The organism is Vibrio ouci, assembly GCF_004551525.1.
In the GTDB taxonomy this organism is placed as follows: Bacteria; Pseudomonadota; Gammaproteobacteria; order Enterobacterales; family Vibrionaceae; genus Vibrio; species Vibrio ouci.
In genome coordinates this window covers 1-57,671 of record NZ_SATR01000008.1, presented here as the reverse complement: position 1 = coordinate 57,671, position 57,671 = coordinate 1, and the positions used below count along the sequence as shown (strand labels likewise).

Below are 57,671 nucleotides of genomic sequence, written 5' to 3'. Positions count from 1 at the left end.
ACCACACTCATCTACGCGATTAAAAAGCTGGAAGAGCAGCTAGGGGTCAAGCTGGTGGAAGTGAAGGGGAGGCGAGCCGTTGTCACTGAGCATGGTAAGTCTTTACTTCGCCGCGCGAGCAGTATGCTGGATCAAGCCAGAGAGCTAGAGGATCTGAGTAAGCAAATCTCTGCTGGTGTGGAGTCGGAGATCACCGTTGCGATGGATCACTTATGTAATCCGAGCCTGCTGTATCAACCGATGGCGCAATATCTACAAGGTAACAGCATTACGTCTATACAAGTGGTTGAAACCTCACTCAGCAAAACCACCGAGATGGTCACTAACGAACAAGCCGATATTGCGATCATTACGTTACCAGTGACCAACTACCCAGCGCAGGCGCTTGCGCTGACGAATATGGTGCCCGTTGTTTCAAGTGAGCACCCACTTGCGCAGCAAAGCAGTGTTTGCATGGCTGATTTTTCTACGCTCAGCCAGATTGTGGTGCGAGATCTTGGTGCAAGCAGCTTAGATAGCCGTGAGCAAAATGTCGGTTGGTTAAAAGCAAATCAACGCATAACTGTCGACAACTTTGACCATGCATTTCGCGCAGTTGAGCAAGGAGTTGGCTTTTGTCGCCTTCCTGAGCATATCATCGAGCAAAGGAATCGTGGTCAGTTGACGGTGTTAAAGGTAGAGCAAAATGGCAAGTATCAAGTACCTCTGCATATCACTCTGCCCAAAGGTGCTAAAACTGGTCCTGCTGCCAAATGTTTTTATGAGCTACTGCTAGAAAATGCAATGCAGTCATAATAAAAACAGTGTTAATCATAGAAGTAAGTAATTACTGACAACCCTCTATTTACGATTGAACTGCGCAAAAAGTGATGGACCACACGGGACAATAATTTAGTTGTTTTAGGCGCTCACAAACCGAGATTGATATGCGATATTCGCCCCTAAATACTCAATGTTTTGGTAACAGTGATGAGAACTGAAAAAGAGAAGATGCTAGCGGGTGAGCCTTATGACGCATGGGATAAGCAGCTGTATAGCGAGCGTATTTCGTGTCGTAAATTACTACAAACACTCAATAACAGTATCCCTGATAGCGATGAGTGGCGAGCAGCAATTGACCGCTTAATGCCAGATTCGCAAGGCGCTTATCTTGAGCCGCCATTTCGCTGTGATTACGGCTCAAACATCAAAGTAGGGAGAAACTTCTACGCTAACTTCAATTGTGTTGTCCTTGATGTGGCAGAAGTGCATATTGGCGATAACGTGCTCTTTGCACCTAACGTACAGATCTATACCGCGGGCCACCCATTAGATGTAAAAGGCCGAGTAGAGGAAGGCGTCGAATTTGGGACACCAATTACCATAGGTAACAACGTATGGTTAGGTGGCGGTGTAATTGTTTGCCCAGGTGTCACCATTGGCGACAATAGTGTGATTGGTGCAGGCAGTGTGGTGACTAAAGACGTTCCAGCTAACGTAGTTGCAGCTGGGAACCCATGCCGAGTGATTAAGCCGATCGAGCAATAAGCTTAGCTGATTAGTATCGGTTAGCGACTGAGTGGCAGATACGAGAGCTTAACAGTGTAAAACGACAATTTAAGCTTAGTGAAAATAGACATACGTAAGGAATTGTAATGGCTGACCCACATATTAAATCCCCCATGGATGCACTGGATCATCTTACGGTCATTGTATATCGACTTGGCTTTACACTCGCGTTTCCTGTTATTGCACTGCTGCCGTGGAACATTGGTTTTCCGATTGAGAAGCTTGTCTTTTTGAGTGCGGTAATGTGCGCCTCATCGTTGCATGTCTACAGCAAACCATTTCGTTTATTACTCCAGTTCGCAACTTGGATAGGTATACTTTGTTTTGTGTTTGGTTGGACCGCGATTGGTATAGGCGGCGCTTTTATTACCTTGGGTGGTCTCTGTTATAAAGAATACTTCTGCTTCAAGGTTCCTGGCTTACAGCTGCAACCTCTGATCCTTATGGGGTTGTGGTTTTGCATGATGTTTGATGCCGATGTCGCTGCAAAGATACTCGGCGCAATATCAGCTCTGCTTTTCTTGGTCACGAGTGTTTATAAATGGCGAATGCCACGCTACTTCGATATTGGTGATAAAGCAAAATATGACGTCTAACAAAATCATTAGAATGATAAAAAACCGCGCTAATTGGCGCGTTTTTTTGTTTGTTGCTGTTTCCACTTACACGTCCTTACAAATCCCTATATTTACTAATGATATATTTCTTGGCATATGAAATATAAAGCCGTCTTAATAGGCGGCTTTTTGTTGGAATAAGTATGAGAAAGATAGTTGTTGCCTGCTTATCTACCCTCGCTCTTTTGGGTTGCCAAGATGGACATATTGATGAAGATAAAAGGGCTGGAAACAAGGGAACTGGTTACACTCCGCAAGTCATTACTGAAGCTAATAGCGCAATTTTCAATTTAGTTGGTAATGATCGCCAAACCTATAAAACTGAAAGCTTGGCTCGATTGACCACGTATGCAAATGACAGGATTTTGAGCGCCCTAGGTGCGAAAAGCGTTAATGATCTGATTATGATTGCTGAGCAAGCTTCAATAAACGGAACAGAAACAAAAACACTTTCCAATGGAGATGTGGTTGATTTGGAGGTCTATGCTGTCGATTCATCTTCAGGGCGCCTTTCGCTAACCATCGAAGGTAAGACTGATATTCTAACGATAAATCCGCCAAACCTAATTGAGTCGGAATTCGGGACTAAAACAGCTTATTTTCCTAGGGGCAAAATAGAGGTCTTTTCGGTGGTTAACATCGACCCCGTTCAGTCAATCAGTTCTTTTTTCGTTAAAACGGATAGCGACTTGTATTCGGTGGATATTGAGCAAGGAAAAATCACTTATTTGCATTACGATGATCGTGCAATCTATTCGAGTAGAATTGAGTTTTACAGCAACGCTTCTCAAGTAACTTACGCGATTGGGGGCGAGTATCTGGACCTTTCTTATAATCAAAGTACAGATACATTAACTCGTTGATAACGTTAACTATGAATCATGGGACTATCAATGACCAAGCAGAGCAGCGAACTTTTATGACTAAATATTTAACCTTAGCGATCTGGCTAGTAAGCTTTGGGTCAGCAGCGCAAAGCCTGTGTCTGGAACAAGAAACGGATGAGTTTTCGTGCAAGCTTAAAACCAAGCTTGTTTCGGTCTGTTCCACAGACAATCTTCAGATTTATCGCTTTGGCCTGCCATCTAAGATAGAGTTTGAACTGAGTTCTGAGAGCGCGATTGAACATTATGGATTTAGTGGCGGCGGCGAGCGCGTGATGACGTTTAACAACGGTCAGTATTCGTATGTTGTCAATTCTCGCACTGTTAGAACAGAGTACGTTGTGGGCGGTTGGGATATTGAAACATCAGCCGATCTCATTGTGAGCCGCAATGATGAGATTGTGGCTAGTTGGGAATGCTCAGAAATATTTACTCGTTGATAATTATCCGCTCTTGGTATTAAAAAACCGCACTAATTAGCGCGGTTTTTAGTTTATTGGGTCTGACATTCGGCAGGAGCGGGTCGGTTTTGTCTCAGAGCAAGAATTGCCTGCGGCAGTAATGACATCACAATCATGCCAATCATCAAGCTGTATTGGAATGGGGTGAATGACTCACCAAGTAAAACTAAACCAGTAACAATACCCGCGATTGGGTTAGCGATGCCGCCGAACGTGAAATCAACCACTGACATACGTTGTAGTAGCCACACATACATGCCGTAGCCAAGTGCAGTGTTCAGTCCGACTACCCAAAGTAGACCAGATAGGTTTCTCATTGAGAAGTTGTCTGCGAGTGCTAGGTAGGTTGCAGGTTCTGATATCGCCTGTACAGAGGCTGCGATCGACAGGATTATACCACCTAAAATCAACTGCCAAGTCAGTACCGTCCACCAGTGCATGCGATCGCCAAGTGACTTAGTAATCGAACTGCCTACCACAATACACATGATTGCGGCGAGCATTGCGCCTAAGCCAATAGGATTTAGGCTGATAGAACTTGGGTCAAACAACATCCACGCTAGGCCGATTAGCGCAGCCCCACTTACGGCTTGAATAATGCCTGGGCGATGCTTGTTGATCAGCCAGTTATACAGCATGGCGAATACAGGTACCGAGATCATACCGACACCTGAAATTGCCGAAGGTAGCGTCAAAGCCATCACAAAGATCAAACCGAAGAAGGTTGCGATGTTGATTAACCCTAGGGTAAATAGGATTTGCCAATCGCCCTTTTTCGGTAGGCTTGGTCTAAATGCCAATAGCAGCAGTCCCGCTGGCAGCGCACGAATTGCGCCCAGCAATAGGGGAGGCCAGTCCGCAAGGGTGTATTGCGTGACAGCATAGGTGGTTCCCCAAAAGAACGCCGGTATCATGGCTAATAATATATTCATAGGTACTTATCTTTACGTTAAGATACTTTTGTGGTGAATGTACGCCTAAAATCGATGTTTGTAAAGTATCTTTATGTTAAGATACTTAGAACGACATTTTGTTACTGGAGACAAATTTTCATGGACGCTATTGAAAGAGTAGTTGAGCAGTGGGCTAAGGAAAAGCCAGAGTTAGATACTGAGCCAATGGCCATTATGGGCCGTTTGATGCGTATCGCTAAGTATATGGAGACGGAAGTTGCTCAGTTACACAAGCGCTATGATTTGAAGCTGGGGGAATTTGATGTCCTGGCGACTTTGCGTCGAAGCGGAGAGTCTTTTTGCCTTACCCCGTCAGAATTGATTGATTCGATGATGCTGACATCGGGTGCAATGACCAATCGACTCGATAAGCTGGAAAAGAAACAGCTGATTATCCGTGAACATAGCAAAGAAGATCGCCGCAGTGTTACTGTTCAACTGACTCAAGATGGTTTCATTCTGATTGATAAGATTATTGAAGAGCATGCCGCTGTGCAGGCTAAGCTTGTTAAAGGAATGAACACAAACCAGAAGAAGCAGATCAATACCTTGCTAAAGGGTTGGTTGACTCAGTACGAATAACGCGGAATCAAGATTAAAAAACGCCCTCAATTGAGGGCGTTTTTGTTGGTCGGTAGACACTAGGAAGTTACTAAGAGAGCGTTTCATCGCAATAGAGTTGGGCATGGTCGATGCCACCAAGGGCGCAGCTCTCATCTATATCTGATAGGTCGCCACTTACTCCCACTGCACCCAAGATGTTTTGCTCGGCATCTCGAATCAATAAGCCTCCCGGAACGGGAACCATATTACCGTGTGCGAGAACATTAACAGCAGAGATGAATGCTGGTCGGTTATCGGCATCTTGCGCCAGCTTACGTGAAGAACAGCCAAGTGCGAGTGCTCCCCAAGCTTTGGCAATAGCGATATCTGGTCGCATCATACTGGAACCATCTTGACGTTGGAGAGAGATGAGCTTTCCGCCACTATCAAGGACAGCGACTGTCAGTGGTGCACTTTTGGTTTTTGAACCGGCTTGAAAGGTGCCGTCAATGACACTCAATGCTTGATCTAGAGTTAAACTTCCCATGTTATCTCCTGTTGTGTGCTACCTTTTGGGCTCACAGAGCCCTCAGGTATTACTCAGTCCCATGAAGAAACTGATAGCTTGGTAAGGTCAGGAAGGTGGCGAACTCTTCTGCGGTAGACAACTCGAAGAAAAGGTCAGCAGTTTGTTCAAAGCGGCCTGCTGCATAACGAGTATCACCCACTTCCTGTTTGATAGTGTCGAGCTCTTGGTATAACCAAGTGTGGAACAGCTCTTTAGTAAAAATTTGGCCATCATCGAGAGCCACACTATGGTGGATCCATTGCCAGATGTTGGCGCGCGAAATTTCTGCGGTAGCGGCGTCTTCCATTAAGCCGTAGATTGGTACGCAGCCGTGACCTTGAATCCAAGCCTCGATGTAGTAAAGCGCGATACGAATGTTCTTACGTACGCCCGCTTCATCACGAGTACCATCACAAGGTTTGAGTAGAATGTCAGCGCCAATTTCATGTGAAGGGCTGACAAAGTCTAATTGGTTTGGCTTGCCATCAAGGTTCTTCTCAAACACCGACATGGCTAAATCAACCAACGCTGGGTGCGCAACCCAAGTGCCATCGTGACCATTGCGAGATTCGCGCTCTTTGTCTTCGATAACTTTGGCGGTTACTCGTGACATTTCAGCGGGCTCTTTAGCTGGAATAAACGCCGACATACCGCCCATTGCGAGTGCGCCACGCTGGTGGCAGGTGCGAACTAGCAGTTGGCTATAGGCATTGAGGAATTCTTTATCCATACCGACTACATGACGGTCAGGCAGAATGCGATCGGCGTGATTTTTCAGCGTTTTAATGTAGCTGAAGATGTAATCCCAGCGGCCGCAGTTCATCGCGACAATATGATCACGCATGGCGTAAAGCATCTCATCCATTTGGAAAACCGCTGGCAAGGTTTCGATCAGTACGGTCGCGCGGATCGTGCCGCGTTGAACGCCAAAGTAGTCTTCGGTAAACGAGAAAACATCATCCCACCACTGGGCCTCTTCCATGCTTTCTAGCTTTGGAATGTAGTAATACACGCCCAACCCTTGCTCAGCGCGGGTCAGGTAGTTGTGATAGAAGTAGAGTGCGAAATCCATCAAACAACCTGGAATAGGCTTGTTTGCGTATTGAATTGATTGCTCCGGCAGGTGCAGGCCTCGTGGACGGGCAATCAATAAAGCAGGGTCATCACTAAGCTGATAATGTTTGTTTTTCGCTTGGTCGTGATAACTGATGGTTCTTGCATTCGCATCGCGCAGGTTGATCTGTCCCTCAACCATATTCTCCCAAGTCGGAGAAGAGGCATCTTCGAAACAGCACATAAATACTTTCGCGCCAGAGTTAAGAGCGTTGATCACCATTTTACGGTCAACAGGACCGGTGATCTCTACGCGACGATCCAGTAACTCAGCCGGTGGTGTTGCTACCTTCCAGCTTTTGTTGTCACGAATCGCTTGGGTATCAGAGCGAAAGTTAGGTAATTGACCCGCATCATAGCGTTGTTGTTGTTCTTTGCGGGCTTGTAGTAGGGCATCTCTACGCGGGGCAAACTTCTCGACCAGTTTGGTTAGGAAAGAGAGTGCCTCTTTAGATAGGATGGTTTGGTATTCTGGGTTGTCCATATTACCGACTACGCGCAGACAAGCAGTTTCTTCTTTTTCTGCTACATCGTTCAGACTCATTGTTCGTCTCCTTTAAACAATACCGAATGATTTTGTGTACAAAATCTACCTTTCACGAATACTTATATTTCAATTTATGTAAACAATCAAAGGGTATTTAACATTAATTTTTCATTTGTTCTTCTGGGAAATTATTTTTACGTGAAGATATTTTATGTAAAGCAATGATTTCTAGGGTTTTCAGGGTTAGTGATCACTTAGATTAACTGTTCAATGTTGAAAAAATGTTGCATTTAGGGGTTGCCAAATTCTGAATATGATTCATAGTACACAAAGTATCTTTGAATTGTATACAATCGAAATGGAGGTTCACATGGCAAAGATGAAGGCAATTGAAGCAGCGGTAGAAGTGTTGAAAAAGGAAGGTGTAGACATTGCCTTCGGCGTCCCTGGCGCAGCCATTAACCCTATGTACGCAGCAATGAAAAAGCTTGGTGGTATTGATCATGTACTGGCGCGTCACGTTGAAGGTGCGTCGCACATGGCAGAAGGTTATACCCGTACAAATCAAGACAATATTGGTGTTTGTATCGGTACATCGGGCCCTGCAGGTACCGATATGATCACGGGTTTGTACTCAGCGTCGGCTGACTCAATTCCAATCTTATGTATTACCGGTCAGGCGCCACGCGCTCGTTTACATAAAGAAGATTTCCAAGCGGTAGACATTGAATCTATTGCTAAGCCTGTCACTAAGTGGGCAACGACTGTTCTAGAACCCGCACAGGTGCCACGTGCATTCCAGCAAGCGTTTCATTTGATGCGCTCAGGTCGCCCTGGCCCTGTACTTATCGACCTTCCGCTTGATGTTCAGCTAACGGAAATCGAGTTTGATATCGATACCTATGAACCATTGGAAGCGTATCAACCAAAAGCGACTCGTGCTCAAGTTGAGAAAGCGCTGGAGATGATGTGTGAGTCTGCCAATCCACTGATCGTTTCTGGTGGTGGCGTCATTAACGCTGGCGCTGAAGAGCTGTTGCAACAGTTCGCTGAAATCACGGGCGTACCTGTCGTACCAACTTTGATGGGTTGGGGTTCTATCGCTGATGATCATGAACTGATGGCAGGTATGGTTGGTCTACAAACGTCGCACCGTTACGGTAATGCGACCATGTTGGAGTCTGACTTCGTATTTGGTATTGGTAACCGCTGGGCGAACCGTCATACCGGTTCACTGGATGTGTACACCAAAGGGCGTAAGTTTGTTCACGTTGATATTGAACCAACGCAAATTGGTCGCGTGTTCTGTCCAGATTTAGGCATTGTGTCTGATGCAAAAGCAGCGCTAGAGCTATTAGTCGAAGTGGCGCGTGAATGGCGTGACGCAGGCAAGTTGCCAAACCGCAGCGCGTGGGTAGGCGAATGTCAGCAGCGTAAAGCAACCATGCTACGTAAAACGCATTACACAGATGCACCAATCAAACCAATGCGTGTTTATGAAGAGATGAACAAAGCGTTCGATCGCGATACATGTTACGTCAGCACCATCGGTCTCTCGCAGATTGCTGCTGCGCAATTCCTACATGTCTACAAGCCTCGTCACTGGATTAACTGTGGTCAGGCGGGTCCATTAGGTTGGACGACACCAGCCGCATTGGGTGTACGTGCTGCGGATCCTAATCGTGACATCGTAGCGATTTCAGGTGACTACGACTTCCAGTTCATGATTGAAGAATTAGCGGTCGGTGCGCAGTTCAATCTGCCTTATATCCACGTATTGGTGAACAACTCTTACCTAGGTCTGATTCGTCAAGCGCAGCGTCAATTTGATATCGATTACTGTGTGCAACTGGCCTTTGAAAACCAAAACGCCCCAGAGCTAAACGGCTACGGTGTTGACCACGTAACGGTTGTAGAAGGCTTAGGTTGTAAAGCGATTCGTGTAACGGACCCTGAGCAGATGCAAGCGGCATTCGCAGAAGCGAAAGAGCTGATGAACAAGCACAAAGTACCCGTCGTAGTTGAAGTGATTCTAGAGCGCGTAACCAACATTGCAATGGGTGTTGAAATTAACGCAATCAATGAATTTGAAGCGCTTGCTGAAAATGCAGACGATGCGCCAACCGCACTGATTCATCGTGGCTAATTAGGAATAAAAGGAAATCACAATGGCAAAGTTTGCAGCAAATTTATCCATGTTATTTACCGAACTGGAATTTGAAGATCGCTTTGAAGCCGCAGCAAAAGCTGGCTTTCAAGGTGTGGAGTATCTTTTCCCTTATGCGCTGGAAGCAAAGCAAATTAAGGAGAAGCTAGATGAAAACCAACTTACCCAAGTGCTGTTCAACTTTCCGGCCGGCGATTGGGAAGCGGGCGAGCGCGGTATCGCGGTGGACCCAAAGCGAATTGAAGAGTTCCAAGCTGGGGTCGCCAAGGCCATTGAATACGCCAAAGTATTGGGTAATACCCAAATCAACTGCCTCGCAGGGATCGTTCCACAAGGGGTAAGTGAGCACGATGCCCACGCTGCGTTCGTCATCAACTTACGTTATGCCACGCAAGCATTGAAAGAAGCGGGTATTCGCTTGGTGATTGAAGCGATCAACACCCGTGATATTCCGGGTTTCTTCCTCAATACCACAGAGCAAGCCAAAGCGGTGATTAAAGAAGTCGGCAGCGATAACTTGTTTATCCAGTATGACATCTACCACATGCAGATCATGGAAGGGGACCTTACCCCAACTATGACGGCAAACATCGACCAAATTGCGCACGTTCAATTGGCCGACAACCCAGGTCGTCATGAGCCGGGTACGGGTGAAATCAACTACCCGTTCGTTCTAAAGCATTTAGATGACCTTGGTTATCAGGGTTGGGTGGGCTGTGAATACAAGCCGAAAACCACCACGACTGAAGGTCTAGATTGGATCAACCTATACCGCTAATGCGGTGAATGCCCATCGACAGTGGTGGGCAAACGTTACGGAGAACAGATTATGAAAATTGCATTTATTGGTACAGGTATTATGGGCCGCCCAATGGCCGCGAATCTACAAAAAGCGGGCTATGAGTTGGTGTTGTCTGATCACTTTAACCCAGCGCCCCAAGACCTTGTTGATGCAGGTGCTCAGGTGGTGAATTCTGCTCAAGCAGCAACAGAAGCGGCAGATGTGGTTATCTTGATGGTACCAAACACGCCACAAGTCGAAGATGTGCTATTTGGTGATAACGGTGTCGAAGCGGGCCTAACTGCAGGTGGCGCAGAAGGTAAACTGGTTATCGACATGAGCTCTATCTCGCCAATGGCAACCAAAGCGATTGCAGCTCGCGTTAATGAAAGCGGCGCACAGTACCTTGACGCTCCGGTATCTGGTGGTGAAGTTGGCGCGATCAACGCGGCACTGAGCATCATGGTTGGTGGCTCTCAACAAGCATTCGATAAGGCACGTCCACTGTTCGAGGTGATGGGCAAAAACATTACGCTAGTGGGTGAAAACGGAGCAGGTCAAACGTGTAAAGTCGCTAACCAAATCATCGTAGCGCTTAACATTGAAGCGGTATCGGAAGCGTTAGTTTTTGCTTCGAAAGCGGGCGCTGATCCAGCGCGCGTTCGTCAGGCGCTATTGGGTGGCTTTGCGAGCTCGAAGATTCTAGAAGTACACGGCGAGCGTATGATTGAAGGTACGTTTGATCCTGGCTTTAGAATCTCGCTTCACCAGAAGGACCTTGATTTGGCTCTAACGGGTGCTAAAGAGCTCGAAGTCGCACTACCAAACACGCAAACGGCGCAAGAGCTGTTTGAAGATTGCGCAGCGCTAGGTGGCCAAGATTGGGATCACTCTGCGCTTATCAAAGCAATCGAGAAGCGTTCTAACCACTCAATCCGAGATTAAGGTTTGGGCGCTGAAATTAACTGTTGAGGTTAGTTTCCGTCTGGGGTGGTTAGGACTCCTCTCCCTGCCACCTCAATAACTGTATCAATCATGGTGACTCCACTGTAGGGATGTTCGTTAGATTGGTATTGCTTAAAATCGCGTAGTTTTTCGTCTCCTTTTGTACGCGTTCCCGTTGTAAGACAATAGGTAGGAGCATCCTCGGGCTCCGTCTTAGCAGGCACCTAGCGGGCTTACTTCGGGATTTTTTCTTGGTCACTCTACGTCATGCACTGTTGGCGCAATAAAACGCTTGGGCAGGTATGCTATGTTAACCCTAGTGAAGAGTAGGGTTTCGAGAAACAAAAGAGATGCAGTTAAATACGTTAATCGCAAGACAAATCGTTGAGCGCGCGACAAAGATTATCCAGTTTCCTGTCAACGTGATGGATGAAAATGGACAGATAATTGGTTCAAGCGATCCCGCTCGTTTACATCGCACTCATGAAGGGGCATTGCTAGCGATTCATGATAACCGCACTGTGGAAATCAACCATACGGTTGCGAGTACTTTGATTGGGGTAAAAGAAGGTATTAACTTACCGGTTGTGTATCAAGACAACGTGATTGGTGTGGTGGGGATCTCTGGCCAGCCAGATGAAGTGAGAAGCTATGGTGAGCTGGTCAAGATGGCCGCTGAGCTGATCATAGAACAAGAAGCCTTGATGGCGCAGATTCAGTGGAATAAACGTCATCGTGAAGAGCTGTTACTGCAGTTGATTCAAGGCTCAACTTTAAGTGAAAACCAGTTGTTGTCGATTGCTGAGCGTTTGGATTTAAATTTATCTCAGCCAAGAATCGCGGCAACGGTCAAAGTGATACCTAAGCAAGGGCAGCCATTAACGCAAGAGCATTTGCAAAAACTAGTGCACTTATTGGAATACCCTGAACGAGACAACATTGTCGGTACTGTCTCGGTGTCGATGAACGAAGTGGTGGTGCTAAAGCCAGTGACGGTAACCAATGGCACTTGGAATCAAGAAGAAGAAAAAGCGCGAGTAAAGAAGCTGCTTAAACGGATCGCCCAAGAAGCTGACTTTTCGATCAAGATAGCTATGGGGCAATACTTTCCCGGTGTTGATGGACTCGCGCGTTCGTATGAAACCGCTAAAGCGACCATGGCGGGGGCTGATAACAGTAAGCAAGCGATATTGTTTTATCAGGAACACAAGTTAGCCGTGTTGGTTGGTGGCTTAAAACAAGACCAATGGCGACGCGCGCAGTTGCTCGAACCTCTAGAGTTACTGCAAAGAAAAGATGAAAAAGGCGTGCTGTTGAAAACATTGCGAGTATTTTTTGATCAGGACTGCGATCTGGCTCAAACTTGTGCAGCTCTACATATTCACCGAAATACACTTCGATATCGACTAGAGAAGATAGAAGAAGTAACTAATTTAAAAATCAATAATTTAGATCATAAGGTGCAGTTATATTTGGCTATGAAATGCCTATGAATTAGCAAGGCGTTTTGTGCAATGTGACAATTATAGAGTGACTTTGGATTGATAAATTTGTCATTTTGCATAAAGGAATGGCGCTTGATTCACTGAATAATAACACCGTCCCTACAGGCAACCTGAACGTTTGGCATGAGGCTAAGTGTTCAGAGCGAATACTATAATAAACGGAGTTATCATGAGTCTAATCTTAATCTTGCTGGGGGTGATAGCCTTTATCGTCCTCGCAACAACCAAATTTAAACTACACCCTTTTCTCGCACTGATCGTTGCGGCCTTTTTAGCGGCTTTTGCCTATGGCCTACCTGCAGACAGTATCGCGAAAACCATCGCATCTGGCTTTGGTGGCATCTTAGGTTACATCGGTCTAGTGATTGTTCTAGGTACCATCATCGGTGTCATCTTAGAAAAAAGTGGCGCTGCGATTACCATGGCAGACACGGTGATTAAAGTACTGGGTGAGCGTTTCCCAACGTTAACCATGAGCATCATCGGCTACATTGTATCGGTACCAGTATTTTGTGACTCGGGCTTCGTTATTCTGAACTCGCTAAAAGAGTCTCTTGCTAACCGTCTAAAAACATCCAGCGTGGCGATGAGTGTCGCTCTAGCAACCGGTCTGTATGCGACACATACTTTTGTGCCACCAACGCCGGGCCCAATTGCGGCTGCGGGTAACCTAGGTCTAGAGTCTAACCTCGGTTTAGTGATTGGCGTCGGTATCTTTGTAGCAGCTACGGCAGCGATTGCCGGTATGTTGTGGGCCAACCGCTTTAAAGACGTTGAACCTGATGGTGGCGACCACGCTGAAGAAGTAAAGCAAGATTGGAAAGAGCTGAAAGCGTCATACGGTGAACTACCAACAGCAGGCCAAGCATTTGCCCCAATTTTCGTTCCTATTTTGCTTATCTGTTTAGGCTCTATTGCTAAATTCCCAAGCTTACCGCTGGGTGATGGTGCATTGTTTGATGTGCTGTCGTTCTTAGGTCAGCCACTGACAGCGTTAATCATAGGTCTGTTCTTGTCGGTTCGCCTACTGAAAAGCGACAACAAGGTGGAAGAGTTCGGCGAACGCATCAGCCAAGGTATTACTGCCGCGGCGCCAATTCTACTTATCACAGGTGCTGGTGGCGCATTTGGTGCTGTATTAAAAGCAACTCCGCTAGGTGAATACCTAGGAACGACATTATCTGCATTAGGCGTGGGTATCTTTATGCCATTTATCGTCGCTGCGGCGTTGAAATCAGCGCAAGGTTCATCGACGGTGGCTTTGGTAACAACATCAGCACTTGTTGCGCCAATGTTGGCTCAACTGGGACTAGACTCTGAAATGGGACGAGTTCTAACGGTAATGGCGATTGGTGCAGGTGCGATGACCGTATCGCATGCCAATGACAGCTTCTTCTGGGTGGTTTCGCAGTTTAGCCGCATGTCAGTTGGGTTAGCGTATCGCGCTCAAACCATGGCAACGCTGGTTCAAGGCGTGACTGCAATGGCACTGGTTTACATTCTAAGTCTTGTTCTACTGTAGCAAGCTATAAAAAGGAACTTATATGAAGGTAGTTATCGCTCCTGATTCTTACAAAGAAAGTTTAACCGCTATGGAAGTGGCAACTGCGATTGAAAGTGGTTTTAAAGAAATCATGCCAGACGCAGAGTACATTAAACTGCCGATGGCGGATGGAGGCGAAGGCACGGTGCAATCTTTGGTCGACGCAACAGGGGGCGATATTGTCTCTGTTGCGGTGACAGGCCCACTTGGTCAATCCGTTGAAGGTTTTTACGGATTACTCGGTGACGGTTCTACCGCTGTGATTGAAATGGCAGCGGCATCAGGTTTGCACTTAGTCGAACCAAGTCAGCGTAACCCACTGCTCACCACAACGTATGGTACAGGCGAGTTAGTGAAAGCAGCGTTAGACAAAGGCGTTAACCATATCATCATTGGCATTGGTGGTAGCTCTACCAATGATGGTGGTGTCGGTATGGCACAAGCGCTTGGAGCGAAACTATTGGATGCGAAAGGCAACGACCTGCCTTTCGGTGGCGGAGCGTTAGCCAATCTTACAACGATTGATCTGTCAGGTTTGGATCCTCGCCTAGCGAGTGTTGAGCTTGAAGTTGCGTGTGATGTAGATAACCCATTGTGCGGACCGAAAGGTGCTTCGCATGTGTTTGGTCCGCAAAAAGGCGCAACGCCAGAGATGATCAAGCAGCTAGATGCCAACTTAGCGCACTATGCTGGCGTGATTCGTCAAACTAACGGTAATGATGTCATTGACCAAGCTGGTGCAGGTGCGGCAGGTGGTCTTGGCGCTGCACTATTAGGTCTGTTCGATGCAACGCTTCGCCCAGGTATCAGCATCGTGATGGATGCTGTTAACCTTGCTGAAGTGGTCAAAGATGCCGATTTAGTGATTACCGGTGAAGGGCGCATTGATAGCCAAACCATTCACGGCAAAACACCGATTGGTGTGGCGCGTACGGCGAAGCTATATAACCTTCCAGTGATTGGCATTGCGGGCAGCACGGCGCAAGATTGCCGAGTGGTGCATGACCACGGCTTAGATGCGGTCTACAGTGTGGTACTCGGTGCAACCGACTTGCCAACCGCACTTAAAGAAGCGGCATTTAATGTCGAGATGACTTCACGTAATGTCGCTGCAGCATTGGCGATGACGTTCAAATAATTTCCTATTTTACACTGTAAACGGCCGCTATCTAGCGGCCGTTTTTGTATTTATTCACCGGAAAAAGCTTGTTAAGGCACGGTTAATGGGCGCTCGCGCTGCTATTATCCCCTTATACTTGAGCCATTGGTCTGATTGGCGCATCAAAGGAGTTAAGCAATGAAAGGTAGGCTGGCTATAGCGTTAGGTTTGACGATAAGCACTCATGCATACTCTGCACAAGTTGCAGATATGCTTCTCACCAATGGGGTGATACACGGGCATCCTAACGCCAATTCCGTTGCTATCGCCGATGGTAAGATTCTGCAGGTGGGAAACGGTGAGGAGATGGATGCTTTTATCGATGATTCGACCAATCTAATAGATCTGCAAGGTGGCTTTGTTTCTCCCGGTTTTATCGATAACCACAACCATGTCTTTGAAGCCGCATCAGACGCTGGATCTCAGTGTGAGTTAAGCCTTGATGAAGGACTGCGTGGTCAAGTCTCCTACCTAAAAGCTTGTCGGAAACAAACCCAACGAGGCGAGTGGATCATGGGCTATGGCTTCTCGATAGAGTCGTTACTGGCAGATGAGGACGACAGCACGCCATTGCAGGTGATTGATTCCATTTTTCCTGAGCAGCCTGTGATCTTTATGGAGCAAACTTCCCATTCGATGTGGGTGAACTCTGCGGCGCTAAGGCAAGCTGGGATCACTAAACAATCTCCCGATCCGCAAGGGGGTAAGATCTTAAAAGACGAAGAGACCGGAGAGCTAGTCGGTATCTTGCTCGACAACGCGGGTGATCTGGTGCTTGAGCTGGCTTGGAACAGCTTGCGTGATCAGTTTGAGCAAAGCTATCAAGGATTAATGCAAGGTTTGGATCAAGCGAGAGCGCATGGTATCACGACCATTGGTGATGGGCGCTTATATTGGAAACGTGGCTGGTATGAAGTGTGGCAGAAAGCCGAAGAAAGTGGTGAGCTCACTGCTCGCGTCTCTTTACGACCTTGGATCTACCCAACCGAGCCAATGCCAGCACAGTTAAAGTATCTGAAATCGATTCATTCAGACGATAATTCTCAGTTAATGCTGGTGGATCAGGTCAAAATGTACAGCGATGGCATCTTAATTAATGGTACGGCGAAGATGCTCGCTCCTTACTTATTTACTTATGTTCCGGAAGAGCCATACGGGATTAATTACATTGAACCCAAATCGATGTCCAAGTGGCTCAAAGAGCTCGACAATATAGGCTATGGCGCACACATTCATGCGATTGGTGATGGGGCGATTAGAGAATCTTTGAATGCGATAGAGTCGGTCCGTAGCCAAGGCAGTAACAAAGACTACACCTTAACTCATGTCGAGTTAGTGAACTCGAAAGACATTCCCCGCTTTGCTCAGCTTAATGTGACGGCTGACTTTCAGGTTGGCTCTGATTATGTCGCTTATCATGAACATCAGTGGGCGGAAGCCTTCTTAGGCGCTAAGCGAACTCGTGCGTTGATGAACCTTAAAGTGCTATTCGACACAGGTGCTAACGTTACCTTAAGCAGTGACTGGAATGTTCACGACATTAACCCGCTGGTTGGTATAGGCAATAGCATTATCATGGGCGATACCGGCTTACCAGATACCATAGCGGCGCTCGATGCCTATACGATCAATGCAGCAAAGAGCTTAGGCATTGACGATATTACCGGGTCAATTGATGTAGGAAAGTCCGCTGACTTTGCGGTGCTATCACATAATATTACCTTGTTGTCTCCAGATGAAATTAAAGCAGCGGAAGTTTGGATGACGATCGTTAGAGGTAAAGTGGTATTTGAGTAGTATTGGCTATCGGTCAATTATTAATAGTGTAGAGTCGATTTTATGTTTAAATATTCATATTAAATTGATTTCATTGTGATAGGTTTTATATTTAATCTCCGCTTATCAATTAGTAATATTAACCTTTCGCGTTGTAAGGTTAATATTCGGTTTTTACAGTTGTACTCTTTATAATGGTCATTATTTCGTCGGTATTGTCACATTTGATGAACTAAAAGATGTCCAATTATATAAACTATGATTATCTTAGAGTTGTTACTTTGGAATTTTATTATCAATAAGGAGGTAACATGAAAAAATACAATAATTCTAGTGTTTGGTTTACCCTCGATTATAAAATTGCTCTGTTCTTCCCTCATTAAGTTATAGCTATAGCCTTCGCACGTCCAGTGCACACAACCCTGAACAGTATTTATCTTGACGCACCTTTAACGTATCTAGGGGCATATTGACCATTTCGTTCATGGGTTCATTTTCCAGTTCAATTATAATTTTGGGTTTAAATACCCAAGGTGCTGTTTTGTCTGGAAATAATAAAACCTATCTTTGCTGAATTAATTATTTAGTGGAGAGGGATAGCTATAATTATAATTAGGAAAGCAATCATGGAAAATTTCAAACACCTTCCAGAACCATTTCGTATTCGTGTTATTGAACCTGTGAAACGTACAACGAGAGAATATCGTGAGCAGGCAATATTAAAAGCAGGGATGAACCCGTTTCTTCTGAATAGTGAAGATGTGTTTATTGATCTTCTCACCGACAGCGGCACTGGCGCTATTACCCAAGAAATGCAAGCGGCGATGCTGAGAGGCGACGAGGCATACAGTGGCAGTCGTAGTTACTTCGCTTTGGCGGATGCCGTTAGCGATATCTTTGGTTACAAGCATACGATACCAACTCACCAAGGACGTGGCGCTGAGCAAATCTATATTCCAGTTCTGATTAAAAAGCGTGAAAAAGAGAAAGGTCTTGATCGTAATAAAATGGTCGCACTGTCTAATTACTTCTTTGATACCACACAGGGCCATACGCAAATTAATTGTTGTGTCGCTAAAAATGTCTATACCGAAGAAGCATTTGATACAGCAGTGAATGCCGACTTCAAAGGTAACTTTGACCTAGAAAAACTTGAGCACGCAATACTAGAAGCTGGGGCTCAAAACGTACCCTATATCGTGAGTACCATTACATGTAACTCTTCTGGTGGACAACCGGTCTCGATTGCCAACTTGAGATCGGTTTATGAAATTGCGCAGCGTTACGACATTCCGGTGATCATGGACTCAGCGCGTTTTGCTGAAAATGCGTACTTTATTCAGCAGCGTGAACCAGATTATCAAGATTGGAGCATCGAAGAGATTACCCGCGAAAGCTACAAATATGCAGATGCCTTAGCCATGTCAGCTAAAAAAGACGCCATGGTACAAATGGGCGGCCTGCTGTGCTTTAAAGATGACACATTTCTTGACGTTTATAATGAGTGTCGCACCTTGTGTGTTGTTCAAGAAGGTTTCCCTACCTATGGAGGCTTGGAAGGCGGCGCGATGGAGCGTTTGGCCGTTGGCCTCTACGATGGTATGCGTCAGGAATGGCTCGCTTATCGTATCAGCCAGGTGAAATACCTTGTGGAAGGCTTAGAGGCCATTGGGGTGGTTTGTCAGCAAGCGGGTGGCCACGCGGCATTTGTTGATGCAGGTAAACTGTTGCCTCATATCCCATCTCATCAATTCCCAGCTCATGCTTTAGCTTGTGAACTGTACAAGGTTGCTGGTATACGCGCGGTAGAAATTGGCTCGCTATTACTTGGACGCGATCCTGCCACTGGTGAGCAAATGCCTTGTCCTGCGGAGCTGATGCGTTTAACGATCCCACGAGCAACTTACACCCAAACGCACATGGACTTCATTATTGAAGCGTTTGAGAAAGTGAAAGAAAACGCCGAAAACGTCAAGGGACTCGACTTTATTTATGAGCCAGAAGTGTTGCGTCACTTCACGGCACTTTTAAAAGAAGTTGATAGCCAATAAACGTCCCTAACGCAGCTCCCCAAGAGCTGCGTTTTTTATCTTTATTTTTAAAAATCAATTTAGAGAATAAAACTATGACAGAAAAACCTTCCTTATTGGGTGGGGCCTGTATCATAGCTAGCGTCTGTGTGGGTGCTGGTATGTTAGGTCTACCGAGTGCAGGGGCGGGGGCATGGACTTTTTGGTCAATGCTTGCCATTACCGTAACAATGTTAATTATGACTGCTTCAGGTTGGATGTTGCTAGAAGCGTTCAAACACTATGATCTCAGGGTCTCTTTCAATACCGTGACCAAAGACATGCTGGGTGACAAGGTCAACATGTTTAATAGCCTTATGGTGTACTTTGTAGGTGGGATACTCCTGTATGCCTACATCACCTCTTCAGGGCTTATCTTGCAAGATATGTTGGGGATAAATAGCAAGGCTGCTTCGATTCTCTTTGTCGCCGTGTTTTCACTATTTGTTTGGCATTCGACTCGCGTTGTTGACCGCGTGTCGGTGATGCTGATCGCGTTTATGGTGCTTAGCTTTACCTTTGGTATATCGGGCTTAGCCACCAATGTGAATACCTCGCTGTTGCTTGATGCAGTCAATCCAGAGGGGCGCTATGCTCCCTATGCTATGGCGATGTTGCCTGTGGCCTTAACTTCATTTGGTTACCATCATTCGGTCTCTTCAATGCGAGCTTACTATGGTGAAGAGCGTAGAGCTCAGCACGCAATTTTTGGTGGAACGGTGATTGCTCTTGGGCTCTACTTCTTGTGGTTAGTGAGCATCTTTGGCAATTTACCGCGCGAAAGTTTTGGCTCTGTGATTGAGCAGGGTGGAAATGTTGACGCATTACTTATGGCGCTTGATTCGGTTATTGAGTCGCAAAGCGTCGAGCGAGCAATCAATGCATTCTCAATGGCTGCGATCTTGTCGTCATTCATTGGCGTAGGGTTAGGTGTGTTTGACTTTTTAGCCGATCTTTTCTGTTTTGGAAATGACAAAAAGGGGCGTACCAAAACTTGGTTCGTTACCTTTATCCCACCGCTAGTGCTGTCTCTCCTTTACCCATTTGGTTTTGTGATGGCGATTGGTTATGCAGGCGCTGCTGCGACGGTTTGGGCTTGTATTATTCCTGGATTGTTAGTGATGAAATCTCGCTCTAAGGAAAAGGGCAAAGAGGGCTTCGTGGCACCCGGAGGGGCAACTATGGTCGGGGTGGTAATGCTATTTGGCGTACTCACAGCAGTGTTTCATTTTATGGCAATGGCGAACATGTTGCCTTTGTTTAGTGGTTAAATTACGAGGTTATTTATGGCTATTATCCAGACAGACAAAGCGCCAGCGGCAATTGGCCCATACATTCAAGGCGTCAAGCTCGGCAACCTCGTGATCACTTCCGGTCAGCTTCCCCTAGACCCTGAAAGCAAACAAATGCCCAATGACGCAGCAGAACAAACTACACGCTCGTTACTCAATGCGTTGGCGATTGTTGAAGAAGCTGGGCTGAGTATTCATGACTTCGTCAAAACGACGGTGTTTGTCAAAGATCTCAATGAATTTTCGGTCATCAATGAGTCTTATCAGGCGTTCTTTGAACAGCGAGGCGCAGATTTTCCCGCTCGCTCTTGTGTAGAGGTAGCCCGTTTACCTATGGATGTGAAAGTGGAAATAGAAGTGATGGCGTCTAGGTAATCAAACCTAGAAAGATACATCATGTTATGAATATGGCCACATTAAGTGGCCATTTTTTGTTGGGTGAAATTGCTATTTTTCGCCGAGGCTTATCGATTAATACACATCGGTTTGTTTGAAATCGGGTCTGCCATTACCACTGCATCAAGATCGAAGACATCTTTCAGCAGTGATTCGGTAAACACGCTCTCGGGGGCACCAGTGACGGCAATCTTGCCGGATTTAAGCACGACCAAATGATCGCAGTAGCGACAAGCTTGGTTTAGATCGTGCAATACAACGATGATGGTTTTGCCATTGGCATTAAGCTTCTGGATTAACTTCATTAACTCGACTTGATGTGAGAGATCGAGATAGGTGGTGGGTTCATCAAGCATCACGACAGGGGTATCTTGAGCAAGCACCATCGCTATCCAAACTCGTTGACGCTGACCGCCAGATAAAGCGTCGACTTTTTTATCAACCAAGTCTTGAATTTGAGTTTCTTCAATCGCCTGATCGACTTTTTGATGGTCTTGTTGAGACAGCTTTCCCCAGTAAGACAAGTAAGGCGAACGGCCATACTCAACTAAGCGACGAACGGTAATATCTTCTGGAGTGGTCAGCACTTGAGGTAGCAATGAAATATGCTTGGCCAACTCTTTATCTGGATAGCTTTTGATGGGTTTACCCAGCACCGAAAGCTCGCCTTCAAAGCTCTTATTGATGCGGCACAGTGTTTTTAGCAGCGTCGACTTGCCGCTGCCATTCGGGCCAATCAAGGCAGTGATTTTTCCTTCTGGGATCGCAAGGTCTAAGTCGTGAATGATGGTCTCTTTTCCATATGAAACAGACAGTTGATGAGTTGTAATCATTATTTCCAACCTTGGTAACGCTGAAGTAAGAAAATGAAGTAAGGAGCGCCAATCAGAGAGGTGAGAACCCCTGCTGGTAGCTCAAGTGGCGGATCGATACCGCGCGCGAGCGTATCAGCTGTCACCACAAGCAGTGCACCAATAACGCCAGACATCGGCAGTAGTAGTTTGTGATTGTGACCAAATAGAAGTCGGGCAAGGTGAGGAGAGAGAAGGCCGACAAAACTGATGGTACCGCACACCGCGACGCTGACACTGGCCAGTAGCACAGACAGGATCAATGCGATGAAACGTGTTCGCTCGGGTTGTGCACCTACGGTTGTTGCCGCTTCTTCGCCTAATCCCATCAGGTCGAGTCGCCACGCAAGATACATAGCGCAAGGAATCAAGCAGGCTAGGCTAAGCCAAATTAGAGGCATCTGAGACCAATTTCGTCCCCATAAACTGCCGGTTAGCCATACCATAGCGGTATTGATTTCAACTGGGTGGACGATGAGTAAAAAGTCGATGCCACTTGAGATGAACGCACTAATCGCAATGCCGATCAGAGCAAGCCTTGCGGGAGTTGGGTTGTACTTATAGGCAATCGTGATAATCACAATTGCAGCGCCAATACCTCCAGAAATTGCCACACTGGCGAGGAGCGGCAGTGAGGCATCAGGAATGTCGACCAACAGCAATGTTGCAGCGAATCCAGTACCTGCACTGATGCCCATTAAGTCGGGTGAAGCAAGAGGATTACGCAGCACACCTTGAATCAGCGCGCCAGAGATACCAAGCCCCGCGCCAACGCCAATCGCCAGTAGAAAGCGAGGTAGACGATATTGATTGATAATAAAGTCCAGGTCTCCGCCATTCCATAGCGTATGAATGACAGCGCTAGGTTCTAATGGCGTACCACCAATAAACAAGCTACCGACAGCACAAATCAGTAATGTGCCGACTAACATTGAGGCTTTAAGCTGAATCATGACATTTTACTCCTCACGGCCAGAGCAATGAAAAATGGTGAGCCAATGAGAGCCGTGATAACGCCAACAGGAGTCTCTGCAGGAAAGGCGACCATTCTGGAAATAACATCAGACCACAGGAGTAAACTTGCTCCGACCAGAGCCGACGTTGGGATCAAAATAAAATGGTTGCTACCGACTAACTTACGCGCAATATGCGGCACTAATAGGCCAACAAAAGCGATGGGACCCGCTATCGCGACACTTGAGGTGGTGAGCAGCAAAATCGCTATACAAGTGATGAATCTGGTAGCGGAAATGTTGACACCTAAACCAACGGCAATGTCATCTCCCAGCGCGAGTAAATTCAAGCTTCGAGCAAGACTGAAGGTGATGAGAATACCGACTAAGCTCACGGGCCAGAATGCATCCCAATCTTGCCAGGTGATATTGGATACTGATCCCGCTAGCCAACTCAATACGCTATAAGCCATATCGTCTGCCAATATCAGAGCACTTCTCGTGATACCGACCAGCAGAGCATTAACCGCAATACCAGCTAGAACGAGTTTAATTGGGTGAGATTTAGCACTGAAAAAACCGCCGAGTGATAACACCAATAAGCCACTTAACGTTCCACCGAGTAGGGCGCTGATAGAGAGTGGGAGCTCAGGTAAGAATGCCAAATTCATTGAGGTTAAAGCGATAAAGCATGAAGCACCTGAATTGATACCCAAGATGCTTGGAGACGCTAATGGGTTCGCAGTCAGACCTTGCATTAACAGTCCTGCTATCGCGAGGTTAACGCCAATCAACATGGAGGTGAGCACTCTTGGAGCCCTTAGTGTCGCTAGGATTTGCTGTTCCATGCTTGCACTATCAAAGTTAAATAGGTAGTTGGCTAGGTGACCAATAGATAGCTCAAAAGAGGAGTAGCTAACCATTGATGAGATGGTACCTGCCATCAGTATAGCGGCGGCAGTCAAACACCCCAGTAGCATACGCTGCTGGGGTGAGGTCGTTTTTTCGATCATGATTTATTAAGAATGGTATCGAGATTTTGTGCGATTTCTTCAGCCGCATTCATGCCACGGTTGAGAGACCAAACTTGAGGGGAAACCTTGATGATTTGTTGCTGCTTCTGAGAGTTTAATAGATTAAATAGTGGGTTCTTTTTCCACGTATCGGCGATGGTCTCATCGCTGTATGGACCAAGGAGCAACCAATCTGGATTCACTTTTAACAACTGCTCTAAGCTCACTTCTACGTAGGCCTTTTCGGTCTCTTGCGGCATTGGACTTTGAATGCCAAGGTTGGTTAGTACGCTGCCGGCATAAGATTCTGGACCATGCATCCACATGCCTTTTTGTGTCACAACCGCAAACTGCATTGTCTGTTGGCTAGAGAACTTGGTTTTGTATTCGGCCATCAATGATTTGTGCTGGCTGATACGCTGCTTCATTTCCGTCTCTTTGTTAAGAACGATACCGATCTTTAATGCTGCTTCAAGGTTCTCTTGGTAGTTTTCCCCACGGCTTTTTAGAATCAAGGTCGGTGCGATTTTCGATAAGTCATCATAGGCAGGCGAGTGACGTTGCACATCAGCGATAATAAGATCGGGCTTAAGCTGAGCAATGATCTCTAAACTTGGCTGAGGGCGCATACCGACTGAGGTCCAAGGAGAGATCTGATCACGAATTGACTTAAGGATGCGATTGACATCTTTATCATCTGCCACACCAACAGGCGATACGCCGACTGATGCAAGAGCATCAACAAATGAGTATTCAAGTGCTACAATGCGCGTTGGAGTCCCTGTGATAGTGAATGTGCCTTTTTCATCAACGACAGAGCGCTGTTCCTGTGCGGTGACACTAAATGAAAGCATTGCGGCTAACAGGAGTGAGGAGAGTTTTTTTGAGTCGGTTCATTAATATCAAATTAGTAGCGGACAGAACACAGTCCGTTGCGACGCATTTCGTCATACATCAAACGAATTTGTAGCAAAATATTAATAACGAATGCTAATTTAAATGATAATTAATATCAATACCGGTTGGGCGGCTTACTATTTATGGGTAGTCGTGCGGTAGGGTGTGTGAGAAGAGAGGTTGTAGATAATGTAACCTGCAGGAAGTTGAAATAAGAGAATTGTAAGGATTTGACCAGAGTGATTGATAGGGCTTGTCTTCGATAACATAATGTTTACACTGGAATAGCGTAAACATTTATAAAGGATGAAGAATGACTCGCATTAGGCAGAAGAATCAGCAATTGATTATCGAAGTCGCCAGTGAACAGTTTGCATTGCAAGGATATGCGGCCACTAAGATGGTTGATATTGCAAAAGCGGCCGACATTGCCAAAGCGAACGTCTTCTATTACTTCAGTTCCAAAGACAAGCTCTACTACGCGGTATTACAAACCGTGACGCAGCCTTTGCTGGAAGCGTCTCGCCCGATTGAAGAGCTTACCGACCCAGTTGAAGCGCTCAGCCAATATATCCAAGCTAAATTGCGTATTTCGCAGGAACACCCTTACGCTTCAAAAGTGTTCGCCAATGAAGTGATGTCAGGGGCGAAAGTGTTGCCGGAAGATATTGCTCAAGAACTGTTTAAGCAATCGCAAATGATCATCGATAAATTTGCAACATGGTCGCAGCAAGGCTTGATGGACGATGTTCCCCCTCATCACTTGATGTTTAGCATCTGGGCTGCAACACAAACGTATGCTGATTTTGGTTGGCAGATTTGTAATGTAATGCAAAAAGATCAGCTCGACGATAATGATTATCGCCAAGCGGCAGAGTTTCTCACTCAACTGATCATTAAAGGGTGTGGCGTTAAGAGTAATGGACATTAAAAAACCAGCCTATTCGGGCTGGCTTTTTCTTTTAGCGTTCAGTGCGGCTTAACGCGACTCAAGTGGGTATGAGCGATAGCTCCACATACCGTAAGTTCTTAAAGCGTCACGGTAGATCCCAAGCAGCTCACTGTCACTGGCTTTTTCAAGTTCCTTCAGGAGCTTGTCTGGGTAGCTTACCGTATCAAAAGTAATGTCTTGTGGGCCTGTTTGCCAACTGGCAATTTCAAATAAGGTTTGTCCACGGCGAACATGACTTGCTGAGCTAATAATAGTCGCATGCTGAATATTGTGGCGTGCTAATGCATAGCTACTAAAGAGTGCATTACCCACCGTGCTAGTTGCGTAATTTTCCTCGATGATTCGCTCTTTTTTAATGCCTTTTTCAATCAACCAGTCAGCCATTAGCTTACCTTCGGTTTTATGATTTTTAGGTACACCACCAGTCAATACAATTAAAGCATCTGGGTTGTCCTTCGCCATTTGTAATGTCGTCTCTAGGCGCTCAATAAGGATTTGATGCATCGAGCCATCAGGGTTCAATGCATAACCTAAGGTGACAATAGCGCCATGATCATCGAGTTGACCTTTGCTGGCTTGTTTTTTCAGTGGTGTGGCTAACACGCGGTCAACGGTTTCAAAGATTCGATTTATGTCTGATGCCTTGCCCGCATTTAACTTCGCAAGCGTATCCATGTGCTTCTCTGACTCTGCTTGATTGTCGTTAAAGCGCTGCCATACCGCGAGGTAAGCGTGTAGATCGACGTCTTGTGGCGCAACGGATAGCGCTTGTTCAAATAGCTCAATCGCTTTGTCGACATTCTTGTTGTAGATCTGCGCATTCGCTGCCGAGATCAGCAAATCAGTACGGTAGGGTTCCAGTTGGTAAGCTTCTAGTAAACGGTCGGTAACGGTTTCCATATTGCTCGGCATTTTAGCGGTAAACCCAGCATGAGAAATACGGGCTGGGGATTTAAACGCCTGCACTGCATCATTGAGTAGTTGGTCTACCACTTGGCGCTTAGTGATGAGTTGGGAATAGTCACTGTCAGAGACAATAGCACTATCATTAGCAGCAAAAGTGTGTGGGGCAGAAGCTAAGCAAATGACGCTACCAAGAGCGAGGGCAAGGAATTTTTTCTTCATAGAGAAGTCCTAGTTTTTTATTTTGAATAGTAAGACAGGTGATTTTGTAGCTTAGATTCAAACGATTAATAAACTGTGAAAGGACTCTCAACTCAGCTTGGTGATTCTCCACTATTGGTAAATTTCAGAATTAGGATCACGAAAGTTTTACCCAACTTTTTACTGCTGGGAATCTCAGCGATAGATGAATCGTGTTTTTACTATGTTTAGAGCGGAATATTTATCCAATAAACCTTCCCTCTATTACTCCAAAGTACTCTCTATTCGTCCAATTGCCTATCTGCGCAAGCTAACTTTTCATCCTCTAATGTCTTGAAAGTTATCTTTATTTTTTGACGAGTAATAAATCACAACCTGATTAAGATCATAGTAAGTGGCTTATTGAAATTTGGCGTGTTGGCACTCTACCCCTTTTGGAGAGGGGCAATTTTTTCGGTTACTGATTGAAAATCATCATAATTTTGAGCAGTAGCGGAAAACACTTCGAAAATACCGAGTAAAAATGCAACTTTAAATTACTTTTTCAGAAAAAGCTCTCAAGCTAGCGTGAATGGGACACAACAAAATAATTAGAAATACAGATGAATAAAATGAATGTTCTTTATGCTGCCATGGGTGTTTCAGAGCTGTCTATTCTTGGTGGTAAACCATGTTCCCAATCTTTGCCATTCTCGGGTGGTCGAATGGGCTCAATGATAGAGTGGAGGCAATGATGATCTTATCCAGTGAATTGAAGAAAGTCGGCACTATCATCACCAACTTAGTGGATATTGTTAAGAAGCACGGCGTAGAGCTAAACAGTGAATCAACGTACTACATCAGCAAAACTTTTAAAGAAAAAGTAATCCCTTGCAGCCGCAATGTGCATTACTACCTCACCTTGAACAATGATGTTGGCGATATCCTGATCACTAAAATTGTCCACGCGAGTAACTCGATTGATATTGGCTTTAAGGATATCTACGGCAATAAGCTCGCCAATGCGACCATCACAGATAAAGGCGAGCTCAAAGAATATCGCTTATAGCTCGAGACCTGCGAATCCATTCAAGTAGATTCGCAGGCTTTCTGTTACTTAATCGCAGTACAAAAGCTGACATCGGCGTGCTGAGTTTGCGGATCGTAGCTGTGATAGAGCTCAAAGCATGGGCGATCATCGTTTTCAACACCAGTTTCAATCACCTTGCTCATCAAGTCATCCCACGCTTTGGCATATTGGTTATGTTCGGTGATGTTTTGACGCATGACCGCATATTGCCCACCAGGAAAATCTTGCAGCTCAATCCCACTTGGTACTTGTGTATCAGCTGGGACCATCAAACAGATATCGGTGCGACATTTGTCATTGGGTGTGACTTTTGGGTTATCGTGATAGATAAAGATGCAGGTATTACCCGCCAAGTTTTTCATTCCAGCCCATTGATACAAACGGTTTGAGGGTTCTTCATAACCTTCACCATAAGGGCCAGTGACTCTGACGTAGGCGAGTTTAGTTGCGTCAAATTGTTGCATTTCCATTGTCTTTCTCCATGTCGTTGGTTCAGGGCCAGTATATGGAGTTGTCATCTCGCTTTCGTTTCCAATCTTGCGCAAGGTGTGTCCAATCTTGCTGTTTTGTGCCAGCGTTGAAAACTCTTGATAGTTTTTGCAATCACGAAAAGCGGTCGGTGTAACACCGTAATGTTGTTTGAACGCCTTGGCTAAACTCTGAGAAGAAGAAAAACCAAACTCTAACGCAATGTTGAGGACAGGTTGTTTGGTTTTGAATAATTCACCAGCTGCTGCTGCCAGTCGTAAACGGCGAATGAAGTCGGCCAGTGTTTCTCCATGCACGGCTTTAAATGTGCGATGAAAGTGATAGGGAGAAAGGTTCGCTAATGCAGCCACTTCGGGTAGGTTGAGAGGTTGATTGTAGTTTTGTTCGAGGTAACGGATGACCGGAATCAGCCTCTTTTTATAGTCTACACCCATTTATGTTCTCTTTATTCCCTGAATTATCATCTCAGGCTAACCGATTGAGGCAGAGTTTAAAACCTGGGCGTAAAAAGATGAGGTTGTTGAGCAGAAAGCGTCTCGTGGATAAGCCAGTGAGATGGTGTAGTATTACCCATAGATTTGGTGGCGCTCAATTGAGGAAGCGATGATAGCGTGGAAGCAATCTATATCGGGATATGAGTGGCTTATCCATCAGGTGTGGTATCTGGAAGTAGAAGATGGCGAGGTGATTGATCCTAAGCCGCATCTCATTCCTAACCCAAGAGGACACCTTCTTATTACCCCGCCAGATCAGCCCTATCAATATGAAAGTGGAGTGGGCCGATTATCTGGGTTCGGTAGCCACCTGCTAACGGCTAGTGAACACTTACTGCTACTAGAAGATACACCTCCAATAAAGCGCATTGGGATTACATTTCGACCAGACGGGCTTTATATCCTTAACTCAGGATTAGACACGCCTGCTAATCAATGTGGTTGGTTTGATTGGCTTTCTCCCCTATTTGACTCTGCCTTTCAGGAAAGCCTATGGCATGACACATCTAAGCAAGCTCTGCTTTTGGCGATAAGGAATCATTTTGATGATTTAGGCCTCAAACCTTGCACCACTAAGCCGTATCGTTTGACTCAAACTGTGCTTGAAGCAATGGATAAGCAGGTTGTCGATGTCTATCGTCCGTTGCTTGATGTTGAAGAGCTGGCTCGACTATGTCTGTGTTCTAGAAGGACACTAGAGCGAAGCTTCAAACAAATCGTGGGTTTGAGTATTAAGCAATATCAACAAATGAGTCGCCTAGAACAGATGATTTTGACGCTTTATCAGCAAAACAGTGAGGTCGATTGGACGGCACTTTCACATCAATTTGGCTTTAGTGATCAATCACACCTGATTCGTACCCTTAAGCAGCAGCTTAGAACCACTCCCAGTAAATATCTTAAAAGTCGTGATCTGACGATTGATGTCTACGGTGATTTTGAATAGTTGCTTGTTTCGCTATTTAAATTGCATTGAAGTGCATGTTGTCGCAAAAATACAATTCTTATCGTAAGCCCCTCGTTATGATAGTTAACAGATAACGAGGTAACACATGTCATATCAAAAATTAAAGCAAGGCGACGTCATTTCATTTAACGACTCGTTGAATATCCAACTGATTCAAGCATCGGATCTACAAGATATTATCGAGATGCTCAATGACGATGATGTGAATCAGTACTTATACTTTGCCCCCGCTGATAACAGTATGTTTGAAGGCTTCTTTGGTCCGATTATCGACAATACTCAACAGGCGATCAAAGAGGGAATTTGGCCCGAAAGTCCTACCTTTGTCATTCGTGACCTGCAAGGCAAATACATGGGAATGTGTGGCATTACATCAGTGGCTTTTTTGGCGGGTAACTACGAAATTGGTTATCAGTTGCCAGTTTGTGCTTGGGGGAAAGGCATTGCAACCCGCGCTTGCCAAATGATGACTGAGCTAAGTTTTACACAACTTAACGCTCACAAGGTCAGTGCTGACTGCTATGGCTCTAATGTGGGTTCATACAAAACGCTTGAGAAGTGCGGCTTTGTTCAAGAAGGTCGTCAAGAGGGTTATTACAAGCTTGCTCAAGAGTTTGATGACAAATTGTATTACGGCATGACCGCAGAGAAATTTGAAAATCAGCGCACTGTTTAACAGTATAACGACAACGAAAGGCCGCAAATTTGCGGCCTTTTTTGTGGATGCGCTCTGGCTTAGAGCCCTTTCGAATATTGGGCATTGGTTGTTGGCTGAATTACTGAATGAAGTGACTGACTATTCTCTTTATTGTGGTTATCAAGCAGGGTTAAGAATGCCTGAATCAGATCTGATTTCTCTATGCTCACTTGCGTCTCAGTCTGAATGTCTCGCAAGTCGATCAAGATATCACTGAACAGGTTCGGCAGTTGCTCTAGCACCTCTAAGTTCAAGACATTGTGCTCGCTGTAAATCGCGTTGTGACTGCCTTTATGTTTCTGGATGACATAAGGGTTGTCTTTCAAGTTGATGATTGATGTGCGTTTCTCACAGCGCTTCAAGCAGCCTTTGTTTACTTTAATCTTGCGGCAGCCTTCCGTTTGTTGGAATAAACACTGGCGGCTCGTCAGCAGCGTATTCGGGTGATAAATACTGTAGAACAGCTGCATCTTGTCACTGCGCTTAATGTGGCGCATCTGCTTCAGGTTGAGCTCATTAGAAATAAACGAACCGGCACAAGCGAACTCTTGTTCAAGGCAAGCAAGAGCATAAGAGTTGGTGATGTTCATTTGTGGACCGGCAACCCAAGCAAGCCCTAACTCTTGGGCGATAATGCCGACACCAGAGTTGTTCGTCACCAATTGCTTTGGCCTAACCGCCTGCAAAAATCGTTTTGCAGCTGTAAAGTCATCACCAATCAAAATAGCAGGGAACCATGGCATTAGGATTGGGTTAGCGGTAAACATTTCAATCAGGTTATCGCACTCTGCCGCTAGGCCCATCGGGAGCTGGTAATAGAAATTCGCATCAGAGCAGTTGATCAAGCCTAAGTCATCTGCTGATGAGAGTAGCACCGATAGTTTCGCTGTATCGACAGGCTCAGCTTGCGGCAGTGCTTTCAATTGAGGGGCATCAATCGCGCCCTTCAGGCTAGCACTATTGTCTTTGGCTGGCGTGAGAACCATTGCATCGGTCTTTGAAGCTACCGTTTCAATAATGGCAGTTTTCTCATCGTAGAGCTTCTTCTTCACCTGCTGAACTTGCTCAGTGCTGGTGCATTGATACACCTTAGAGAAGTGCTTAACGGCGTGATCGCGAGGGTTATCGATGTACATCGCTTTACCAAACTCACCCTGCAAGAACGCATTGGAGAAATCACGGTTAAACACGGTGTAAAGCTCAGTGGTATCATTCGACAACTCGACACCATCGCAGAAGCGATCTATTTGCTTACGCCAGTTATCAACAACAGTGTAGACGTAGTGAGACTTCTTAATTCGACCTTCGACTTTCAATGAGTAAACGCCCGCATCGACTAACGCTTCGAGATCGCCAAATGCCGAGTTATCTTTCATATTTAGCGGGTAGCTATTGCCTGTTTTGGTCGTTTCATACTGCTCACGACAAGGCTGACTGCAGCGGCCACGGTTACCGGATGCGCCATTACGAGCTGAGCTGATGTAGCAAATACCCGAGAAACCAATGCAGTAAGAGCCGTGAACAAACACTTCCATTAACACATCGTGCTGCTTGCCGAACTGAGCAAGATGCTTGATTTCATTGATGTTCAATTCACGAGAGAGATTAACGCGGCTGGCTGTTAGCTGGTTGAGAAACAGGATCTGGCCTTCGTTGTGAGTATTGAGCTGAGTAGAGGCATGAACATCCAGATCAGGAAAGTAGTTTTTCAAGATGTACGCTAAGCCAAGATCTTGCACGATGACACCATCAATGGCTGTAGTGTTAAGTTGGCTAAGTAATCGGACGATGGCAGGAATTTCACTTTCTAGAATCAACACGTTTAAGGTAAGGAAGATTTTACAATCGTGCTGATGTGCCAGTGCTAACACGCCATTTAAGTTATCTAAGGTGAGGTTGGTTGCTCGGTTGCGAGCATTGAATCTATCTAATCCACAATAGATAGCATCGGCACCCGCTGCAATCGCTGCTTTGATTGAATCTAAATCACCACCAGGAGCCAATAACTCAAATTGATCACGTGTCACTGCTGTTCTCTTACTCAAATTAGGAATGAGCACGTATTCTACGGGGTTCAAAAGTGTGATCTAGTTCTAGTTAACCTTTTATTAATCTGAGTCAAAAAGAAATAACGTTTGAGAGAATGGTGAGTTAATTTAGTAACATCACCATTGATTTGGAGAGAGCGTCATTTGGTGGTTAACTGTAAAGAGCAGCGTTGATTTCAATGGGAAAAAGCTCAAAAAGGGTGATGAGTAAAGATATCGTCGATCATTTCTTCTAACAACTTATCGTCGTCGCAGGCCTTGGCATAGGTGCGCAGCCCAGCTACTTGAACTTGCAGGTGTCGAGCGAGTTTTATCGGGTCTTTTTCTGCAGAGATTTCATTGCACTGCTGGGCTTGCGTAATGACATCGGCAAAAGTGCACTCCATCTTCTTAAAACAAGCCTGAGCCTCTTCAAGCAACTCTTGATACTCATCGGTCAATTCACTAATTGTTTTAGCCAGCATACACATGCCATTCGGAGCACCATGTTTGGTACTGATGACAATGTGTTTTACGAACACTTTTAGCCCTTCCAAAGGAGAGGAGGCTTCCTCTAAGCAACGGTTTAAATGCGCAATGCCCATCTGGGTATAGTTGTTCAATGCCTCTTTAAACAGTCCATCTTTACTACCAAACGCCGCATAGATACTGCCAGGTCGCATGTCGATGACATCTTGTAGATTTCGCATAGAGGTAGCGTGGAAGCCTTTCTGCCAATAAAGGTCTGTGGCTTGGTTGATCACTTGGTCACGATCGAATTTGGCGGCTTTACCCATGCTCTTCTCTTAAAATCTCATTTTGAACGTTAGTTCAATTATAGGTTTTTTACTTTGTAGGGTAAAGCTGGCAAATCGAACACAACCTTTATTGATGGTGAAAAAATATCAGTTAAACAAAAACAATATATTTCAAAACGTTAACTTAAAACTCTTAAGTTAAATTGAACAGTCGTTCAAATTAACACTTGAACGATCGTTCAAGTGGATCTATCGTATGTTCATTCGCTAGGAGATGACCTAGCAAGTAATCAAGATCAGACTGAAAGGAAAATAACAATGAACGAGTTTAAACGTCATACGATTGAATCAGCGCCACAAGCAGCTCAAGCGATCCTACAAGGAGCTCAACAAAGCATGGGAGCAGTACCAAACCTATTAGCAACACTTGCTGAGGCACCTGAAACGCTTAAAGCTTACAACCAACTTCACACGCATTTTGTAAACAGCTCATTTGATGCCGAAGAGCTGACTGTAGTTTGGCAAACCATCAACGTTGAGCATGAATGTCGTTACTGCGTTCCTGCACATACCTTGATTGCTAACTCAATGAAAGTAGATGGAGCGATTACTGAAGCGCTGCGCAACGGCTCTGCATTACCGACAGAGAAACTTCAAGCTCTGCATGATTTCACTCTGAGTATGGTTCGCAGCCGAGGCAATGTGACTCAGGCTGACCTAGAAGCGTTTTATGCAGCCGGATATGCGCAGCAGCAAGTGTTAGAAGTGATTCTTGGCCTGTCACAGAAAGTGATCAGTAACTATGTAAACCATGTTGCTAAGACGCCACTTGACCCAATGTTCCAACCTTTTGCTTGGGATGGTAAGTAGTTTCCAAGTCCTAGTTATTTTTAGCTAGTAACCTCAATATTTCCGAAGCTCCCTAACCTTAGGGAGCTTTGTTGTATGTGGCACTTTATACATTCGTTGTCTGATATTTCTGGTTGCAATATCTTCTAATTGCTTTAGTGTTATACCCATGTATAACACTAAAGCGAACCGATGAGGGCGATACCATGACGGAATGGAATGACAACCAGCCTATCTTTCGCCAATTAGCAGACCGAATAACAGAGCAGATTTTGCAAGGAATTTGGTGTGAAGGTGAAGCGCTTCCGTCAGTGAGAAGTGTGGCTGCCGATCTGAAAATTAATCATCTAACGGTGATGAAAGGTTATCAGTTACTGGTTGATGAAGGCTTAGTCGAGAAAAAACGTGGGCAAGGAATGTTTGTTGCTGATGGTGCCATAGGCCAACTTAAGAGTAATCAACGACAAGATTTTATTGAACAGCAAATCCCTTCCATTGCGAGCAAACTGAAGCAGTTAGATATTCCACTAGACGAATTTATTAATCAGCTTAAACAGCATGCTGAGGACAAATCATGAGTGTATTAGTTAAAGCGACTCAAGTGTCAAAGCAGTACTCTGGCCAAGCGAAAGGGCAGGGTGAGGCACTAAAAAACATTAACCTAGAACTAAAAGCAGGCCAGGTGCTTGGTTTACTTGGTCACAATGGTGCGGGTAAATCCACCCTAATTAAAAGTTTGTTGGGCGCCCATGATTATCAAGGTGATATTCAAGTGCTCGGTATGGAGCCAGTGAGTGAAAGAGCCAAAGTGATGGCGCACCTCTCTTATATTTCGGATGTAAACGTGTTGCCTGACTGGATGAAGGTCAATCAGCTGCTACGTTATACCGCCGGAGTACACCCAAGCTTTGATATTGAGAAAGCATACCGTGTGCTTGAGAAAACCAATATCAAACTAAACAGCAAAATTAAGTCTTTATCGAAAGGGATGAAGGTGCAGCTTCATTTGGCTTTGGTGATTTCAACAGACACCAAGGTACTGATTTTAGATGAGCCTACTCTGGGTCTAGATTTGGTCTATCGCGACACGTTTTATCGTCATTTGCTTGAGTGGTTCCACGATGGCGAGCGAGCATTGATTATTGCCAGCCACGAAGTGGCTGAAATTGAACACCTGCTGACTGATGTGCTTATCTTGAAGCAAGGTAAAGCGGTATTGCAGTCCGCGATGAGTGACATTGAAAATGAATTTGTCATTGTCGAAACCAACGACTCAGAAGCAGAAAAAATCCAACATCTCAACCCGCTATCCAGCGAAAAAGCACTGGGCAGCACGCGTTGGTTATTGCGTGCAGAACAAGCGCAACAGCTAGATGACGTCGAGCGAATTTACAATGTAAAACTTGCTGATCTGTTCTTAGCGTTACAAAAAGGAGCAGCGTAATGAATGCCAATATCTACATGTTAGAGAAAGAGTGGTTAGAGCATAAGATGGTCACCCGCGTGCCACTGGCGCTGCTTATCTGCGGTGTGGTGTTTCTGTTTAGTATCATCATGAATACGTCGATTCAAAGTAATGTGACTTACGAGCTGACCTACAGCGATGGCTTTGAGTCGAACTTTGAACTTGGCAAGCAGCTGAGTCAGTTGGTGTTTGGCTTCGCCGGAATTCTGTCTTTGATTCTGACGGGACTCTACTTCCCGAAGACTTTGCGTAAAGAGCGCCAAGAAGGCAGTTTGATGTTTTGGCGCAGTATGCCAGTGAGTGATATTCAGATTCATCTGGTTAAGCTGTGTTTTGGTTTGTTGGCGATTCCGGTGATCTGCTCAATTTTGGTGCTCAGTGCTGACTTTCTAATGTGGGTGATTAACTCGGTTGTCGGTGATAAGTTTCCGCTATTCGCTACGGGAGAGTCAGTATTGTATGTGCTCACTAACTGGCTAGAGTTTGTTGGGCGTATGTGGTTGATTGGCCTAGCGCTGATCCCAATGGCGACGGTATCGCTCGCGATATCGCAGAAGGTGAACTCGCCGTTACTGGTGATGGTCGTTGCCTTATTTGTGATTCAATTAGTGTCTAAGTCGCTGCTAGGCGCACATGGTGTAGGCCATTTTATTCAAGCGATTTCTATCTTACCGTTCGAGTTACTGACAGCAGAGAACCCGCTGAGTGCGTTTGCCAATATGGGGATGGTGAATCTGCTGGTTTACGCATTACTGGGCGCAGTAGGTTTAGTGGTTAGCTTAAGGTTTGCTAAATACGCTGACTAAGGTTTACTACTCAGTTAGATATGAAAAGCCGCCTATGAATTAGGTGGCTTTTATTTTAACAGTTCAGGTCACCGGAGAACTGAAACGCTACTTTAATCGTTCGTGACTGTTTTAATGTAATCACTTGGGGTCAGGCCAAATTTACCCTTAAAGCGCTGACTAAAACGCCCTTCAGACTGATAGCCACACAGTTGCGATAACAGTGCGACATTAGTGTGGCCATTTTGCATCAAGTACAAGGCGTGATTTAAACGTACTTCTGCTAATACTTCCCGGTATTGAGTCCCTTCTTGTTTGAGCCTTCTTATCAGCGTGGCTCGGCTCATGGCAAAACGCTCGGCTACCTTCTCTAGTGGGTGCTCTTCGCCAGGTGAGTAGGCGAGATAATGGCTGATTTTTTGGCTGAAGGTTGCATTTGTATTGGCAAAAAGGTGATGCAATACCCCGCGCTCGGCTAACTGTTGATAGAGGCCTTGTACCCAGTAGGATTGCGTCTCTTTGCTCATGCTTTGTTGGTCAAATGAGAACAGCGCATTAAGCGTATCTTGCATTGCTTTATCGCTGGCCAGCAGTGGACTTAGCTCTCCACCCTCATTATTTCTACTTAACTCAAGCATTGAATCACTTGGTGAGTAATGAAAGCTGTATACGCGGGAAAGAAAGCGTCCTTTTTGTGGCAGATTTTCGAAGCTTAATGATGCTGAAGCTTCGCAAAGTAACAGCTCTGATTGGGAAAGATCCAATGCTGAATCTTTCCAAAAAAGACGTTTGCTGCCAGTAATGATCTGAATAATACTCGGGGAATGAATCCTCACGTTTCTGAGCTTTTGCAGTTGCTCGGCACGAAATATCGTCACCTGATATGGATAGTTCATCATTTCCCCTTGCTGATTCAATTTAACGAGTATACGTAGTGGTTAGTTTGGCTCTGTCTAGTGCCATGCTGTTCAATGTAAAGCCTACTACCGCAGCTGGCGTATCTTCATTGAGGTCGAGTTTGTCAGTCGGTAAGGCCCACACAGTAAATTGGTAACGGTGCATACCATCGGCTTCAGGAGGACAAGCGCCACCAAAGCCAACGCTGCCGTAGTCAATACGTGACTCAATTCCACCTAGCTTTTCAATGTTCACACTACGTGGTAGCTCATTTACGCTTGCGGGAATATTGAATGCGACCCAGTGCCAGAAGCCGCTGCCAGTTGGCGCATCAGGGTCATAAGCTGTGATGGCAAAACTCTTAGTCCCTGCAGGCGCATCTTTCCACATCAGTTGTGGTGACTGGTTGCCACCATCACAACCCCAGCTATTGTATTCAAATGTCTTAGCCATAGGATGGCCTTCTTGAATATCGTTACTGGTAAGTTCAAATGCATGTGCAGAGCCAACGGCTAATAAGCTAAGTGCTAATACTGATTTAGTGATTACTTGCATGGTGGTGATCCTTTTTCTTAAGTTCGAAATCAGTTTACGCCTCTTGCCAAGTACGGGTGACACATTAAGTATCACGGTGTGTTGATAATTGCTAATGTTTGATACTTTTTGATTTATTGTAAAGGGGAGTCAGCTTGGTCGCAAAGTTGCTATTTAATCGTACTCAACGTTTTCTAATGTGCTTGGTTGAGTTTCGATACTCTCTGGGTGTTACGCGCTTATAGGTTTTAAATTGGCGATTAAAATTGGATTGATTGTCATAGCCAACTTGTTCGACTATCAGGTTGATGGGTAGGTCAGTATTCATTAATAGGTCACAGGCAACGTTGAGGCGAATTTTCTTGAGTCGTTGACTGTAGCTCTCATTGTAGTGCTTTTGAAACAGTCGACGGACGCTACTCTCACTGATAAAGAGATGTTTGGCTAAATCGTTGGCTGTCACGCTTTGCGCATAGTATTGCTGAAGGTAGGCTTCTGCACGTTCTACTCGGGTGATCGTCTCAGCATCCTCATTACTTATTTTAATCGGATTGGAAAGAATACGGCGATCTTTATCGTCGATAAGCAAGCCAAGCACGTTGAACAGGCCGAGCAGTTGTTGATGTGCTGGTAGATCATGGTTCGCATCAAGCGTTTGCACGATGTTTTCTGCAACGTGTGGGGAAAATAGCACCCCTTGAGAGGCGTCTTTTAGGATCTGTTTTAAAGGCTCCAGTTCGTGGCAACTTATTATTAGTTGATCGATCCACTCTTTGCGAAACCAAATGATATGGGTTTCACAGCGAGCTCCTGGTTTGACTTTATCTGCATAAATCGCATGGGGCAGGTTAGGGCCGACCAACACCATATTGTTGTGACAGATTTCCACTTCATGATGGCCAATGAAACACCTACCTTCAAAGTGACGATGAATCGCGATCTCGTATTCTTTGTGCCTATGCCAACCGTAGTTCTTGGTTTCCTCAACCACTTTGCGATAACGCCAAGAAGCGCCGATTCGCTGAGGTACCTTTTCTAGATGCCCTTTCATTCAATCAAACCTCTCTGCTGACATGGCAATCGTTATTGGAATGATATCAATTTGTAAGCTTGAGCCGACTGAATGCACGAAAAGTACTGTTAGATAAGCAGTTGGTATCAATTTCGTGTTCTCGCTGCCCATAGACTGAATATAGTTACTCAGTTGGAGCAGGACCATGAATAAACTTAAACAGATATTTAAAGATTTAGTCGCCACCACTCGCCGTCAATGGTTAGCCGAAATGGTCTACAAGTATGGGGTAAGAACCCCAAGCACTTGGTCGACGTTGGGCTACGGGTCAAAAGCCGAGTTTGAACAAGATCTTCGTCAAAGCGTAAAAGAGGACGATAAGCAGACCGCTGTGAGTTCTTCTTTATGAGCGCCACGTAATCATCCACCTGACTGTTCAGGTGGATCTTACCCGAACGACTCTATTTGCTTTGCTCACCCTCGACGTTGAGTGTACGAATCAACTTCGCTGGCGTGCCGCCGTAAAGGCAGTCTGGCGGGACATCACTATTCACTACCGAATTAGCCGCAATGACAGAGCGAGCCCCAATGGTGACGCCTTGATTGATGACGCTATTGCCGCCGATCCAAACATCGTCTTCGATGATGATAGGTAGACAGTAGGTCTCCCACTTTCTTCGACTTAAATGATCAAGCGAGTGTGAGGCGGTATAGAGTTGCACGCTAGGTCCGATAAGAACGTTGTTACCAATGGTGATTGCTGCGCCATCAAGCATAACGACATTCATGTTAATGAAGGTGTCGCTGCCAATGGAAATGGTTTTGCCAAACTCACAATGAAAAGGTGGTCGGATAATACTTTGCCCAACCTGTCCAAACAGCTGTTGTTGGAGTTCAGCTCTCTGGTTTTCATCTACGCAGGTGTTGAATTGTTGCAGAGTGCGAGTAGCTGCAGTGCGAATCGAGTCAATCTCTTGCGCGGCGCCATCAAACACTTGGCCTGACATCATTTTTTCTAGTTCATTCATGGGCGAATTTTGCTTTAGAAGTGATGGGCTCAATATACGCCGAATAAGGCAAAGAAAAAGAGAAAAACTAAGTCGTGATTACTTCCTCTTTATTACAGCGGTCGATAGGCATACGAAAACGCCAACAGAGAGAGTTGGCGTTTGGGTATGCAAGGGTTAATCACCAAGCGGCTGGCGATCTAGTCCGCCACGGTAGGAGTCGAGTGCTAACTTAAGACGGCGGAGCTTATCGCGCGAGCGGCGTTTGTGGTTTACTGCTAGTGCCATAGAGAGCACGTCGACCAGCGCTAACATAGCGTAACGCGATGCCGAAGGCTTGTAGATAAAATCAGTTTCTTGGTGCTCAATCGGTAGAGTTAAGTCCGCGATGTCAGATAGCGGTGTCGCCTTGGGTGTAATTGCGATCACTTTTACGCCATATTCTTTGGCAAGTTCAGCGGTTTCAACAATTGTTGGTGTGTAGCCTGTCGCAGAAAGCATGACTAACACGTCGTTACTGTCAGCGGTCGAGGCCACCATACGCGACATTAGACCGTCGTTGTATGACACCACGGCATAGCCAAGGCGGAATAAACGATGCTGCATCTCTTGTGAAGCAATGGTCGAGCCGCCGCCCATACCGATGGAAATAACCTGTCTTGCACCGTGCAGCCACTCTACCGCTGTTTCAATGTCGGCTTCATTAACCAGATTACGGTTGATATCTAGCGATTGTTTGATCGATTCATAGATTCCTTGGTAACCGCTTTGATCGGGTGGCTCAAGAATAAAACGCTGACCAACTGTTAGAGTTTGAGCAAGCTTGATTTTCATATCACGAACATTTTTACAGCCTACCGCTTTGGCAAACCGGGTAATGGTCGCTTCACTCACTTCCGCGCTTTCTGCTAGTTCGGTAATGCTGGCGTTCGCGGCGGTTTCTATATCGTCCATGATCAATTTGGCGACTTTCTTTTCCGCATCTCGTAGTGCGCTGAATCGCTCGGTAATCCGCGAAATAATATCGACTTCTAAACTCACGTATTTTCCTATTCTTTTTGCTGGTGGCGAATAACCAAGGCGAGGTTATGCGCCACCAAAACTTTGCTGATTAGTATACCCAAAAAGCAGGGTGACTAAAGCGAACTGGGTTAGAAACGAGTCTCTACCCAATGCGTGACCTTATATTCGTCGTCACAAATCGCAATTGAGCGCCATTTGTCGATGGTTAGGCATGGGTGTGAGGTAGAAAAGGCGATAATGTCACCGACATTCAGTTCGCTATCAGCATCAATTTCGATAAAGGCATGTTGGTCCATTACCGCCGTCGTCACTGCTTTACCCGCCTCGATTGATTGACCATCTCGATACGCTCTTTCTGGAATAGGGAGTCCAGCATCAAAAGCGACATCTCGTTTGCCCAGCCCTGCAACAATCTTATTCGGCTCTGGACGTGAAATCACATGAGCCCAAACCTCCAATGAAGACTGCAAGTCGCCGCCGAGATCACACGCTGCGCCTTGGTTCTTTTTCGCGCGAGCAATGACTTTGTTCTGAGCTTCTAAGTAGATACCTGTGTCATGGATGGCGTAACAGCCAGGACGGATGATGGCTTCGACATCATCTAGATTAGCCAAACATTCTGATACTACGTCGTACCAAGCAGAGCCGGCTCCAGTGACGATTGGTTTGTGCTTGATCAGTTGATCATTTGCCAACGAGCGTGCCATGGCGAGTGATTGGGTCAAGAAGGCACGAATGGTTTGCTCCGCATTCTCGCCACTGATCACGCCTTCATACACTTCGATACCGCGTAGTGACAGATAATCATGTTGAGCAATTGTGTGAGCCAGTTCAGCCACTTGGCTTTCATTACGGCACCCACAGCGGCCACCTTCGACGCCAAACTCAATCAATAGATTCAGTGTTACTTTACGCTGAGCAAAAAAGGCACCCAGAGCATTAACGTTGAGCTTGGAATCGACGCTGATGTAGATCTCAACGTTTTGTTGCTCAATTAGGTTAGCAAGGATCGCCATGTTGGCTTTGCCCACCACTTGGTTAGCAATAATGATCTGTTTTGCACCAACCATAGCCGCCACTTGAGCTTGCGCCGCCGTCGCAACGGTGATTCCCCAAGCACCGTGCTCTAACTGTTGACGGAAGAAGTCTGGCGTCATGGTGGTTTTGCCATGCGGGCAGAGCTTTACCTTGTGCTGCGCTGCAAAACGCTGCATCCAATCGAGATTGTTCTTCAAGCGTGATTGCTGAATCACAGCCGCCGGTAAGCTGATCTCATCATCAATTAAGCTGAAGGTATCACCCGTAGCAGACTGAAAATGTTGAGATTTTTCTCCACTACCCGGTAGGCCGATGTGATCTGTGTGATAGTTTTTATCACGATTTGTGTGTTGGTTTGTCATCGCAAGTTCACTTCTAACATGGTCTAAGTGTTTGATTTTTAGTGTTTGTTGCTATCTACATTAATATTAATGTTAGAAACTATCAAACAAATCTGTATTTTTTGTGTGTTTTATCACTGTTATTACTGTGGGGATTATTAATATTGAACTCATGCAAACGAGAGACGAAAAAGGTTAACAATGTTGTTCGATACCATTATCAAAAGTGTAGAAGTCTTTGACGGTACCGGCGCCCAGTCATATGTGGCGGACATCGCTATTCGTCATGATCGAATTGAACAAATTGGCCAGCTTGGCGAAGAACAAGCCGAGCGCATTATTGATGGCCAAGGGCTCGCTATCGCGCCTGGATTTATCGACGTTCATACTCATGATGATACCAATGTGATTCGTTTTCCTGAGTGTCTACCAAAGATCAGCCAAGGTGTGACGACAGTGATTGTCGGTAACTGTGGCATTAGCGCCAGCCCAGTAGTTCTCGCTGGCGACCCGCCAGATCCAATGAACCTATTAGGTAGCCAGCAAGATTTTAAATACCCAACTTTTGCTACTTATGCCAAAGCGGTAGAAGAAGCGAAGCCAGCTGTGAATGTGGCGGCGTTAGTCGGCCATACTGCACTGCGTAACAACGTGATGGATGATCTGCAGCGCACTGCGACCGACGAAGAGATTGCTCAGATGCGCGCTGCACTAGACCAAGCAATGTCAGAAGGCGCATTGGGTTTAAGCTCTGGCTTAGCCTATGCCAGTGCTAAGCAAGCCAATGCCGATGAGGTAATGCGCTTAGCACAGATTCTTGGTGAACACGGTGGTATTTACACCACTCACATGCGTACCGAATTTGAAGAAATCATCTCGGCGATGGAAGAAGCGTTTGAAACGGGTCAGTACGCCAAAGTACCTGTGGTTATTTCGCACCTTAAGTGTGCTGGAGCGGGGAACTGGGGACGCACCGTTGAAGTGTTGGATGTGATGGACAAGGTGTCTCAGCATCAAGATGTGTCGTGTGACTGCTACCCATATTCAGCAAGCTCATCAACCCTAGATCTTAAGCAAGTGACGGAAGATTTCGACATCTTCATCACTTGGTCTGAATCTCACCCAGAGCATGCAGGTAAGGTGCTTAAGCAAATCGCTCAAGAGATGGATTTATCGATCATGGAAGCGGCTAAAGCGCTGCAACCAGCCGGTGCGGTTTATCACTGTATGGATGAAAACGATGTTAAGCGCGTACTGAAGTACAAGCTGACCATGGTTGGCTCTGATGGTCTACCTAATGATCCGCATCCGCATCCGCGCTTATGGGGCACCTTCCCGAAAGTGCTAGGCCACTATTGCCGAGAAGAAAAACTGTTCCCGCTGGCAGAAGCGATCCACAAAATGACGGGTATGTCGGCGAAACGATACAACCTGCAAGGTCGTGGTGAAATTCGCGTTGGTGCATTTGCAGACTTAGTTTTATTTAATCCAAATACAATTAAAGATACCGCAACTTTTGAAAATCCAATTTCAATGGCAAAAGGTATTGAATCTGTATTTGTAAATGGCGAGTTGTCTTATTTTGAAGGCAATGTTAGCGAAAATAGAAATGGTACGTTTATTTATAGAAGATAAACAATTCCTAAAACAAATATCAAATATTACTTATATTAATTAAATTTTTAAATACTGGAGAAGAATATGTCTATTAAGCGTTATGGTGTAGAAGGTGGAACAGGTACTGGCGGTCAACATCTTCCATTTGCTCGTGCAACGGAAGCGGGTGGTTTCCTATATGTATCTGGCCAAACGCCAATGACGGACGGTGAGGTGGTTGAAGGTGGTATCGTTGATCAATCTCGCTTAGCGATTCAAAACTGCGTCGACATCATGGAAGAAGCAGGCTACACACTAGCAGACGTTGTGCACGTAAAGGTAGTGCTGACGGACTCTCGTTACTTCCAATCGTTCAATAAAGTATTTAAAGAGTTCTTCGGCGAGCACCCACCTACACGTATCTGTATGGTTTGTGATCTTGTGGTCGATGTGAAAGTTGAAGTTGATGTGACTTGCTACCGTGAAGATCGTAGATAAACATCACAAATAATTAGTATCAAGTGTCGGGGTATTTCTTATCCCTGTTAGAATTATCTCGGCGCTTCCTCTCCTACAATAATAAAATAAACAACAGCGCTATAAATGGTTAGTTAAATATATATTTTATTTCTAACTGTTTATATAGGAATAAGATTTAATTGCAGCTGTTGTAATAAATCTAAATTAATACGGATTTTTCCCAAGAGGTGTTCGATGAATAGCACACTGTTTCTTACTGGCTTTGGCGTATATGTCCTGTTTTTAATCTGGCTTGGTTGGTTCGTTTCTCGTAACCAAAAATCAGGTGAAGATTTTCTATTAGGCGGTCGTGGCCTTCCTCTGTTTCTTGTTTTAGGTACCACAGTTGCAACCATGGTTGGCACGGGCTCAAGTATGGGCGCGGTTGGCTTTGGTTATGCCAATGGTTGGGCTGGTGCACTTTATGGCATCGGTGGTGCCATCGGTATTTTGTTACTGGCGCTATGGTTTGCTCCGGTACGTAAACTTAACTTCATGACGATGAGTGAAGAGCTCGCTTACTATGTGGGTGCGAATCGTATCGTTAAAAACGTCGTTGGCTTACTCATTTTCATTGCATCAATTGGTTGGTTAGGCGCGCACATCCTTGGTGGTGGCATGTACTTAGCGTGGATTGCTGATATCGAGCTCAGCACTGCGAAAATGGTGATTGCAGCGGCATTTACGATTTACGTGGTTATCGGCGGTTACACTGCGGTAGTGTGGACCGATACTATTCAGGCGGTCATCTTATTCGTTGGTTTCATCCTAATGGCGGTACTGTCAGTGCAGCACATTGGCGGTCTAGATAACCTATACGAAGCAATGGACCCAACTGCAACAAGCTTTCTTGCGATTGAGAAACTTGGTCTTCTTCCTGCAATTTCACTAGCGGTAGTGATTGGTGTCGGCGTACTGGCTACTCCATCATTCCGTCAGCGCATCTACTCAGGTAAAGATGTGTCTACGATTCGTCGTTCATTTGTTGGCTCAGGTATTCTGTACCTATTCTTCTCAATCATCCCTGCGATCATTGGTATGGCAGCCCATGCAATTGACCCAACGCTAGATAACCCTAACTTCTCATTCCCATACATTGCGGCGACAGTGCTACCAGTAGGTGTTGGCCTAATCGTACTTATCGCGGGTCTTTCTGCGACCATGTCGAGCGCGAGTTCTGATGCGATTGCCGGTGTATCGATTCTACTGCGTGACGTATACGTGATGTTCACAGGTCGTGTGCCAAACAAAGAGTCGATGCTGAACTACTCTCGTCTTGCTCTTGTGGTTGTGATTGGCTTTGCACTGCTGTTCGCTCTAACGTCGAACGATATCATCAGCTACATCACTAAGATGATCTCGACGGTTATGTCAGGCATGTTTGTGTGCGGAATGCTAGGTCGCTTCTGGAAACGTTACAACTGGCAAGGTGCGTTGGCGACGCTAGCAGGTGCATCAATCGCATCATTCACTGTAATGCTAAGCGCTGACCTAACAGCCTTCTGGGGCAACCCTGTTATCCCATCATGTCTGTTTGCTCTGACACTCGGTGTAGTAGTGAGCTTGCTGACTCCGGCAAACCAAGTAACACCAGAGATGGCACGCGCAATTCTTGATGACGAACGCGCTCTGATGGAGATGGAATTATCAGACAAAGGTCAGATAGAACAAGATCCTTCTCTGGAAAATCGTAAAGCCGCACAAAGCGCATCATAGTTAGACACTCAAACTAGGTGGCTCAATGAGCCACCTTATCTGACAAGGTTAGCCTCGCAATGACACATCCTCTTCATATCGCATTCTTTGGTGAGTGCATGATCGAACTTAGCGGCCTTCCTCTCAAAAAAGGGTTTGGCGGCGACACACTTAACACCGCACTGTATTTATCCCGCTTAACTGAAAACACCCCCGTTTCTGTTTCTTATGCGACAGGGTTAGGCGAGGATTCTCTTTCTCAGCAGCTTATCTCCGCTTGGCAACAAGAAGGCATCGACACCGCATTGGTTCAACAATATCGCGACAAGCTACCGGGTTTGTACATGGTTGAAACCGATCAGCAAGGTGAACGCAGCTTTATGTACTGGCGAGATAGTGCCGCCGTGAAAAGCTATTTCTCTGGCAGTGAGTTGAGCAAGCTGGAGCGTGCGATGGCTCAAGGTGAGCTCCATTCTGTTTATCTCAGTGGCATCAGTCTAGCGATTCTTGATGATGAAAGTAAGGCTCGGCTTATTGAGGCGTTAACGGCGTTTTCACAGGCGGGTGGCCAAGTCATTTTTGACAACAACTTCCGCCCACAGCTGTGGAATACCCAACAAGCGCAGCATTGGTATAGCCAACTGCTGCCTATCGTCGATATTGCGCTGATCACGGAAGATGATGATCAGCTTGTGTGGGGAACCGACGAAAGCGTAGAGCAGCGCAGTGCCCGTTTCGGTTGCAAAGAGACGGTCATTAAACGTGGCTGTGAACCGTGCAAAGTGATTTGGCAACAAGATCGCGAGTTTGAGTATGCCTACGTCAGCGCTGAACGTGTCGCAAATGTGGTTGATACTTGCGCGGCGGGTGACTCTTTTGCTGCTGGCTACTTAGCGGTGCGCTTAAATGGTCAAACTCCAGCTGAGTCAGCGATATTAGGCCACCAACTGGCATCAACAGTAATTCAATATTCAGGCGCAATCATTCCTAAATCGGCAATGGCGCACCTCACTCTTTCTTAAATTTTTTGATTGGTAAAAACAATGACAAACGAAATGATCAATAAACTAAAGCAGTTCAAAGTAATTCCAGTAATTCAAATCAACAAAGTTGAGCACGCAATCCCACTGGCGAAAGTGTTGGTCGACAATGGTCTACCTGTCGCTGAGGTGACCTTCCGCACTGAAGCCGCGGCTGCATCTATCAAAGCAATGAGTGATGCATACCCTGAAATGTGTGTCGGCGCTGGTACTGTGCTAAACGCTGAGCAAGTTGACCAAGCGAAAGCAGCAGGCTCTGAGTTTGTGGTTGCGCCAGGTCTTAACCCAAATACCGTGCGTTACTGCCAAGAGATCGGCATGCCAATCGTACCTGGGGTGAATAACCCAAGTCAGGTTGAGCAAGCGCTAGAGCTGGGTCTGAACTTCCTGAAATTCTTCCCGGCTGAAGCGTCTGGCGGTGTGCCAATGGTTAAGTCATTACTCGCTCCTTATGTGGATGTTTCTCTAATGCCAACCGGTGGTATTGGTAAAGGTAACGTTAATGACTACCTAGCGATTGACCGCGTGGTTTGTTGCGGTGGTACGTGGATGGTTGCCCCAAGTCTGATTGAAAACGAGCAGTGGGATGAGATTGGTCGTTTGGTGCGTGAAGCTGTCGAGCTAGTCGCATAACAGAGTTCAAAAGTTAAAAATTAAAGGAATACTCGTATGAAAAGAACGACTCTAACTCTATTGATTTCTGGACTGCTGAGCACTAACGCGATGGCTATGGCTCCGAATACTGACCTTAACCTTATGCCTTACCCACAAGACGTGGAGTTAGGTTCAGGCACTGTCAGCATCGACAAAGAATTTAGTATTTTTATCAAAGGGTACGACTCAGACCGAGTGCAATTCAATGCGAAGCGCACCATGGAACGTTTGTACCGTCAGACAGGCCTGCCAATGCTCCACTGGCAGGCCGAGTCTGAAAAAGAAGCCACCTTGGTGATTGATATTCGCAAAGGGCCAAAAGATGAAGTGCAGAATCTTGATAGCGATGAGTCTTACCAGCTTGAAGTGACTAACGGCCAAGTCCGTATTTCATCAGAGCGTCCATACGGGGCATTCCACGGCCTTGAAACCTTCCTTCAGCTAGTGACCACCGACGCAAACGGCTATTCGGTGCCAGTGGTGTCGATTGAAGATGAGCCACGCTTTAAATGGCGTGGTGTTTCTTATGATACATCACGTCACTTCATCGAACTTGATGTCATCTTACGCCAATTGGATGCGATGGCATCGGCGAAAATGAACGTATTCCATTGGCATATCTGGGATGACCAAGGTATCCGTATTCAGCTTGATAACTACACCAAACTTTGGGAAGAGACGGCTGACGGCGATTATTACACCAAAGATGAAATTCGCTATGTGGTTAACTATGCGCGCAATCTAGGTATTCGTGTTATTCCTGAAATTTCATTGCCGGGGCACGCATCAGCGGTTGCTCATGCATACCCTGAACTCATGTCGGGAATGGGCGAGCAATCTTATCCGCAGCAGCGTGGATGGGGTGTCTTTGAGCCATTAATGGATCCAACTAACCCTGAGCTCTACACCATGTTAGCAAGTGTGTTTGATGAGGTGGTAGAGCTGTTCCCTGACGAGTATTTCCATATCGGCGGTGATGAGCCGAACTACAAGCAATGGAAAGAGAATCCCAAAATTCAACAATTCATTGCTGACAACAATCTAGATGGTGAACGCGGCCTGCAATCTTACCTCAACACCAAAGTAGAGCAGATGCTGGAAGAGCGCGGTAAGAAGATGTCTGGTTGGGATGAGATCTGGCACAAAGACCTACCTAAGTCGATCGTTATTCAAAGTTGGCGAGGTCATGACAGCATAGGCCGTGCAGCAAAAGAGGGTTACCAAGGCGTATTATCAACGGGTTATTACTTAGACCAAGCGCAACCGACCAGCTACCACTACCGCAACGACCCAATGCCAACCGGTATTACGGTCGATGACAAGCTGCACAGCGGTGAAAAGTTTGAAACTTACGACTGGGTTAAACCACGTAATAAGGGCGGCCCACGTAAAGGTAACTTAACCATTATTGAAGCAAAAGATGGCACATTCCGCGCCTTTACTGACTACAACGGTAAGTCGCGTGAAGAAGTGTATATCTTAGAGTATGTGCCGGGCGTGAAATTCCGCGGTCACTTCGATAACTTCATGTCATACACCGAATTCAACTATGAGTTTGCAGGCGGCAAGCTGAAAGAGGGCAGTTACCAGATCATTGGTAATGTTCGCTGGCCAGCCACGGGTGAGCTGATTGCGGGAAGTGCGATTGAAGGTAGCGTTATCCCAGAGCCAAACGGAGGTTACCCTGCAGAGCTAAAAGGTGACGAAAAAGATCTGATCTTGGGCGGTGAAATCACGATTTGGGGTGAGAACCTTGATTCGATGACCATCGAGCAACGTCTATGGCCGCGCAGCTATGCGATTGCTGAGCGTTTATGGTCAAGCCAAGAGCTCACTGATGAGCGCAGTATGTATCAGCGTATGAGTGTGATGGACACTTGGTCTGAGATTTCATTGGGTCTGCGTCATCATGCGGATGCAACCATGATGCTAAAACGTCTGGCAAATGGTGCGGATGTGACGCCACTGCAGACACTCGCCAAGTACATAGAGCCTGCTCAGTACTATGCGCGTCACTGGGAAAAATGGATATCAACGCCAAACAAAGGTGATTTGTACAACCAGTACGAACGCTTAAATCGATTCGCCGATGCACTACCTGTTGAAAGCTTGGCTGTGTATGAAATGAACGACCTAGTGGCTGAGTACGCAAAAGGTGATAAAGCGGCGTTGGCTAAACTGGCGCTGCATTACCAAACGGCAGCCTTAGCAGCGCAGCAAGCAGAGCCTATTTTCGCCAACAATGTGGCCTCGGTTGATACAGTGAAAGTGGCGCAGGCAACAGTTAAAGTGGCAGAGTTAGCTAACACTTTGATTGATCTTGCTAACAAGGGCGAGTCAGTTAGAGCGGCAGATGTGGCTGAATATCAGCGCGTTATTGATGAGAACGCTATCATTCTCGACGAAACCATTGTCGCGATAGTGAAACCAACTGAGAACCTACTCCACACTTTAGCGAAATAGCGTTGAAACTGATTGCCGCCAGCATTTGCTGGCGGCATTGTGTTTACAAAGATATTTGATTGGGAACATCGCTATGCAAGCAAGTGGTCACTTACGCTTTCTCGTAGGTACATACACAGACTCACCGAGCCAAAGCAGAGGAATCGCTCAGGTTGGGCTAAATCAACAAACAGGCGAACTGATTCGCCTTGATGACTACTATCCTCTGCGTAACCCTTCTTACCTTATCCAATCTCAGCAGCTGACTTATAGCTTTAGCGAAGTATCGCAGCAAGATGGCGCTCAACTGGTTTGTTTGGATGGGCAACATGCACATGCTTTACCGATTGCCGGTGACTATCCGTGTCATTTGGCGATATCTGCAGACAAAAAATACCTTGCCGTTGCCAACTATGGCTCAGGCAATGTGAGTGTTTACTTGCTCGACAGCCAAGGTATTCCGTTACGCTCAGTGGCCGATTTGTTTGAAGAAGGACAAGGGCCAAATCAAGATCGCCAGCAGTCACCTCATGCCCACCAAGTGGTGTTTCAACAAACTGAGCCAGTGCTAGTCAGTGTGGACTTAGGCAGTGATGCGATTGGTTTTTATCAGATAGAAAATGGCACTTTTACTCTTGTACAGCAGCTGGCGATGCCTGCAGGTTGTGGCCCACGACACTTGGTCTTTAATCGCACTGAAGACAAGGCGTATGTGGTGTGTGAGCTTAGTGAAACTCTAGTGGTATTGCACAAAACCAACCAAGGCTGGCAAGTGCAGCAAGAGCTCGACTTACTTCCGGATGCTGACAAAGGGGAAGCAGCATCAGCGATCAAACTGTCTGATGATGAACATTTTGTCTACGTTTCTTGTCGCCATCAAAATGCCGTGAGCTGCTTTGAGGTATCAGGCGAAGAGGTCAAATGGCTTAGCATGACCGACGCTGGTGGTTTGTTTCCAAGAGACTTTACCATCACCTCATGCGGCGAGTGGCTGATCGTAGCTAACCAACATTCGAATAACCTTGTCAGTTATCGCCGTAACGAAATAACCGGCAGTCTGGAAGCGAGTGGTTATCAATGCCAAATAGATGCGCCAGTCTGTCTAGTAGAACACCATAATTAATGAGAACAACGATGACACTTCACCGTATCAACCCAACCAAACGTTGGTCAGATGTGACTATTTTCAACGGTATGGCTAATTTTGTCGAGGTCGCTGAAGCGGATACCTCCTCCGATATCAAAGGCCAAGTTCAACAAATCTTTGATCAGGCAGAGCAAATGTTGGCTCTGGTGGATAGCGATAAAACACGCATTTTATCGGTGACGATTTACTTAACTGATTTTGCAAACTTCGATGCGCTCAATGAAATATGGGATGAGTGGTTCGAAGATGGCACTGCACCAAGCCGCGCTTGCGTCAAAGTTGAACTCGCGGATCCAAACCTTTTGGTTGAAATGGCATTTGTCGCTGCCGCAGGTGAAAAGTTTCAGTAACTAAAGTTAAGGCTAACGGCTACAAATCCGTTAGCCTCTCTATTTTGGGTAAGGCATCGTGAAATGCGCCTTGAGCCCCCATAAAGCCAAAGGTGTACGGTTTTACTTTAAACCCCTCGCGACTACGCAGTTCTTGGCTTTCCCTGAGTAAATTAAACATCCACTCTTCTAGCTTTTTATTGATCTCCTGAAATTCCTGTTGGGTGAGTTCTGCCTTTAAGCTAATCAAGAATGCTTGGTCGTCATCAATCGGAATATCGATGACGCGTTGTTGTAAGCCACTTAGCACACGAGCGGTGAAAAACTCTGAATACTTTGCTCCTTGTTCAAAGGCAGTATGCCCTGGAACGAGGAGTGTGCATTGGTTGTTGAGTTCAAGTGAGATTAAGCCCGCCTTTTCGAGCTTACGTAGGTATATATGGACCGAGGCAGGATCGAGATCGTAACTATGAGCGATATCATCGACAGATTTGTGCTCTGCCAATTCGCTCCAGAACGTAAACAACGCGGGTAGTTCATAAAAGGCACTATCTTGTTTGGCGGTAAACAGAGGTATGGCATGTACATTACGCTCTGCTTTCTCAAGTAACTTCGAGAGTGGATATTCGATTAACTGACAAATGTTTATCAACCTTTGTATCGACATTGGTTGAGCGTTGTTAAGTAGGCGTTTTACGCTCACTTCTGAAAGCTCTAATGCGTTGGCGAGATCGCCGTAAGATAATCCACGACCTTTAAGCTCTTGCTTAACAATATTGCACACCTCTTGTGCCAATCTGTGGTTCATATCAGTGCCTAGATACGTAAAAAGATACACTGGGTATCATATTAATGATCTTTTGAATCACTAATTGATTTAAAGGTTCAATATGGGATTCTTTTCTCACTATTTTATCTGTGTGAGTAATGGAATGACTCAAACTAACCTCATCAATCGATTTGCCATTCACCAAGCTCTTCATTGGGCGATTACCGGCTTAATCATCCCAGTGTTAATTTTACTGTTCCAATCCCGAGGCTTAAGCCTGACTGATATTGGTCTTGTAATGGCCGTTTGGATTGGCACAACTGCTTTGTTAGAGATCCCTTTGGGCAGTGTGGCTGATACGTATGGTCGACGAGCTACCTATCTTCTCTCTTTAATCATTAATGTGCTGGGGGCGGCGGTATTGCTTGTGTCATCTGGGTTTGGATTGATACTGACCAGTGCCATGTTGCTTGGTACCGCGCGGGCAGTATATTCAGGGACATTAGATGCGTGGTTCTACGATAGATTTCAGCTTATCGACGGGCCGAAGACGTATCACTCGGCGCTGTCTAGGGTCAACGTGATGGTGACATTGGGCTTGGCAATCGGCGCTTTGGTCGGGGGCTGGTTACCGACGTTAGCGTCAGAATATCCTGCAAGGTTTACGTCGGTTTATGATCTCAATGTTGTTGCGACGCTAGTGATGAATATCGTGCTATTTATGCTGACTTGGGGTTTGATACCTAAAGACGTGACAAGGCCTCAAAAAGATGTGATTGAGCCAAGTCCATTCTCACAGTTAAAACCAGCACTTCATGCAGTGATGAATCATAGGGTGTTGCTGCGTTTAATGCAGAGTATCGTCGTGTTTGGCATGGTGTTAAGTGGCGTAGAAAACCTTTGGCAACCTTACTTGTCTGACATTGTGCAGCAAAGTGAGCAAAGTACGGAGATCTTTGGTGTGATTACCGCAGGCTATTTTTTTATGGCGGGCTTATCATCTTGGATGTCGGTAAGTGTATTGCGTTGGTGCGAGGGCTCTCATCGTATCGTGCTGTTAGTGAGCCGAAGTGCAGCGGGTATCATGCTCCTAATACTTGCTTTCTCATCTCAGCTTATGAGTTTTTGTCTTGCTTATTTGCTGTTCTTTTTCTTGTTTACTCTTGGGGAAAACTCGCAAAGCGTTCTTATCAATGACAGCACTCTGAGCCGATATCGCTCGACCATGTTATCGATTAGCTCTGTTGCGGTTACCGTTGGAGGGATGACTGCGTCGATTGGATTGGGGTATCTAGCTGACACTTTTAGTATTGGTGTTAGCTGGAGTGTTTCCGCAATTGTTCTTACCTTATCGTCGTTACTATTTGTATCAATGCCTAGTCATTCTGAGGTTGATTTTAAAAGTGCTAATTAGCGTTAATAAGAGAAATATTTCTTGTATATCAAACAAAGGCTTGGAGGTACCTTGGCGCTGTTTTAAGGGCGTTGGGCGAAAAATTACCATCAATATGTTAGTATAGCGTACCGGGGATGAGCAATAGAGCCAAAAATGCCTTATTGGAAAGGGTATTTTTCATCAGCATGATGCGAGCTTATTGTTGCTTATCAAACTATAACTAACATGGAGTTGGTCTTTATATCCGTTGAGTCGGATATGTAAACCTCATGATATATGAGCTTTAAATCTAAAAAATACAGTATTGAATCTACAGACTATCAAGTCGGTCAGGATAACGTTAGTAAGTGGGGTATGGATGTCCACAACACGGTTTTCACTTCTTCTGTCGGCTTATCTCTTCTCTTCATCATCTCGTTACTGCTACTCTCTCCAGCAGATGCAAAAGCGGCCATCGATTCGGTAAAAGGTGCCGTTCTTTCTTACTTTGACTTCCTATTTATGTGGGGAGCAAACATCTTACTTGTGTTCGCCATTGTTATCGCTCTTTCTCCATTCGGTAAAGTGCGTTTAGGTGGTGAAGGTGCAACCGCGGATTATTCGACGATTTCATGGATTACCATGCTGTTTGCTGCGGGTATGGGCATTGGCCTTATTTTCTGGGGTGTTGCGGAGCCAACGGCTTTCTACACGGGTTGGTACGGAACACCACTGAATGTGGAATCGCACACGCTAGAAGCTCGTGAGCTCGCGTTAGGTACAGCGACTTTCCACTGGGGCTTCCACGCTTGGGCCATTTATGGTGTGACGGCACTTTGTTTGGCGTACTTTGTTTACAACAAAGGTCTGCCACTCTCTATGCGTTCGGTATTTTACCCGCTACTTGGTGACAAAGTTTGGGGTAAAACCGGTGATTTCATTGATATCATGACGGTACTGGTGACTCTGTTTGGCTTAGCGACATCGCTAGGTTTAGGCGGAACACAAGCAGCCAGCGGTATCAGTCATGTGTTTGGCTTAGATAATAGCTTGCTGCTGCAACAATCGATTATTGTATTGATTATGGGTCTGGCGATCCTATCGGTACTGCGAGGCATGGATGGCGGTGTTAAGCTGCTGAGTAACCTTAATATGGCGATTGCTTTCATCTTCCTTGGACTGATGGCGGTTTTGAACTTCACGACTGTACTCGATTCTATGAAAACCTCGGTCGTAAGCTATGTGGAAAACATCTTGCCACTGAGCCAAACCTCAGGTCGTGAAGACGAAACATTCTTACATGGTTGGACTGTGTTCTACTGGGCTTGGTGGGTAGCTTATGCGCCATTCTTTGGTATGTTCGTAGCGCGTATCTCAAAAGGCCGTACGGTTCGCGAATTCCTCGCTTACGTTCTGATTATCCCAACATTAGTGACCACCGCTTGGATGTCTACCTTTGGTGGCATCGCGATCCAGCAAATGATCGACAAAGTGGGCTTGCTAGGTGTTCAGCAGCAATTGAGTAATGTCTCTCTCAGCTTGTTCTACATGCTAGAAGCTTACCCAGTGGGCAATATTTTATCGATTATTGCTGTTGTTCTGATTATTGTTTTCTTTGTGACGACACTGGACTCTGGCTCGATTGTGATTGATAGCATGACGGCAGGCGGCAAGTTAGAAGTGCCAATGAAGCAGAAAATCGTTTGGGTGATTATTTCAGGTTTGATTGCGATCGTGATGCTGTGGATTGGTGGTACTGAGTCGATTCAGGCGCTGCAATCGATCACCATCATTGCGGCCATGCCGTTTACGATTATCTTGCTGCTAGGCTGTGTTAGCTTGGTCAAAGGTTTGTTCACTGAAGTGGATAAGCCGAAAGAGGCAGTAAAGCTTTCACGATAATCGATTAAATCTACTTAAAGCAAAGCCCCGACAACATCGCTGTTGTCGGGGCTTTTTTATATTTGCCCGCTTTTTGCCTTGCCATTATTCGGTCTCAGCAAAAAAACTCCCATACTTTGCTGGCTACAGGCCCTAACGCTTTGTCTTTTTTGCGTGCAACATAGATAGGTATGTTCAGTGTTTCTAAGTTATTTAGCGCAATCAGTTTCGGTTCATTGGCCGCTTCATGACTGGTAAGTCTACCCCAGCCAAGTCCACTTCGAATCAGTGATTTTTTTGTGTGGTGATCTGATACATACCAATGGAGAGCTTCTTTGACAATGCCTGAGTCCGGGCTGGATTTATAGGAAGACTTCACGACGACTTGTGGGTAAGGCGCAAGCTCATTGTGGCTGAGATTGTCGAGCTTTGCCAAAGGAAATGAGGACGATATATAAACCGAGAGTTTGAGCCGTTCAATGCAGCGGTATACGAACTCAGCAGTATTACACTCAGGTACAGCATAAATACCGATATCAACAACATCGTCTCGTAGCATACGCTCACCAGAAGCGGTTTCTATATCTAGATGAATAATGGTTTCAGGAAAGCTCTGCTTAATGTGACTAAGTAGACAGGTGACTTTTTCAATTGGGAAAATAGCACTGACTGAAATGCGCAGTTCTTTCTCAACCTCACTATTTATTTGGCGAGCAAATACATCAAACTGATTAGCCGCATCAAGTAAGGTCTGAATTTTATTGATTAAGATCTTTCCATCACGCGTCAGCTCTGGGCGGTAAGTCTCGCGACTGAAGATTTCAATGTCGTAATACTGCTCAACTTGTTTAACCGAATAGGAAACTGCCGAACGAGCCTTAAAGAGCTTCTCACTCGCTTTACGAAAGCTACCTTCTTGGTGGATCACGTTAATAACGTGCAGCCAGAAATTGGTCAACTGATTCAAAGCTTGTCAACTCGTGAATTGAGTGACGATGAGATGAAGGCGTACGATGCTCCATTCCCGAGCTCCGAGTATTTTGCCGGGCCGCGGAAAATGCCTGAAATCGTGGCTGATGACTTAGATGCCGTCAATCAAGACTGGCTCAAGTTAAAGCAGTGGGATCAGCCGGTTTTGACTCTGTTTAGCGATCAGGACCCATTTTTGGCTGGTCAAGCATACGATGAGAAATTCCAAAACAACTTTAAAGGTGCGCAAGGCCAACCACATATTACGGTCGCTAATGCCTCTCACTTTTTGCAAGAAGACCAATCCTCATTACTCGCTGAAAACATGTTGGCGTGGTTGGAGCAAACCCATTTTAAAACAGAAGGAGCAGCAGCATGAAAATATTGGCGATAGGTGCGAATGGCATTATTGGGCGAGCGGTGACAAACGTATTATCTAATCAGCATGAGGTAGTGGCTGTTGGACATTCGCAGGGAGAGTTGACGGTTGATATTGAGGACATCACATCAATTCAAGCGCTGTTTGAAAAAGTAGGTCAAGTGGATGCCATTATCAGCATGGCGGGAAATGGTGGGATGGGTTCAATCGCAGAAATGCCGAGCTCTGGCTACGCAACAGTGCTAAATAACAAATTAATGGGGCAAGTCAATATAGTGCGTGTTGGTATGGAGTATCTCAATGAAGGGGGCTCTATCACCTTAACGTCAGGGCAGGCGTCGAATTACCCAATTCAAGGTACAGCGGCTATTGCAATCGGCGTGGCTGGAATTAATGCCTTTGTTGGCGTAGCAGCACTTGAATTTGAACAAGGAAAACGCATTAATGCGGTAAGTCCATCGTTTGTTAAAGAGACGCTAGAACAGTGGGGAGCCGATAGCAGTGCGGGTATTCCAGCAGATGATGTTGCTGGGTTCTACCAACAAAGTGTTGAAGGGACTGAAACCGGAAAGGTTTACAATGCAGTGTTAGCTAATAACTAGCAAGCATAGGCTTTAAAAAGCAAAAAAGGCAGCGATATAGCCTGTCTCTTGATCACAAGTCTAGTGAATCAAGAGACTTAGCCAGTTCATACCCTTCAAGTGTATTAGTTCCGACTAGATCTGACACTTCAATTTGAAAAGAAGAGAGTTACCCACTTTGATTAAAGGTGCTGAATCCGTAATCAAAGACAATAAGAGGTAACTCTCATGCTTCATACTAGCAATCCAATCATCAAACACAAAGC

The 57,671-nt window shown here is 45.7% G+C and carries 58 protein-coding genes (1 of these 58 running past the window's edge); 39 read left to right on the top strand and 19 right to left on the bottom strand.

Annotated elements, in window-relative coordinates; translation table 11 throughout:
• From ELS82_RS07400 to ELS82_RS07380, 5 genes are all read left to right on the top strand, one after another.
• On the top strand, positions 1-795 hold the 3' portion of the coding sequence (locus ELS82_RS07400; protein WP_134834925.1) for a LysR family transcriptional regulator. It extends 99 nt beyond the left edge of the window; only the last 795 of its 894 coding nucleotides appear in the window; its start codon lies off the left edge, out of view; the stop codon is at positions 793-795.
• Between the two features lie 174 nt (positions 796-969).
• A complete protein-coding gene (locus ELS82_RS07395) occupies positions 970-1,527 on the top strand; it encodes a sugar O-acetyltransferase (protein ID WP_134834924.1) in 558 nt (185 codons plus the stop codon).
• Between the two features lie 107 nt (positions 1,528-1,634).
• Positions 1,635-2,144, top strand: a complete 510-nt coding sequence (locus ELS82_RS07390; RefSeq protein ID WP_134834923.1) for a DUF2301 domain-containing membrane protein — start codon at positions 1,635-1,637, stop codon at positions 2,142-2,144.
• A 164-nt stretch (positions 2,145-2,308) separates the two neighbouring features.
• Entirely contained in the window at positions 2,309-3,028 is a 720-nt protein-coding gene (locus ELS82_RS07385; protein WP_134834922.1) for a hypothetical protein, read from the top strand.
• A gap of 56 nt (positions 3,029-3,084) precedes the next feature.
• Positions 3,085-3,489, top strand: coding sequence for a hypothetical protein (locus tag ELS82_RS07380; RefSeq protein WP_134834921.1), 405 nt, complete (start codon positions 3,085-3,087; stop codon positions 3,487-3,489).
• 53 nt (positions 3,490-3,542) lie between these two features.
• Here ELS82_RS07380 and ELS82_RS07375 read toward each other — a convergent pair whose 3' ends face one another.
• Positions 3,543-4,442, bottom strand: coding sequence for a DMT family transporter (locus ELS82_RS07375; RefSeq protein ID WP_134834920.1), 900 nt, complete (start codon positions 4,440-4,442; stop codon positions 3,543-3,545).
• Between the two features lie 120 nt (positions 4,443-4,562).
• Between ELS82_RS07375 and ELS82_RS07370 the strand changes: the two genes are divergently transcribed.
• A complete protein-coding gene (locus ELS82_RS07370; protein ID WP_134834919.1) occupies positions 4,563-5,045 on the top strand; it encodes a MarR family winged helix-turn-helix transcriptional regulator in 483 nt (160 codons plus the stop codon).
• Between the two features lie 70 nt (positions 5,046-5,115).
• Here the strand turns inward: ELS82_RS07370 and ELS82_RS07365 are convergent, their stop codons facing one another.
• Together ELS82_RS07365 and aceB are read right to left on the bottom strand one after the other, a co-directional pair.
• Entirely contained in the window at positions 5,116-5,553 is a 438-nt protein-coding gene (locus ELS82_RS07365; protein ID WP_053439320.1) for a GlcG/HbpS family heme-binding protein, read from the bottom strand.
• Positions 5,554-5,602: 49 nt separating this feature from the next.
• Positions 5,603-7,231 (bottom strand): malate synthase A, encoded by a 1,629-nt coding sequence (gene aceB / locus ELS82_RS07360; protein WP_134834918.1) that lies wholly within the window; start codon positions 7,229-7,231, stop codon positions 5,603-5,605.
• Positions 7,232-7,544: 313 nt separating this feature from the next.
• On the opposite strand from aceB, the gene gcl reads away from it, so the two are divergent.
• From gcl to ELS82_RS07305, 11 genes are all read left to right on the top strand, one after another.
• On the top strand, positions 7,545-9,320 hold the full coding sequence (gene gcl, locus ELS82_RS07355; protein ID WP_134834917.1) for a glyoxylate carboligase: 1,776 nt from the start codon (positions 7,545-7,547) through the stop codon (positions 9,318-9,320).
• A gap of 22 nt (positions 9,321-9,342) precedes the next feature.
• Entirely contained in the window at positions 9,343-10,119 is a 777-nt protein-coding gene (gene hyi / locus ELS82_RS07350) for a hydroxypyruvate isomerase (RefSeq protein ID WP_134834916.1), read from the top strand.
• Between the two features lie 48 nt (positions 10,120-10,167).
• Entirely contained in the window at positions 10,168-11,067 is a 900-nt protein-coding gene (locus ELS82_RS07345) for a 2-hydroxy-3-oxopropionate reductase (RefSeq protein ID WP_208733149.1), read from the top strand.
• A 350-nt stretch (positions 11,068-11,417) separates the two neighbouring features.
• Positions 11,418-12,560 (top strand): sugar diacid recognition domain-containing protein, encoded by a 1,143-nt coding sequence (locus tag ELS82_RS07340; protein ID WP_134834914.1) that lies wholly within the window; start codon positions 11,418-11,420, stop codon positions 12,558-12,560.
• A 181-nt stretch (positions 12,561-12,741) separates the two neighbouring features.
• The gene (locus ELS82_RS07335; RefSeq protein ID WP_053439314.1) at positions 12,742-14,094 is read left to right on the top strand and encodes a GntP family permease; all 1,353 of its coding nucleotides are present in this window, start codon (positions 12,742-12,744) and stop codon (positions 14,092-14,094) included.
• A 22-nt stretch (positions 14,095-14,116) separates the two neighbouring features.
• Positions 14,117-15,253, top strand: a complete 1,137-nt coding sequence (locus ELS82_RS07330) for a glycerate kinase (protein ID WP_134834913.1) — start codon at positions 14,117-14,119, stop codon at positions 15,251-15,253.
• Between the two features lie 159 nt (positions 15,254-15,412).
• The gene (locus ELS82_RS07325; RefSeq protein WP_134834912.1) at positions 15,413-17,071 is read left to right on the top strand and encodes an amidohydrolase; all 1,659 of its coding nucleotides are present in this window, start codon (positions 15,413-15,415) and stop codon (positions 17,069-17,071) included.
• A gap of 290 nt (positions 17,072-17,361) precedes the next feature.
• On the top strand, positions 17,362-17,433 hold the full coding sequence (tnaC, locus tag ELS82_RS27480; RefSeq protein ID WP_071816296.1) for a tryptophanase leader peptide: 72 nt from the start codon (positions 17,362-17,364) through the stop codon (positions 17,431-17,433).
• A 243-nt stretch (positions 17,434-17,676) separates the two neighbouring features.
• A complete protein-coding gene (tnaA, locus tag ELS82_RS07315; RefSeq protein WP_134834911.1) occupies positions 17,677-19,101 on the top strand; it encodes a tryptophanase in 1,425 nt (474 codons plus the stop codon).
• A gap of 74 nt (positions 19,102-19,175) precedes the next feature.
• Positions 19,176-20,390: an aromatic amino acid transporter gene (locus ELS82_RS07310; RefSeq protein ID WP_134834910.1), complete on the top strand. Its 1,215-nt coding sequence runs from the start codon at positions 19,176-19,178 to the stop codon at positions 20,388-20,390.
• Positions 20,391-20,405: 15 nt separating this feature from the next.
• Positions 20,406-20,786 carry a Rid family detoxifying hydrolase gene (locus ELS82_RS07305; protein WP_134834909.1) on the top strand — a complete coding sequence of 127 codons (381 nt, stop codon included), beginning with the start codon at positions 20,406-20,408 and terminating at the stop codon, positions 20,784-20,786.
• 89 nt (positions 20,787-20,875) lie between these two features.
• On the opposite strand, the gene fecE is transcribed toward ELS82_RS07305, so the two are convergent.
• Genes fecE through ELS82_RS07285 form a run of 4 tightly spaced genes read right to left on the bottom strand, consistent with a single transcriptional unit; the run spans position 20,876 to position 24,478 of the window.
• Positions 20,876-21,640 carry a Fe(3+) dicitrate ABC transporter ATP-binding protein FecE gene (fecE, locus tag ELS82_RS07300; protein WP_134834908.1) on the bottom strand — a complete coding sequence of 255 codons (765 nt, stop codon included), beginning with the start codon at positions 21,638-21,640 and terminating at the stop codon, positions 20,876-20,878.
• On the bottom strand, positions 21,640-22,611 hold the full coding sequence (locus ELS82_RS07295; RefSeq protein ID WP_134834907.1) for a FecCD family ABC transporter permease: 972 nt from the start codon (positions 22,609-22,611) through the stop codon (positions 21,640-21,642). The genes fecE and ELS82_RS07295 overlap by 1 nt, the downstream gene beginning before the upstream one ends.
• On the bottom strand, positions 22,608-23,591 hold the full coding sequence (locus ELS82_RS07290; protein WP_244230768.1) for a FecCD family ABC transporter permease: 984 nt from the start codon (positions 23,589-23,591) through the stop codon (positions 22,608-22,610). Before ELS82_RS07290 ends, ELS82_RS07295 begins: the two co-directional genes overlap by 4 nt.
• Positions 23,592-23,620: 29 nt before the next feature.
• Entirely contained in the window at positions 23,621-24,478 is an 858-nt protein-coding gene (locus tag ELS82_RS07285; RefSeq protein ID WP_134834906.1) for a Fe(3+) dicitrate ABC transporter substrate-binding protein, read from the bottom strand.
• A 356-nt stretch (positions 24,479-24,834) separates the two neighbouring features.
• On the opposite strand from ELS82_RS07285, the gene ELS82_RS07280 reads away from it, so the two are divergent.
• Positions 24,835-25,452 carry a TetR family transcriptional regulator C-terminal domain-containing protein gene (locus ELS82_RS07280; protein ID WP_053439304.1) on the top strand — a complete coding sequence of 206 codons (618 nt, stop codon included), beginning with the start codon at positions 24,835-24,837 and terminating at the stop codon, positions 25,450-25,452.
• A gap of 48 nt (positions 25,453-25,500) precedes the next feature.
• Here the strand turns inward: ELS82_RS07280 and ELS82_RS07275 are convergent, their stop codons facing one another.
• The gene (locus ELS82_RS07275; protein ID WP_134834905.1) at positions 25,501-26,598 is read right to left on the bottom strand and encodes a YdcF family protein; all 1,098 of its coding nucleotides are present in this window, start codon (positions 26,596-26,598) and stop codon (positions 25,501-25,503) included.
• Positions 26,599-27,179: 581 nt separating this feature from the next.
• Between ELS82_RS07275 and ELS82_RS27340 the strand changes: the two genes are divergently transcribed.
• Positions 27,180-27,311, top strand: a complete 132-nt coding sequence (locus ELS82_RS27340; RefSeq protein WP_279630703.1) for a hypothetical protein — start codon at positions 27,180-27,182, stop codon at positions 27,309-27,311.
• Positions 27,308-27,625, top strand: a complete 318-nt coding sequence (locus ELS82_RS07270) for a hypothetical protein (RefSeq protein ID WP_244230767.1) — start codon at positions 27,308-27,310, stop codon at positions 27,623-27,625. The genes ELS82_RS27340 and ELS82_RS07270 overlap by 4 nt, the downstream gene beginning before the upstream one ends.
• Before the next feature lie 44 nt (positions 27,626-27,669).
• Here ELS82_RS07270 and ELS82_RS07265 read toward each other — a convergent pair whose 3' ends face one another.
• Positions 27,670-28,569 (bottom strand): AraC family transcriptional regulator, encoded by a 900-nt coding sequence (locus ELS82_RS07265; RefSeq protein ID WP_134834904.1) that lies wholly within the window; start codon positions 28,567-28,569, stop codon positions 27,670-27,672.
• Between the two features lie 169 nt (positions 28,570-28,738).
• Between ELS82_RS07265 and ELS82_RS07260 the strand changes: the two genes are divergently transcribed.
• Both ELS82_RS07260 and ELS82_RS07255 read left to right on the top strand, forming a co-directional pair.
• Complete coding sequence (locus ELS82_RS07260; protein WP_134834903.1) at positions 28,739-29,575, top strand: helix-turn-helix domain-containing protein; 837 nt, start codon at positions 28,739-28,741, stop codon at positions 29,573-29,575.
• A gap of 106 nt (positions 29,576-29,681) precedes the next feature.
• Positions 29,682-30,272: a GNAT family N-acetyltransferase gene (locus ELS82_RS07255; RefSeq protein WP_134834902.1), complete on the top strand. Its 591-nt coding sequence runs from the start codon at positions 29,682-29,684 to the stop codon at positions 30,270-30,272.
• Positions 30,273-30,331: 59 nt separating this feature from the next.
• Here ELS82_RS07255 and ELS82_RS07250 read toward each other — a convergent pair whose 3' ends face one another.
• Both ELS82_RS07250 and ELS82_RS07245 read right to left on the bottom strand, forming a co-directional pair.
• Positions 30,332-32,320, bottom strand: coding sequence for a peptidase U32 family protein (locus tag ELS82_RS07250; protein ID WP_134834901.1), 1,989 nt, complete (start codon positions 32,318-32,320; stop codon positions 30,332-30,334).
• Positions 32,321-32,532: 212 nt separating this feature from the next.
• On the bottom strand, positions 32,533-33,117 hold the full coding sequence (locus ELS82_RS07245; protein ID WP_134834900.1) for a TetR/AcrR family transcriptional regulator: 585 nt from the start codon (positions 33,115-33,117) through the stop codon (positions 32,533-32,535).
• A 279-nt stretch (positions 33,118-33,396) separates the two neighbouring features.
• Between ELS82_RS07245 and ELS82_RS07240 the strand changes: the two genes are divergently transcribed.
• The 4 genes from ELS82_RS07240 to ELS82_RS07225 all read left to right on the top strand — a co-directional run bounded on the left by ELS82_RS07240 (position 33,397) and on the right by ELS82_RS07225 (position 36,198).
• On the top strand, positions 33,397-33,948 hold the full coding sequence (locus tag ELS82_RS07240; protein ID WP_134834899.1) for a carboxymuconolactone decarboxylase family protein: 552 nt from the start codon (positions 33,397-33,399) through the stop codon (positions 33,946-33,948).
• A gap of 185 nt (positions 33,949-34,133) precedes the next feature.
• Positions 34,134-34,505 carry a GntR family transcriptional regulator gene (locus ELS82_RS07235; RefSeq protein ID WP_134834898.1) on the top strand — a complete coding sequence of 124 codons (372 nt, stop codon included), beginning with the start codon at positions 34,134-34,136 and terminating at the stop codon, positions 34,503-34,505.
• On the top strand, positions 34,502-35,371 hold the full coding sequence (locus ELS82_RS07230; RefSeq protein ID WP_134834897.1) for an ABC transporter ATP-binding protein: 870 nt from the start codon (positions 34,502-34,504) through the stop codon (positions 35,369-35,371). The genes ELS82_RS07235 and ELS82_RS07230 overlap by 4 nt, the downstream gene beginning before the upstream one ends.
• On the top strand, positions 35,371-36,198 hold the full coding sequence (locus tag ELS82_RS07225) for a hypothetical protein (protein ID WP_134834896.1): 828 nt from the start codon (positions 35,371-35,373) through the stop codon (positions 36,196-36,198). The genes ELS82_RS07230 and ELS82_RS07225 overlap by 1 nt, the downstream gene beginning before the upstream one ends.
• 92 nt (positions 36,199-36,290) lie before the next feature.
• Here ELS82_RS07225 and ELS82_RS07220 read toward each other — a convergent pair whose 3' ends face one another.
• The 3 genes from ELS82_RS07220 to ELS82_RS07210 form a co-directional block, all read right to left on the bottom strand.
• Complete coding sequence (locus tag ELS82_RS07220; RefSeq protein ID WP_134834992.1) at positions 36,291-37,073, bottom strand: AraC family transcriptional regulator; 783 nt, start codon at positions 37,071-37,073, stop codon at positions 36,291-36,293.
• Positions 37,074-37,095: 22 nt separating this feature from the next.
• Positions 37,096-37,629, bottom strand: a complete 534-nt coding sequence (locus ELS82_RS07215; RefSeq protein ID WP_134834895.1) for a YbhB/YbcL family Raf kinase inhibitor-like protein — start codon at positions 37,627-37,629, stop codon at positions 37,096-37,098.
• Between the two features lie 163 nt (positions 37,630-37,792).
• On the bottom strand, positions 37,793-38,659 hold the full coding sequence (locus ELS82_RS07210; RefSeq protein WP_134834894.1) for a helix-turn-helix domain-containing protein: 867 nt from the start codon (positions 38,657-38,659) through the stop codon (positions 37,793-37,795).
• 166 nt (positions 38,660-38,825) lie between these two features.
• Between ELS82_RS07210 and ELS82_RS07205 the strand changes: the two genes are divergently transcribed.
• A complete protein-coding gene (locus tag ELS82_RS07205) occupies positions 38,826-39,029 on the top strand; it encodes a hypothetical protein (protein ID WP_134834893.1) in 204 nt (67 codons plus the stop codon).
• A 52-nt stretch (positions 39,030-39,081) separates the two neighbouring features.
• Here the strand turns inward: ELS82_RS07205 and ELS82_RS07200 are convergent, their stop codons facing one another.
• From ELS82_RS07200 to ELS82_RS07190, 3 genes are all read right to left on the bottom strand, one after another.
• Positions 39,082-39,648, bottom strand: coding sequence for a sugar O-acetyltransferase (locus ELS82_RS07200; RefSeq protein ID WP_134834892.1), 567 nt, complete (start codon positions 39,646-39,648; stop codon positions 39,082-39,084).
• Between the two features lie 156 nt (positions 39,649-39,804).
• Positions 39,805-40,668 carry a MurR/RpiR family transcriptional regulator gene (locus tag ELS82_RS07195; protein ID WP_134834891.1) on the bottom strand — a complete coding sequence of 288 codons (864 nt, stop codon included), beginning with the start codon at positions 40,666-40,668 and terminating at the stop codon, positions 39,805-39,807.
• Between the two features lie 110 nt (positions 40,669-40,778).
• Positions 40,779-42,050 (bottom strand): amino acid deaminase, encoded by a 1,272-nt coding sequence (locus ELS82_RS07190; protein WP_134834890.1) that lies wholly within the window; start codon positions 42,048-42,050, stop codon positions 40,779-40,781.
• Positions 42,051-42,230: 180 nt separating this feature from the next.
• Between ELS82_RS07190 and ELS82_RS07185 the strand changes: the two genes are divergently transcribed.
• The 8 genes from ELS82_RS07185 (at position 42,231) to ELS82_RS07150 (ending at position 51,472) form a co-directional block, all read left to right on the top strand.
• Positions 42,231-43,664, top strand: coding sequence for an N-acyl-D-amino-acid deacylase family protein (locus ELS82_RS07185; protein WP_134834889.1), 1,434 nt, complete (start codon positions 42,231-42,233; stop codon positions 43,662-43,664).
• Between the two features lie 66 nt (positions 43,665-43,730).
• Entirely contained in the window at positions 43,731-44,123 is a 393-nt protein-coding gene (locus ELS82_RS07180) for a RidA family protein (protein ID WP_134834888.1), read from the top strand.
• Between the two features lie 216 nt (positions 44,124-44,339).
• A complete protein-coding gene (locus ELS82_RS07175) occupies positions 44,340-45,860 on the top strand; it encodes a sodium:solute symporter family protein (protein ID WP_134834887.1) in 1,521 nt (506 codons plus the stop codon).
• Positions 45,861-45,919: 59 nt separating this feature from the next.
• Positions 45,920-46,861, top strand: coding sequence for a sugar kinase (locus tag ELS82_RS07170; RefSeq protein WP_134834886.1), 942 nt, complete (start codon positions 45,920-45,922; stop codon positions 46,859-46,861).
• A 21-nt stretch (positions 46,862-46,882) separates the two neighbouring features.
• A complete protein-coding gene (locus ELS82_RS07165; RefSeq protein WP_004412751.1) occupies positions 46,883-47,512 on the top strand; it encodes a bifunctional 4-hydroxy-2-oxoglutarate aldolase/2-dehydro-3-deoxy-phosphogluconate aldolase in 630 nt (209 codons plus the stop codon).
• 36 nt (positions 47,513-47,548) lie between these two features.
• Positions 47,549-49,996 (top strand): beta-N-acetylhexosaminidase, encoded by a 2,448-nt coding sequence (locus ELS82_RS07160; RefSeq protein WP_134834885.1) that lies wholly within the window; start codon positions 47,549-47,551, stop codon positions 49,994-49,996.
• 73 nt (positions 49,997-50,069) lie between these two features.
• A complete protein-coding gene (locus tag ELS82_RS07155; protein ID WP_134834884.1) occupies positions 50,070-51,098 on the top strand; it encodes a lactonase family protein in 1,029 nt (342 codons plus the stop codon).
• 11 nt (positions 51,099-51,109) lie between these two features.
• Positions 51,110-51,472 carry a RidA family protein gene (locus tag ELS82_RS07150; protein WP_134834883.1) on the top strand — a complete coding sequence of 121 codons (363 nt, stop codon included), beginning with the start codon at positions 51,110-51,112 and terminating at the stop codon, positions 51,470-51,472.
• Positions 51,473-51,491: 19 nt separating this feature from the next.
• On the opposite strand, the gene ELS82_RS07145 is transcribed toward ELS82_RS07150, so the two are convergent.
• The gene (locus tag ELS82_RS07145; RefSeq protein WP_134834882.1) at positions 51,492-52,259 is read right to left on the bottom strand and encodes a helix-turn-helix domain-containing protein; all 768 of its coding nucleotides are present in this window, start codon (positions 52,257-52,259) and stop codon (positions 51,492-51,494) included.
• 124 nt (positions 52,260-52,383) lie between these two features.
• Between ELS82_RS07145 and ELS82_RS07140 the strand changes: the two genes are divergently transcribed.
• The gene (locus ELS82_RS07140) at positions 52,384-53,634 is read left to right on the top strand and encodes an MFS transporter (protein ID WP_134834881.1); all 1,251 of its coding nucleotides are present in this window, start codon (positions 52,384-52,386) and stop codon (positions 53,632-53,634) included.
• A gap of 258 nt (positions 53,635-53,892) precedes the next feature.
• Positions 53,893-55,497, top strand: coding sequence for a BCCT family transporter (locus ELS82_RS07135; protein WP_134834880.1), 1,605 nt, complete (start codon positions 53,893-53,895; stop codon positions 55,495-55,497).
• Positions 55,498-55,591: 94 nt separating this feature from the next.
• On the opposite strand, the gene ELS82_RS07130 is transcribed toward ELS82_RS07135, so the two are convergent.
• Complete coding sequence (locus ELS82_RS07130) at positions 55,592-56,404, bottom strand: LysR family transcriptional regulator (protein ID WP_208733145.1); 813 nt, start codon at positions 56,402-56,404, stop codon at positions 55,592-55,594.
• On the opposite strand from ELS82_RS07130, the gene ELS82_RS07125 reads away from it, so the two are divergent.
• A complete protein-coding gene (locus tag ELS82_RS07125) occupies positions 56,396-56,824 on the top strand; it encodes an alpha/beta hydrolase family protein (RefSeq protein WP_167489255.1) in 429 nt (142 codons plus the stop codon). The two genes, ELS82_RS07130 and ELS82_RS07125, sit on opposite strands and share 9 nt — an antisense overlap.
• Entirely contained in the window at positions 56,821-57,426 is a 606-nt protein-coding gene (locus ELS82_RS07120) for a short chain dehydrogenase (RefSeq protein WP_134834878.1), read from the top strand. Before ELS82_RS07125 ends, ELS82_RS07120 begins: the two co-directional genes overlap by 4 nt.
• The last annotated feature ends 245 nt before the right edge of the window (positions 57,427-57,671 follow it).

Coding starts and splice junctions, on each gene's coding strand:
- ELS82_RS07395 (WP_134834924.1), top strand. CDS start 970: ATGAGAACTGAAAAAGAGAAGATGCTAGCGGGTGAGCCTTATGACGCA.
- ELS82_RS07390 (WP_134834923.1), top strand. CDS start 1,635: ATGGCTGACCCACATATTAAATCCCCCATGGATGCACTGGATCATCTT.
- ELS82_RS07385 (WP_134834922.1), top strand. CDS start 2,309: ATGAGAAAGATAGTTGTTGCCTGCTTATCTACCCTCGCTCTTTTGGGT.
- ELS82_RS07380 (WP_134834921.1), top strand. CDS start 3,085: ATGACTAAATATTTAACCTTAGCGATCTGGCTAGTAAGCTTTGGGTCA.
- ELS82_RS07375 (WP_134834920.1), bottom strand. CDS start 4,442: ATGAATATATTATTAGCCATGATACCGGCGTTCTTTTGGGGAACCACC.
- ELS82_RS07370 (WP_134834919.1), top strand. CDS start 4,563: ATGGACGCTATTGAAAGAGTAGTTGAGCAGTGGGCTAAGGAAAAGCCA.
- ELS82_RS07365 (WP_053439320.1), bottom strand. CDS start 5,553: ATGGGAAGTTTAACTCTAGATCAAGCATTGAGTGTCATTGACGGCACC.
- aceB (WP_134834918.1), bottom strand. CDS start 7,231: ATGAGTCTGAACGATGTAGCAGAAAAAGAAGAAACTGCTTGTCTGCGC.
- gcl (WP_134834917.1), top strand. CDS start 7,545: ATGGCAAAGATGAAGGCAATTGAAGCAGCGGTAGAAGTGTTGAAAAAG.
- hyi (WP_134834916.1), top strand. CDS start 9,343: ATGGCAAAGTTTGCAGCAAATTTATCCATGTTATTTACCGAACTGGAA.
- ELS82_RS07340 (WP_134834914.1), top strand. CDS start 11,418: ATGCAGTTAAATACGTTAATCGCAAGACAAATCGTTGAGCGCGCGACA.
- ELS82_RS07335 (WP_053439314.1), top strand. CDS start 12,742: ATGAGTCTAATCTTAATCTTGCTGGGGGTGATAGCCTTTATCGTCCTC.
- ELS82_RS07330 (WP_134834913.1), top strand. CDS start 14,117: ATGAAGGTAGTTATCGCTCCTGATTCTTACAAAGAAAGTTTAACCGCT.
- ELS82_RS07325 (WP_134834912.1), top strand. CDS start 15,413: ATGAAAGGTAGGCTGGCTATAGCGTTAGGTTTGACGATAAGCACTCAT.
- tnaA (WP_134834911.1), top strand. CDS start 17,677: ATGGAAAATTTCAAACACCTTCCAGAACCATTTCGTATTCGTGTTATT.
- ELS82_RS07310 (WP_134834910.1), top strand. CDS start 19,176: ATGACAGAAAAACCTTCCTTATTGGGTGGGGCCTGTATCATAGCTAGC.
- ELS82_RS07305 (WP_134834909.1), top strand. CDS start 20,406: ATGGCTATTATCCAGACAGACAAAGCGCCAGCGGCAATTGGCCCATAC.
- fecE (WP_134834908.1), bottom strand. CDS start 21,640: ATGATTACAACTCATCAACTGTCTGTTTCATATGGAAAAGAGACCATC.
- ELS82_RS07295 (WP_134834907.1), bottom strand. CDS start 22,611: ATGATTCAGCTTAAAGCCTCAATGTTAGTCGGCACATTACTGATTTGT.
- ELS82_RS07290 (WP_244230768.1), bottom strand. CDS start 23,591: ATGCTACTGGGGTGTTTGACTGCCGCCGCTATACTGATGGCAGGTACC.
- ELS82_RS07285 (WP_134834906.1), bottom strand. CDS start 24,478: ATGCTTTCATTTAGTGTCACCGCACAGGAACAGCGCTCTGTCGTTGAT.
- ELS82_RS07280 (WP_053439304.1), top strand. CDS start 24,835: ATGACTCGCATTAGGCAGAAGAATCAGCAATTGATTATCGAAGTCGCC.
- ELS82_RS07275 (WP_134834905.1), bottom strand. CDS start 26,598: ATGAAGAAAAAATTCCTTGCCCTCGCTCTTGGTAGCGTCATTTGCTTA.
- ELS82_RS27340 (WP_279630703.1), top strand. CDS start 27,180: ATGAATAAAATGAATGTTCTTTATGCTGCCATGGGTGTTTCAGAGCTG.
- ELS82_RS07270 (WP_244230767.1), top strand. CDS start 27,308: ATGATGATCTTATCCAGTGAATTGAAGAAAGTCGGCACTATCATCACC.
- ELS82_RS07265 (WP_134834904.1), bottom strand. CDS start 28,569: ATGGGTGTAGACTATAAAAAGAGGCTGATTCCGGTCATCCGTTACCTC.
- ELS82_RS07260 (WP_134834903.1), top strand. CDS start 28,739: ATGATAGCGTGGAAGCAATCTATATCGGGATATGAGTGGCTTATCCAT.
- ELS82_RS07255 (WP_134834902.1), top strand. CDS start 29,682: ATGTCATATCAAAAATTAAAGCAAGGCGACGTCATTTCATTTAACGAC.
- ELS82_RS07245 (WP_134834900.1), bottom strand. CDS start 33,117: ATGGGTAAAGCCGCCAAATTCGATCGTGACCAAGTGATCAACCAAGCC.
- ELS82_RS07240 (WP_134834899.1), top strand. CDS start 33,397: ATGAACGAGTTTAAACGTCATACGATTGAATCAGCGCCACAAGCAGCT.
- ELS82_RS07235 (WP_134834898.1), top strand. CDS start 34,134: ATGACGGAATGGAATGACAACCAGCCTATCTTTCGCCAATTAGCAGAC.
- ELS82_RS07230 (WP_134834897.1), top strand. CDS start 34,502: ATGAGTGTATTAGTTAAAGCGACTCAAGTGTCAAAGCAGTACTCTGGC.
- ELS82_RS07225 (WP_134834896.1), top strand. CDS start 35,371: ATGAATGCCAATATCTACATGTTAGAGAAAGAGTGGTTAGAGCATAAG.
- ELS82_RS07220 (WP_134834992.1), bottom strand. CDS start 37,073: ATGAACTATCCATATCAGGTGACGATATTTCGTGCCGAGCAACTGCAA.
- ELS82_RS07215 (WP_134834895.1), bottom strand. CDS start 37,629: ATGCAAGTAATCACTAAATCAGTATTAGCACTTAGCTTATTAGCCGTT.
- ELS82_RS07210 (WP_134834894.1), bottom strand. CDS start 38,659: ATGAAAGGGCATCTAGAAAAGGTACCTCAGCGAATCGGCGCTTCTTGG.
- ELS82_RS07205 (WP_134834893.1), top strand. CDS start 38,826: ATGAATAAACTTAAACAGATATTTAAAGATTTAGTCGCCACCACTCGC.
- ELS82_RS07200 (WP_134834892.1), bottom strand. CDS start 39,648: ATGAATGAACTAGAAAAAATGATGTCAGGCCAAGTGTTTGATGGCGCC.
- ELS82_RS07190 (WP_134834890.1), bottom strand. CDS start 42,050: ATGACAAACCAACACACAAATCGTGATAAAAACTATCACACAGATCAC.
- ELS82_RS07185 (WP_134834889.1), top strand. CDS start 42,231: ATGTTGTTCGATACCATTATCAAAAGTGTAGAAGTCTTTGACGGTACC.
- ELS82_RS07180 (WP_134834888.1), top strand. CDS start 43,731: ATGTCTATTAAGCGTTATGGTGTAGAAGGTGGAACAGGTACTGGCGGT.
- ELS82_RS07175 (WP_134834887.1), top strand. CDS start 44,340: ATGAATAGCACACTGTTTCTTACTGGCTTTGGCGTATATGTCCTGTTT.
- ELS82_RS07170 (WP_134834886.1), top strand. CDS start 45,920: ATGACACATCCTCTTCATATCGCATTCTTTGGTGAGTGCATGATCGAA.
- ELS82_RS07165 (WP_004412751.1), top strand. CDS start 46,883: ATGACAAACGAAATGATCAATAAACTAAAGCAGTTCAAAGTAATTCCA.
- ELS82_RS07160 (WP_134834885.1), top strand. CDS start 47,549: ATGAAAAGAACGACTCTAACTCTATTGATTTCTGGACTGCTGAGCACT.
- ELS82_RS07155 (WP_134834884.1), top strand. CDS start 50,070: ATGCAAGCAAGTGGTCACTTACGCTTTCTCGTAGGTACATACACAGAC.
- ELS82_RS07150 (WP_134834883.1), top strand. CDS start 51,110: ATGACACTTCACCGTATCAACCCAACCAAACGTTGGTCAGATGTGACT.
- ELS82_RS07145 (WP_134834882.1), bottom strand. CDS start 52,259: ATGAACCACAGATTGGCACAAGAGGTGTGCAATATTGTTAAGCAAGAG.
- ELS82_RS07140 (WP_134834881.1), top strand. CDS start 52,384: ATGACTCAAACTAACCTCATCAATCGATTTGCCATTCACCAAGCTCTT.
- ELS82_RS07135 (WP_134834880.1), top strand. CDS start 53,893: ATGAGCTTTAAATCTAAAAAATACAGTATTGAATCTACAGACTATCAA.
- ELS82_RS07120 (WP_134834878.1), top strand. CDS start 56,821: ATGAAAATATTGGCGATAGGTGCGAATGGCATTATTGGGCGAGCGGTG.